At 41.5% G+C, this 54,035-nt stretch carries 80 protein-coding genes and 1 pseudogene (1 of these 81 running past the window's edge); 68 read left to right on the top strand and 13 right to left on the bottom strand.

What is annotated here, in order from left to right:
• Both GGR02_RS11975 and GGR02_RS11970 read right to left on the bottom strand, forming a co-directional pair.
• Positions 1-43 carry the 5' portion of a recombinase family protein gene (locus tag GGR02_RS11975; protein WP_183185225.1) on the bottom strand. 1,511 nt of this gene lie to the left of the window's left edge, so only the first 43 of its 1,554 coding nucleotides appear in the window; its start codon is at positions 41-43; the stop codon falls past the left edge of the window.
• Positions 44-104: 61 nt separating this feature from the next.
• Entirely contained in the window at positions 105-584 is a 480-nt protein-coding gene (locus GGR02_RS11970) for an ImmA/IrrE family metallo-endopeptidase (protein WP_183185197.1), read from the bottom strand.
• A gap of 150 nt (positions 585-734) precedes the next feature.
• On the opposite strand from GGR02_RS11970, the gene GGR02_RS11965 reads away from it, so the two are divergent.
• Together GGR02_RS11965 and GGR02_RS17620 are read left to right on the top strand one after the other, a co-directional pair.
• On the top strand, positions 735-1,445 hold the full coding sequence (locus GGR02_RS11965; RefSeq protein ID WP_183185195.1) for a hypothetical protein: 711 nt from the start codon (positions 735-737) through the stop codon (positions 1,443-1,445).
• A 141-nt stretch (positions 1,446-1,586) separates the two neighbouring features.
• The gene (locus tag GGR02_RS17620) at positions 1,587-1,718 is read left to right on the top strand and encodes a hypothetical protein (protein ID WP_260175094.1); all 132 of its coding nucleotides are present in this window, start codon (positions 1,587-1,589) and stop codon (positions 1,716-1,718) included.
• 19 nt (positions 1,719-1,737) lie between these two features.
• On the opposite strand, the gene GGR02_RS11960 is transcribed toward GGR02_RS17620, so the two are convergent.
• The gene (locus GGR02_RS11960; protein ID WP_183185193.1) at positions 1,738-2,364 is read right to left on the bottom strand and encodes an HIRAN domain-containing protein; all 627 of its coding nucleotides are present in this window, start codon (positions 2,362-2,364) and stop codon (positions 1,738-1,740) included.
• 9 nt (positions 2,365-2,373) lie between these two features.
• Entirely contained in the window at positions 2,374-2,793 is a 420-nt protein-coding gene (locus GGR02_RS11955; protein ID WP_183185191.1) for a helix-turn-helix domain-containing protein, read from the bottom strand.
• 163 nt (positions 2,794-2,956) lie between these two features.
• Between GGR02_RS11955 and GGR02_RS11950 the strand changes: the two genes are divergently transcribed.
• Together GGR02_RS11950 and GGR02_RS11945 are read left to right on the top strand one after the other, a co-directional pair.
• Complete coding sequence (locus tag GGR02_RS11950; protein ID WP_183185189.1) at positions 2,957-3,175, top strand: helix-turn-helix domain-containing protein; 219 nt, start codon at positions 2,957-2,959, stop codon at positions 3,173-3,175.
• Positions 3,176-3,241: 66 nt separating this feature from the next.
• Entirely contained in the window at positions 3,242-3,520 is a 279-nt protein-coding gene (locus GGR02_RS11945; protein ID WP_183185188.1) for a hypothetical protein, read from the top strand.
• Positions 3,521-3,536: 16 nt separating this feature from the next.
• Here the strand turns inward: GGR02_RS11945 and GGR02_RS11940 are convergent, their stop codons facing one another.
• On the bottom strand, positions 3,537-3,902 hold the full coding sequence (locus GGR02_RS11940) for a hypothetical protein (RefSeq protein ID WP_183185227.1): 366 nt from the start codon (positions 3,900-3,902) through the stop codon (positions 3,537-3,539).
• Between the two features lie 131 nt (positions 3,903-4,033).
• On the opposite strand from GGR02_RS11940, the gene GGR02_RS11935 reads away from it, so the two are divergent.
• From GGR02_RS11935 to GGR02_RS11725, 44 genes are all read left to right on the top strand, one after another.
• Positions 4,034-4,210, top strand: coding sequence for a hypothetical protein (locus GGR02_RS11935; RefSeq protein ID WP_165551154.1), 177 nt, complete (start codon positions 4,034-4,036; stop codon positions 4,208-4,210).
• A 54-nt stretch (positions 4,211-4,264) separates the two neighbouring features.
• On the top strand, positions 4,265-4,786 hold the full coding sequence (locus GGR02_RS11930; protein ID WP_183185186.1) for a helix-turn-helix domain-containing protein: 522 nt from the start codon (positions 4,265-4,267) through the stop codon (positions 4,784-4,786).
• Positions 4,787-4,803: 17 nt separating this feature from the next.
• Positions 4,804-4,983, top strand: a complete 180-nt coding sequence (locus tag GGR02_RS11925; RefSeq protein ID WP_183185184.1) for a hypothetical protein — start codon at positions 4,804-4,806, stop codon at positions 4,981-4,983.
• Positions 4,984-5,398: 415 nt separating this feature from the next.
• Complete coding sequence (locus GGR02_RS11920; protein ID WP_183185182.1) at positions 5,399-5,653, top strand: hypothetical protein; 255 nt, start codon at positions 5,399-5,401, stop codon at positions 5,651-5,653.
• A 4-nt stretch (positions 5,654-5,657) separates the two neighbouring features.
• On the top strand, positions 5,658-6,005 hold the full coding sequence (locus GGR02_RS11915; protein ID WP_183185180.1) for a zinc-finger domain-containing protein: 348 nt from the start codon (positions 5,658-5,660) through the stop codon (positions 6,003-6,005).
• 315 nt (positions 6,006-6,320) lie between these two features.
• Positions 6,321-7,298 carry a DnaD domain protein gene (locus GGR02_RS11910; RefSeq protein WP_183185178.1) on the top strand — a complete coding sequence of 326 codons (978 nt, stop codon included), beginning with the start codon at positions 6,321-6,323 and terminating at the stop codon, positions 7,296-7,298.
• A gap of 9 nt (positions 7,299-7,307) precedes the next feature.
• The gene (locus tag GGR02_RS11905) at positions 7,308-7,508 is read left to right on the top strand and encodes a hypothetical protein (RefSeq protein WP_183185176.1); all 201 of its coding nucleotides are present in this window, start codon (positions 7,308-7,310) and stop codon (positions 7,506-7,508) included.
• A complete protein-coding gene (locus GGR02_RS11900) occupies positions 7,505-7,702 on the top strand; it encodes a Fur-regulated basic protein FbpA (protein ID WP_229706202.1) in 198 nt (65 codons plus the stop codon). The genes GGR02_RS11905 and GGR02_RS11900 overlap by 4 nt, the downstream gene beginning before the upstream one ends.
• Complete coding sequence (locus GGR02_RS17615) at positions 7,650-7,772, top strand: hypothetical protein (RefSeq protein WP_260175098.1); 123 nt, start codon at positions 7,650-7,652, stop codon at positions 7,770-7,772. The genes GGR02_RS11900 and GGR02_RS17615 overlap by 53 nt, the downstream gene beginning before the upstream one ends.
• Positions 7,769-7,933: a hypothetical protein gene (locus tag GGR02_RS11895; RefSeq protein WP_183185172.1), complete on the top strand. Its 165-nt coding sequence runs from the start codon at positions 7,769-7,771 to the stop codon at positions 7,931-7,933. The genes GGR02_RS17615 and GGR02_RS11895 overlap by 4 nt, the downstream gene beginning before the upstream one ends.
• Complete coding sequence (locus GGR02_RS11890; protein WP_183185170.1) at positions 7,933-8,451, top strand: dUTP diphosphatase; 519 nt, start codon at positions 7,933-7,935, stop codon at positions 8,449-8,451. Before GGR02_RS11895 ends, GGR02_RS11890 begins: the two co-directional genes overlap by 1 nt.
• A complete protein-coding gene (locus GGR02_RS11885) occupies positions 8,439-8,681 on the top strand; it encodes a hypothetical protein (protein ID WP_229706203.1) in 243 nt (80 codons plus the stop codon). The genes GGR02_RS11890 and GGR02_RS11885 overlap by 13 nt, the downstream gene beginning before the upstream one ends.
• Positions 8,678-8,818, top strand: a complete 141-nt coding sequence (locus GGR02_RS11880; RefSeq protein WP_183185166.1) for a hypothetical protein — start codon at positions 8,678-8,680, stop codon at positions 8,816-8,818. Before GGR02_RS11885 ends, GGR02_RS11880 begins: the two co-directional genes overlap by 4 nt.
• A 214-nt stretch (positions 8,819-9,032) precedes the next feature.
• Entirely contained in the window at positions 9,033-9,239 is a 207-nt protein-coding gene (locus GGR02_RS11875) for an XtrA/YqaO family protein (RefSeq protein ID WP_268238451.1), read from the top strand.
• Entirely contained in the window at positions 9,240-9,458 is a 219-nt protein-coding gene (locus GGR02_RS11870) for an FmdB family zinc ribbon protein (RefSeq protein WP_183185164.1), read from the top strand.
• Between the two features lie 66 nt (positions 9,459-9,524).
• Positions 9,525-9,671 (top strand): hypothetical protein, encoded by a 147-nt coding sequence (locus GGR02_RS11865; protein ID WP_183185162.1) that lies wholly within the window; start codon positions 9,525-9,527, stop codon positions 9,669-9,671.
• A 31-nt stretch (positions 9,672-9,702) separates the two neighbouring features.
• Positions 9,703-10,113 carry a hypothetical protein gene (locus GGR02_RS11860; RefSeq protein ID WP_183185160.1) on the top strand — a complete coding sequence of 137 codons (411 nt, stop codon included), beginning with the start codon at positions 9,703-9,705 and terminating at the stop codon, positions 10,111-10,113.
• Positions 10,098-10,361, top strand: coding sequence for a hypothetical protein (locus GGR02_RS11855; protein WP_183185158.1), 264 nt, complete (start codon positions 10,098-10,100; stop codon positions 10,359-10,361). The genes GGR02_RS11860 and GGR02_RS11855 overlap by 16 nt, the downstream gene beginning before the upstream one ends.
• Positions 10,362-10,376: 15 nt before the next feature.
• A complete protein-coding gene (locus GGR02_RS11850) occupies positions 10,377-11,105 on the top strand; it encodes a Rha family transcriptional regulator (protein ID WP_183185156.1) in 729 nt (242 codons plus the stop codon).
• A 132-nt stretch (positions 11,106-11,237) separates the two neighbouring features.
• On the top strand, positions 11,238-11,432 hold the full coding sequence (locus tag GGR02_RS11845; RefSeq protein ID WP_183185154.1) for a hypothetical protein: 195 nt from the start codon (positions 11,238-11,240) through the stop codon (positions 11,430-11,432).
• A gap of 23 nt (positions 11,433-11,455) precedes the next feature.
• Positions 11,456-11,899 (top strand): ArpU family phage packaging/lysis transcriptional regulator, encoded by a 444-nt coding sequence (locus GGR02_RS11840; protein WP_183185153.1) that lies wholly within the window; start codon positions 11,456-11,458, stop codon positions 11,897-11,899.
• Positions 11,896-12,438 carry a site-specific integrase gene (locus tag GGR02_RS11835; RefSeq protein ID WP_085789220.1) on the top strand — a complete coding sequence of 181 codons (543 nt, stop codon included), beginning with the start codon at positions 11,896-11,898 and terminating at the stop codon, positions 12,436-12,438. Before GGR02_RS11840 ends, GGR02_RS11835 begins: the two co-directional genes overlap by 4 nt.
• 151 nt (positions 12,439-12,589) lie before the next feature.
• Positions 12,590-12,883, top strand: coding sequence for a hypothetical protein (locus GGR02_RS11830; protein ID WP_183185151.1), 294 nt, complete (start codon positions 12,590-12,592; stop codon positions 12,881-12,883).
• Positions 12,884-13,088: 205 nt separating this feature from the next.
• A complete protein-coding gene (locus GGR02_RS11825) occupies positions 13,089-13,319 on the top strand; it encodes a hypothetical protein (RefSeq protein ID WP_183185149.1) in 231 nt (76 codons plus the stop codon).
• 50 nt (positions 13,320-13,369) lie between these two features.
• Positions 13,370-13,516: a hypothetical protein gene (locus tag GGR02_RS11820; RefSeq protein WP_183185147.1), complete on the top strand. Its 147-nt coding sequence runs from the start codon at positions 13,370-13,372 to the stop codon at positions 13,514-13,516.
• Positions 13,516-13,863: an HNH endonuclease gene (locus GGR02_RS11815; protein ID WP_183185221.1), complete on the top strand. Its 348-nt coding sequence runs from the start codon at positions 13,516-13,518 to the stop codon at positions 13,861-13,863. The genes GGR02_RS11820 and GGR02_RS11815 overlap by 1 nt, the downstream gene beginning before the upstream one ends.
• A 120-nt stretch (positions 13,864-13,983) precedes the next feature.
• A complete protein-coding gene (locus GGR02_RS11810) occupies positions 13,984-14,370 on the top strand; it encodes a phage terminase small subunit P27 family (RefSeq protein WP_183185144.1) in 387 nt (128 codons plus the stop codon).
• Between the two features lie 6 nt (positions 14,371-14,376).
• Entirely contained in the window at positions 14,377-16,104 is a 1,728-nt protein-coding gene (locus tag GGR02_RS11805; protein ID WP_183185142.1) for a terminase large subunit, read from the top strand.
• Between the two features lie 15 nt (positions 16,105-16,119).
• Positions 16,120-17,280, top strand: a complete 1,161-nt coding sequence (locus tag GGR02_RS11800; protein WP_229706207.1) for a phage portal protein — start codon at positions 16,120-16,122, stop codon at positions 17,278-17,280.
• Positions 17,277-17,852, top strand: coding sequence for an HK97 family phage prohead protease (locus GGR02_RS11795; protein WP_183185140.1), 576 nt, complete (start codon positions 17,277-17,279; stop codon positions 17,850-17,852). Before GGR02_RS11800 ends, GGR02_RS11795 begins: the two co-directional genes overlap by 4 nt.
• A complete protein-coding gene (locus tag GGR02_RS11790; protein WP_183185138.1) occupies positions 17,849-19,120 on the top strand; it encodes a phage major capsid protein in 1,272 nt (423 codons plus the stop codon). Before GGR02_RS11795 ends, GGR02_RS11790 begins: the two co-directional genes overlap by 4 nt.
• 14 nt (positions 19,121-19,134) lie before the next feature.
• Positions 19,135-19,395: a head-tail connector protein gene (locus GGR02_RS11785; RefSeq protein ID WP_183185137.1), complete on the top strand. Its 261-nt coding sequence runs from the start codon at positions 19,135-19,137 to the stop codon at positions 19,393-19,395.
• A complete protein-coding gene (locus GGR02_RS11780; protein WP_183185135.1) occupies positions 19,376-19,702 on the top strand; it encodes a phage head closure protein in 327 nt (108 codons plus the stop codon). Before GGR02_RS11785 ends, GGR02_RS11780 begins: the two co-directional genes overlap by 20 nt.
• Entirely contained in the window at positions 19,702-20,091 is a 390-nt protein-coding gene (locus GGR02_RS11775; protein ID WP_183185133.1) for an HK97-gp10 family putative phage morphogenesis protein, read from the top strand. Before GGR02_RS11780 ends, GGR02_RS11775 begins: the two co-directional genes overlap by 1 nt.
• A complete protein-coding gene (locus GGR02_RS11770) occupies positions 20,088-20,411 on the top strand; it encodes a hypothetical protein (RefSeq protein ID WP_183185131.1) in 324 nt (107 codons plus the stop codon). The genes GGR02_RS11775 and GGR02_RS11770 overlap by 4 nt, the downstream gene beginning before the upstream one ends.
• Positions 20,412-20,422: 11 nt before the next feature.
• Positions 20,423-20,992, top strand: coding sequence for a major tail protein (locus GGR02_RS11765; protein WP_183185129.1), 570 nt, complete (start codon positions 20,423-20,425; stop codon positions 20,990-20,992).
• Positions 20,993-21,045: 53 nt separating this feature from the next.
• On the top strand, positions 21,046-21,333 hold the full coding sequence (gene gpG / locus GGR02_RS11760) for a phage tail assembly chaperone G (protein ID WP_183185127.1): 288 nt from the start codon (positions 21,046-21,048) through the stop codon (positions 21,331-21,333).
• Between the two features lie 11 nt (positions 21,334-21,344).
• Positions 21,345-21,512 carry a hypothetical protein gene (locus tag GGR02_RS11755; RefSeq protein ID WP_164834587.1) on the top strand — a complete coding sequence of 56 codons (168 nt, stop codon included), beginning with the start codon at positions 21,345-21,347 and terminating at the stop codon, positions 21,510-21,512.
• A 13-nt stretch (positions 21,513-21,525) separates the two neighbouring features.
• Positions 21,526-24,618, top strand: a complete 3,093-nt coding sequence (locus GGR02_RS11750) for a phage tail tape measure protein (RefSeq protein WP_183185125.1) — start codon at positions 21,526-21,528, stop codon at positions 24,616-24,618.
• Positions 24,618-25,346: a distal tail protein Dit gene (locus tag GGR02_RS11745; protein ID WP_183185123.1), complete on the top strand. Its 729-nt coding sequence runs from the start codon at positions 24,618-24,620 to the stop codon at positions 25,344-25,346. The genes GGR02_RS11750 and GGR02_RS11745 overlap by 1 nt, the downstream gene beginning before the upstream one ends.
• A gap of 12 nt (positions 25,347-25,358) precedes the next feature.
• Positions 25,359-27,044 (top strand): phage tail protein, encoded by a 1,686-nt coding sequence (locus tag GGR02_RS11740; protein ID WP_221210838.1) that lies wholly within the window; start codon positions 25,359-25,361, stop codon positions 27,042-27,044.
• A gap of 10 nt (positions 27,045-27,054) precedes the next feature.
• Entirely contained in the window at positions 27,055-28,458 is a 1,404-nt protein-coding gene (locus GGR02_RS11735) for a hypothetical protein (protein WP_221210837.1), read from the top strand.
• A 10-nt stretch (positions 28,459-28,468) separates the two neighbouring features.
• Positions 28,469-28,888, top strand: a complete 420-nt coding sequence (locus GGR02_RS11730) for a phage holin family protein (protein WP_183185120.1) — start codon at positions 28,469-28,471, stop codon at positions 28,886-28,888.
• Complete coding sequence (locus GGR02_RS11725) at positions 28,881-29,576, top strand: N-acetylmuramoyl-L-alanine amidase (RefSeq protein WP_183185119.1); 696 nt, start codon at positions 28,881-28,883, stop codon at positions 29,574-29,576. The genes GGR02_RS11730 and GGR02_RS11725 overlap by 8 nt, the downstream gene beginning before the upstream one ends.
• Positions 29,577-29,634: 58 nt before the next feature.
• Here GGR02_RS11725 and GGR02_RS11720 read toward each other — a convergent pair whose 3' ends face one another.
• Entirely contained in the window at positions 29,635-30,177 is a 543-nt protein-coding gene (locus GGR02_RS11720; RefSeq protein WP_183185116.1) for a hypothetical protein, read from the bottom strand.
• Between the two features lie 191 nt (positions 30,178-30,368).
• On the opposite strand from GGR02_RS11720, the gene GGR02_RS11715 reads away from it, so the two are divergent.
• From GGR02_RS11715 to GGR02_RS11705, 3 genes are all read left to right on the top strand, one after another.
• Entirely contained in the window at positions 30,369-31,004 is a 636-nt protein-coding gene (locus tag GGR02_RS11715; RefSeq protein WP_183185114.1) for a hypothetical protein, read from the top strand.
• A 184-nt stretch (positions 31,005-31,188) separates the two neighbouring features.
• Complete coding sequence (locus GGR02_RS11710) at positions 31,189-31,755, top strand: hypothetical protein (RefSeq protein WP_183185112.1); 567 nt, start codon at positions 31,189-31,191, stop codon at positions 31,753-31,755.
• A 108-nt stretch (positions 31,756-31,863) separates the two neighbouring features.
• Complete coding sequence (locus GGR02_RS11705) at positions 31,864-32,478, top strand: hypothetical protein (protein WP_183185110.1); 615 nt, start codon at positions 31,864-31,866, stop codon at positions 32,476-32,478.
• Positions 32,479-32,503: 25 nt separating this feature from the next.
• Here GGR02_RS11705 and GGR02_RS11700 read toward each other — a convergent pair whose 3' ends face one another.
• On the bottom strand, positions 32,504-32,728 hold the full coding sequence (locus GGR02_RS11700) for a helix-turn-helix transcriptional regulator (RefSeq protein WP_183185108.1): 225 nt from the start codon (positions 32,726-32,728) through the stop codon (positions 32,504-32,506).
• A 327-nt stretch (positions 32,729-33,055) separates the two neighbouring features.
• On the opposite strand from GGR02_RS11700, the gene GGR02_RS11695 reads away from it, so the two are divergent.
• From GGR02_RS11695 to GGR02_RS17610, 5 genes and pseudogenes are all read left to right on the top strand, one after another.
• Positions 33,056-34,375 (top strand): FtsK/SpoIIIE domain-containing protein, encoded by a 1,320-nt coding sequence (locus GGR02_RS11695; RefSeq protein ID WP_183185106.1) that lies wholly within the window; start codon positions 33,056-33,058, stop codon positions 34,373-34,375.
• Between the two features lie 25 nt (positions 34,376-34,400).
• Positions 34,401-34,901, top strand: coding sequence for a replication-relaxation family protein (locus GGR02_RS11690; protein ID WP_229706211.1), 501 nt, complete (start codon positions 34,401-34,403; stop codon positions 34,899-34,901).
• 15 nt (positions 34,902-34,916) lie between these two features.
• Positions 34,917-35,321 (top strand): hypothetical protein, encoded by a 405-nt coding sequence (locus GGR02_RS11685; RefSeq protein ID WP_183185102.1) that lies wholly within the window; start codon positions 34,917-34,919, stop codon positions 35,319-35,321.
• 11 nt (positions 35,322-35,332) lie between these two features.
• Positions 35,333-35,503, top strand: coding sequence for a hypothetical protein (locus tag GGR02_RS11680; RefSeq protein WP_183185100.1), 171 nt, complete (start codon positions 35,333-35,335; stop codon positions 35,501-35,503).
• A gap of 27 nt (positions 35,504-35,530) precedes the next feature.
• Positions 35,531-35,686: pseudogene (locus GGR02_RS17610) on the top strand (sporulation protein YhbH); the annotation flags it as partial.
• Between the two features lie 60 nt (positions 35,687-35,746).
• Here the strand turns inward: GGR02_RS17610 and GGR02_RS11675 are convergent.
• The 3 genes from GGR02_RS11675 to GGR02_RS11665 all read right to left on the bottom strand — a co-directional run bounded on the left by GGR02_RS11675 (position 35,747) and on the right by GGR02_RS11665 (position 38,800).
• Positions 35,747-36,436 (bottom strand): hypothetical protein, encoded by a 690-nt coding sequence (locus GGR02_RS11675; RefSeq protein WP_183185098.1) that lies wholly within the window; start codon positions 36,434-36,436, stop codon positions 35,747-35,749.
• A 103-nt stretch (positions 36,437-36,539) separates the two neighbouring features.
• On the bottom strand, positions 36,540-37,211 hold the full coding sequence (locus GGR02_RS11670) for a response regulator (RefSeq protein WP_183185096.1): 672 nt from the start codon (positions 37,209-37,211) through the stop codon (positions 36,540-36,542).
• Between the two features lie 11 nt (positions 37,212-37,222).
• The gene (locus GGR02_RS11665; protein ID WP_183185094.1) at positions 37,223-38,800 is read right to left on the bottom strand and encodes an ATP-binding protein; all 1,578 of its coding nucleotides are present in this window, start codon (positions 38,798-38,800) and stop codon (positions 37,223-37,225) included.
• 97 nt (positions 38,801-38,897) lie between these two features.
• On the opposite strand from GGR02_RS11665, the gene GGR02_RS11660 reads away from it, so the two are divergent.
• From GGR02_RS11660 to GGR02_RS11625, 8 genes are all read left to right on the top strand, one after another.
• The gene (locus GGR02_RS11660) at positions 38,898-39,935 is read left to right on the top strand and encodes a TRAP transporter substrate-binding protein (RefSeq protein ID WP_183185092.1); all 1,038 of its coding nucleotides are present in this window, start codon (positions 38,898-38,900) and stop codon (positions 39,933-39,935) included.
• A gap of 153 nt (positions 39,936-40,088) precedes the next feature.
• Positions 40,089-41,354, top strand: coding sequence for a dicarboxylate/amino acid:cation symporter (locus GGR02_RS11655; RefSeq protein WP_183185090.1), 1,266 nt, complete (start codon positions 40,089-40,091; stop codon positions 41,352-41,354).
• Positions 41,355-41,492: 138 nt separating this feature from the next.
• Positions 41,493-42,197 (top strand): pirin family protein, encoded by a 705-nt coding sequence (locus GGR02_RS11650; RefSeq protein WP_183185088.1) that lies wholly within the window; start codon positions 41,493-41,495, stop codon positions 42,195-42,197.
• Between the two features lie 37 nt (positions 42,198-42,234).
• Entirely contained in the window at positions 42,235-42,846 is a 612-nt protein-coding gene (wrbA, locus tag GGR02_RS11645) for an NAD(P)H:quinone oxidoreductase (RefSeq protein ID WP_183185086.1), read from the top strand.
• A 177-nt stretch (positions 42,847-43,023) separates the two neighbouring features.
• A complete protein-coding gene (gene bacA / locus GGR02_RS11640; RefSeq protein WP_183185213.1) occupies positions 43,024-43,815 on the top strand; it encodes an undecaprenyl-diphosphate phosphatase in 792 nt (263 codons plus the stop codon).
• Between the two features lie 101 nt (positions 43,816-43,916).
• Complete coding sequence (locus tag GGR02_RS11635; protein ID WP_221210836.1) at positions 43,917-44,747, top strand: aldo/keto reductase; 831 nt, start codon at positions 43,917-43,919, stop codon at positions 44,745-44,747.
• A gap of 182 nt (positions 44,748-44,929) precedes the next feature.
• Complete coding sequence (locus tag GGR02_RS11630; RefSeq protein ID WP_183185082.1) at positions 44,930-45,616, top strand: zinc metallopeptidase; 687 nt, start codon at positions 44,930-44,932, stop codon at positions 45,614-45,616.
• 54 nt (positions 45,617-45,670) lie between these two features.
• Positions 45,671-47,008 (top strand): hemolysin family protein, encoded by a 1,338-nt coding sequence (locus tag GGR02_RS11625; RefSeq protein WP_183185080.1) that lies wholly within the window; start codon positions 45,671-45,673, stop codon positions 47,006-47,008.
• A 184-nt stretch (positions 47,009-47,192) separates the two neighbouring features.
• Here the strand turns inward: GGR02_RS11625 and GGR02_RS11620 are convergent, their stop codons facing one another.
• On the bottom strand, positions 47,193-48,092 hold the full coding sequence (locus tag GGR02_RS11620; protein WP_221210835.1) for an RluA family pseudouridine synthase: 900 nt from the start codon (positions 48,090-48,092) through the stop codon (positions 47,193-47,195).
• Between the two features lie 113 nt (positions 48,093-48,205).
• Between GGR02_RS11620 and GGR02_RS11615 the strand changes: the two genes are divergently transcribed.
• Complete coding sequence (locus tag GGR02_RS11615) at positions 48,206-48,598, top strand: DUF5365 family protein (protein ID WP_183185079.1); 393 nt, start codon at positions 48,206-48,208, stop codon at positions 48,596-48,598.
• A 46-nt stretch (positions 48,599-48,644) separates the two neighbouring features.
• On the opposite strand, the gene GGR02_RS11610 is transcribed toward GGR02_RS11615, so the two are convergent.
• Together GGR02_RS11610 and GGR02_RS11605 are read right to left on the bottom strand one after the other, a co-directional pair.
• Positions 48,645-49,121: a thioredoxin family protein gene (locus tag GGR02_RS11610; RefSeq protein WP_183185077.1), complete on the bottom strand. Its 477-nt coding sequence runs from the start codon at positions 49,119-49,121 to the stop codon at positions 48,645-48,647.
• On the bottom strand, positions 49,118-49,558 hold the full coding sequence (locus GGR02_RS11605; protein WP_183185075.1) for a disulfide formation protein C: 441 nt from the start codon (positions 49,556-49,558) through the stop codon (positions 49,118-49,120). Before GGR02_RS11605 ends, GGR02_RS11610 begins: the two co-directional genes overlap by 4 nt.
• 141 nt (positions 49,559-49,699) lie before the next feature.
• On the opposite strand from GGR02_RS11605, the gene GGR02_RS11600 reads away from it, so the two are divergent.
• The 3 genes from GGR02_RS11600 to GGR02_RS11590 all read left to right on the top strand — a co-directional run bounded on the left by GGR02_RS11600 (position 49,700) and on the right by GGR02_RS11590 (position 53,834).
• Positions 49,700-51,379 carry a glycoside hydrolase family 13 protein gene (locus tag GGR02_RS11600; RefSeq protein WP_183185073.1) on the top strand — a complete coding sequence of 560 codons (1,680 nt, stop codon included), beginning with the start codon at positions 49,700-49,702 and terminating at the stop codon, positions 51,377-51,379.
• Positions 51,380-51,508: 129 nt separating this feature from the next.
• A complete protein-coding gene (locus tag GGR02_RS11595) occupies positions 51,509-51,949 on the top strand; it encodes a CBS domain-containing protein (RefSeq protein WP_183185209.1) in 441 nt (146 codons plus the stop codon).
• 139 nt (positions 51,950-52,088) lie between these two features.
• Positions 52,089-53,834, top strand: a complete 1,746-nt coding sequence (locus tag GGR02_RS11590; protein ID WP_183185071.1) for a phospho-sugar mutase — start codon at positions 52,089-52,091, stop codon at positions 53,832-53,834.
• Positions 53,835-54,035: the final 201 nt, after the last annotated feature.

The raw sequence follows: 54,035 nt of genomic DNA, 5'->3' as shown, positions 1-54,035 counted from the left end.
TTCTGAGGTAAATAAAGACATCGAGATTCGTTGGTCTGTACATAAAAATCACCTCTACACTATTGTAAAACCAACCGTACACATATACAAATACCTAATGTAGGTTATTGATAAACGAATATGCGATTTTGAATTTGTGTTAAACGTTCTTCGCATAACTTTGGTGTCACCTTAAACAGGTGAGTCATCTGCTCGATTATGTATCGCTCATTCCAATCGATGAAATCAAGCATATGATATGGAATGGCTGCGTATTTCGTGAAAAGCTTCGCATCACGTTCTTGCAGTTCTCGGAACGCCTCTGGCATCATACTTTGTACGCCGACATGACGGAGAATATGGCAAAGCTCATGAAAGAAAGCTTCGCGCTTCTCTTCTTCTGACAATCGGGAATCGACGACAATGCAGCGGAACCGCCCGAAAACTTGATGTGTAGACGGAAACGGCTTCTCACGCAAGAAAATATTCATTCGTCGTGCTATGTACTCAATATCAATGTGTGAAGGATGGAAGATGCCGAGTCTTTTATAAAAATTCGTTACCCAGTCCTCGAGTGCGGTTGTGTAGTAATTACATAATTGCATAAAATCCCCTCCCTAGAGGAGATTATACGAACAAATGTTTGTTTCGGCAAGAAAAATCCTAAAGTGGATACAAGTTCTATAAATGTTTTAAGAGGGATAATTTTTTGATAAAATTTGATTGAATGTATCAGTTCTATGGAGGGGAGAATTGTGGACAGTTTCTTAGGTACTTTAATATTTATATTACCTGGTTTAATGTTGTATTTTTGGTTACAATACTTTGGAGTAAATCCGGTTGTAAAACATAATCCGGCAGAATTTACTGCTGTGTCTGCTCTTCTTTGGTTTCCAGTATCATTAACCGCGCTTATTACTTTTAATGTGTGTGTAAAATTTTCTTTTTTATTTAGTGATTTAAAACCAATTTGGAATATTACAGATCTAAAGAAGGCGTCAGGTGATTTTTTATTTCTTGCTTTCTTCCTCGGAAGTAGTTTGATAATAAGCTTTTTGTTTGGAGTAATATGGGCTAAATGGTTTCATCATTCAGTGTTTATGCGCTTAATTAACAGTGTACGGAAATGGCGTGGAATAGCCCCTTTATCTAAATCCCCATCCGTTTGGGATGAGGTGTTTCTAAATAATGATGCCCAAGTAATAGAGATCGGAAAAATAGATAAAGATGAGCCTAATTTTAGATTTATAGGTGAAATAAAAAAAGTGTCCCGGACATTTGAACCGGAACGAAACATCCTTTTGAATGATATTGAATACTTTACAGGTTTAGTTCAAAAAAATAATATTCCAGTTTTGAATATTTTTGTAGATACCAAAACAGGAATGTATGTAAAAATATTTGATCCTCAAAAAATTGAAGAAGCACAATTAAATGAGCGAGAAGATGAAGTCATTTCTTCTTAGTACCATTATCTTTTTGTATTCTTGCAGTATTTTTGTCTACAGAATCTTGGATTTTTCTTGGATCCAGGTTAGCTCCAGCAGGGTTATTAGGTTTATTCATGTGACAGCCATCCTTTCTATTTCTTCTTTGGAGGAATATTTGTGATTTTTGCTGATGGTTTATCAGCTGATTTATGTAGCCAACTACTTGTATTTTTCGTGGCTTTTTCAGATTGGTTTGATAATGTTTTCTTTTCCAATATTGTGTCAACTCCTTTCCAAAGCTCTGACTAAGATTCAGAGCTTACTTATTCTAAAAAATAGCTATTATGATTAAGGCAATTATGCCGATGATAAAAACCAGACAGCCACACCCTAAGCAGCTAAACTTTGTTTTTTCTTTTGGTTTTTTTGTGCCTTTGGTATTTTGTTGTTTAGGTATGGAGTCTTTAACTACGTGTATTTGCGTATCTTGATTTGCATTTGTAACATCCATTGCTGGTTCTTTATTATTGATTGGATAGGCAAAAGTGTTTGGCTTAATCTTAATCTCGTTAATGAATGTGTTGTCCTCTTCTTCTGGATGCGAATCTAAAATAAGTTTGATATTACAGCCATAAGATTTGTCATCGTATCCTCCAGTAACAGCTGTCACAAAACATGAAACGCGCATCCCTTTATCCATCTGAGGAGCTAGTCTAGATGCTAAGTCTTTATTTATATACCCTAGTTGTTCCCCGTATTCATTCCATACTGAAATAGCGTTTGGGTCATGCTCGTTATCAGGTTCTCTTTCCAAAAATAATTCTTCTCCCTCGTAGCATTCAGCGATTAGTTCTTGACGGGATGTACCATCTTCGTTCTTTCGTGTAACGCCTACAATTTTTGTGTTAATGATTCTTTCTATTGTTATCCCCTCCTGCAAAATAAAAAAAGACACCTCGTCTATTTATTCTTCGGTGTCTTTTCTTGATGACTTATTTTTTTGTGCTGCTTTATGCGCTACCCATTCGAAATGTTGAATAATTTCTCTGATTTCGTCTTCGGTTAGATGTTTCCACTTCTCAATATCAAAGAACCCCATTTGCTCGATGCCATATTCTTTAATGAGCTGATTAATTCTCGCCAGCGTGCCTAATTCCTCGTTGTCGTCTGGTGGATTCGGATCATCCGTGCGACCGAGTAGGTAGTCTGCTGATACACCGTAGTAATCAGCGAACTTGTTGATAATATCTGGATCTGGATTGCTTGTCCCTGATTCGTAGCGATGAATTTGATACTTTGTAAGCCCGAAAATCTCTCCAGCTCTCTCTTGGGTCAGGTTGTGCCTTTCGCGCAACTTCTTCAAACGGTTTCCCAGTACACTCATAGGCATAGTGACTCCCTTACATTTCTAAAAATTATCATATCATAATTGCTAAAAATGCAAAATATAATTGCGAAAAACGAAAAAAAGTATTTGACATTGCGTAAATCGCAACTTATACTAAAGTCAAAGGTTGCGAAAAACGCAACAGAAAGAAGGTGAAATGTTGTTTAAATTGAACCTTGAAAAGGTCAAGGAACTACGAAAAGAAAAAGGTCTTTCACAAGAAGAAGTTGCAAAAATGCTAGGTCTAAAGACTGTGTACCCTTATCATCGTAAAGAAAGTGGCAGGCAATCATTCACAGCAGAAGAGCTGATGATGTTGTCTAATATTTATAACGTCCCCTGCGAAAAATTTTTTTACTCTTCTTGTTGCAAAAAATGAAATTTTATAATTGAGGCATCTTTCCTTGACCACTCAACCCCATGACATGAAAGGAGGTGTGACCGAATGACGAACGAGCAATGCTTGGATGAAAAGCAAATTCTTCAAACCATCGAACAGTATGTTGAACAAGAATCTGACAAATGGGTTCAAAGTGTTCTAAGCAATGCAAAAGCGGTAAGTAATTTGACTGCTGCGCTTTGGGAGCGTGGCAAAGTAAAAAAAGACGGGACAGAAGTTGAACGTATGCTACATCGCTTAATTTATGAACGTGGTGCAGCTAAGATCAAAAACGTGATTAGGGAAGTTGAGAACCGCACGTTGGAGAAAGTGCTGTCCCCATAAGGAGACAGCGCACATGTTAATTCAGTTGTTGAATTTGATCCCTTAACATACGTTCAACAATCTCATGCTGTTTTTTGTAGTTTTCAAATTCTGAGTAAAGCCAAGATGTATTTCGGTCTCGTGTTTCAATCACTTCTTTTAACTCAAAGTAGACTCTATCAAAGAAACTGAGCAACGAAGTAATTTCATAATGAGTAAGTTCTTCATTCAATGTCAAAAACAATTTGAGTTTCTCGCTAAGGGTATAAACCTCCGATAAGTAAACACTGACGATCGGTGAAAGAGTTTCAGGATTACTTATCGTTTTTCGATACAGGGCGTTTGTTTTTTGAAAGAGCTCCATGCAGTTGTTAAAAAGTTCGCCAATTTTGTATTTATCCATTTTTGTTTCACCTCCTTCCTGCCGTAGTCATTCGACAAGAAGGAGGAAATTCCTACAAGATTTGAGGTGAAGAAATGTCAACAATTCATCCCGATGACCCGCATACACATGAACAAAGGGGGAATGCGGGCATGAAGGAATTCAAATACGGGAACACCACTGTTATTATTCACTCCCCGTTAGTACTTATGAGTGCTGACGAACGAAAAGAATGGTTTCAGAAAGAATGGGAAAAAGGCAATCCAGTCTTGAAGCAGATTGCAAAAGCGGTGATGGATTGCTATGTTCCAAAAGAGCCAAGCTCTTAAGCATAACATAACATGAATGTTTAGCAATGGATGGTAGAAGGGGGAGAATAGAAAATGAAACGTGGTAGAGCGGCCGATGCGGTGAAAGCAGCGCGGCAGGCGACAGGGATGACGCAACAACAACTTTCGTTTGAAATCTATGAATCTCGCGAAGCAGTTTCCCAGCAAGAAAATGGGCGGTATCGAGTGCAGCCGAACATATCGAAATATTTCGCCGAGAAGCATAACAATCCGTGGGTGGCACTGGAAGCGGCTGCGGAGTATACCGGCTGGGGACCGGTGAAACTCGATGGGGAGGTTGTCGATCTTCACCGAGCAAGTGTGGCGATGAAAACGAAAGAGGAGCTAACCGAAGCGCTGCAAGCGATCGAAAATGTATGTGTAGCGAACCATCCTCGCGCGATTAGGGAGTATGACAAACAACACTTGGAAGAAGCGATTTTGCAAGCAATTGATGCCATCGTTGCGTTGACGCAATACGTCGCAGTTATATGTGTCGATTACGGATTTTCGTGGCTCAAAATGTGGCAAAAACACCGTACGAAATTGCAGACGAAAGGATTTATTCGAAAATGACAAAGGGGGAGAAAACAATGTTTCAACTACCGAATTTAGCGGAAATGACGGATGTCGAAGCGATTCATTTCTATACAAGTGAGTTTTTGCGTCTTTCACGTGAGGGGCAACTCAATAGTGAATATGGCAAAGCGTTGCTGGAGTGGAAAAAACAAATGAATGCACGTTTGGAACAATCCCGGAAGGAGTGGTGGTAATGTGTTTTGTAATTTCCGTAAGCCGAGTAATGACAGCGCGTGAGGTAAGGGAATTATGTGCTGAGTTGCGTAATGACCCAGCGTTGCTACTAGCGTTAGAACTTATAGTCAAACAAGAGTGGTGCAAAAGAAAAATGGCCAGTGCGCCAACACTAGCCATCGCTCAATAGTTATTCAAATTCCACTCGAGCACATTGTAGCATAAATCGAAAAGTCCGGCAAGCGCATGCTTGCCGATTGGAGTACAAGCGAGGGTTTCTCCCCCGACCCGAATATGCTTGTACTTCAATCGGTGCGTATGCACACTAGACCGAGCAAGAGCGGGCGACGATCCGAAAAAGGGGAGCCGCGCCACAATACATGAATGGTCATTGCGAAGACGTCTAGCCATTCATTTCGGAGGAGGTAAAGTGACATGCAAGATACGCTCTTTTTGCAAGAAGCGGATTTCGTGCAGAAGGCATCGCGGTGCATCGAGTACATACAAGAATCACTTCAAAACCGCGACTATGAAACGGCGAAAATTGAAATGTCGGAGTTGCGTTTTTTATTAGACGAATTGCAAGCAATTGAACAAAAGAAAAAACGTCGCGCGCAGCTGTTCGAAGTCATCGCAGACATGCGTAAGCGAGGCATTCAAATTGATTTTGTATCGCGGGTGTTGGGGTGATTGCATGAATCGGAAAGAAAAACAGCGGATTCGGCTACAAATTATTAACATCCTCAACACACATTGTTCCAATTGCGGAGAACGGAACGACAGCAGTACTAGTTTATGCCTCACAGTTTGTCCAATAGGAGAGAAAATGCAGCGGTTGTCGTCGATGTTAGAGCGAGATGCTTTTCCAGTTCGCGAAACGAGGAAAGGGAAATGGACGGCCGAAGAAGAGTTTTATCTCTGGAATCATCGCGATGTGCTGACCGTTGAAAAATTAGCCGCAAGACTGAACCGTGAACAAGAAGCGGTAGTCGCAAAGCTGCAGCAACTCGCGAAAAAAGGCGGTATTTCACACGTTGGGTAGAAAGGAGGTCAGGAAGCTCCCATTATACGTTATGCTTCCGACGCGGAGAATATGCTATTTGAAGTAGAATTCGCAACAAAGAAAAACGACCATTTCGAAACGATTCATACGGCACTCGATGGGAAAAGGTGATATACATGTTTTTATTTCATTTACATCCCACCACGTTCAGACAAAACTAGGAAAAGGTGATCGAGTGCTACCAAATCGCGTCAAAAATAGCCGTTTCAATCCTCATCAAAGCTTTATACTGGATGCTTCCAGGTTCATTATGCCAGAACATTATACGGAAAGCAAGGGAGGAAGGGGATATACATGGCAAATCTTCTTTTGAATGAGGAGCCGTTAGTGATTTTACCGTCGTTAGCGGCAACAATCGGCTTAAATGAAAGCATCGTGTTGCAGCAGTTGCACTATTGGCTTGAGCGCAGCAATCACATTCACGAAGGGCATAAGTGGGTATACAACACATACGAAGAATGGCAAGAGCAATTCCCATTCTGGTCGGAAAGCACGATTCGTCGCATTATTACAAAACTTGAAAAGCAAGGGCTTATCATCGCCGGCAATTTCAATCGCTCCAAGATCGACAAAACGAAGTGGTATCGGATCGATTATGACAAATTGGCTGAACTTGAAAACCCAGTTTATAAAGTGAATGCGACTGTTCAAAATGACATCTCGACTGCTCAAAATGAACAGACGACTGACGAAATCGACAGTCCATCTGGTCAAAATGAACAGTCCATCTGTTCAAATTGGACAGACGAGGCGCTCAATTTGAACAGACCAATACCAGAGAATACTACAGAGATTACTACAGAGAAAAAAGAAGAAGTAGAAGAAGACGCGCGCGTGCGCGAAGAGAATCCGTTCACCTTTTTTGAAGAAAACGGCTTTGGCGCGATCGGAAGCTACATAAGCGAAAAAATCTCAACATGGATCGACGACACATCCGAAGCGCTAGTTTTAGAAGCGATGAAAATCGCAGTAGAAAATGGCGTCAAGACGTGGAAATACGTTGAAAGCATTTTACGAGACTGGTTTGAAAAGGGCTACCAAACCGTTGAACAAGTGCATGCAGCGCAAAAAGCGTTTAAGGAGCAGCAAGCAAAGAAACGAAATGGTGCTAGTACGAATGGGAAAAAAGCCGTTCGAACGGAAGTAGTTCCAGACTGGCTCAACACCGACTATTCGCAATATGAACAAAAAGTTGAAACGGATCAAGAACCGCTCGAACGCAAACGGCGTGAGTTAGAAGAGCGACTGAAAAAATATCGCAATGATGACTAGGTGAGCACTATGCCGTACCCGATTTGGATTCGCTTAGAGTATCGAAACGACGTTGGGCGAATCGTTGGTTTCACCGGAAGCATTCAATCCGAAACAGCGTTACGTGACGTATTAGAGCGATACGAGATTACTAGAGAACGCCTTGTGTCGCTTGAAATCAACGGCAAACCATATTCGCTGTCAAAACTTGATCGCTTTTTTCGGAGGTGAAGCAGTTGCTTTTACTCAAACATGTATTGATTCAGCGTCTACGGCGAAAGGGCGTTTTCGTTGCAACAGATGGGCGGTCACTCTCAAAACTGACGATAGAAGAAATTCAACGGGAATACGAGCGAACGGAGGGGGAATGTAATGAACTGGTCAAAAGCAACGATGAAGCAATTACTCATCATCCTTCACTTTGAAGATTGCCCTGCCTGCTACAAGCAAATGGCGCTGAACGAAATCCAAAAACGATTGGTGGAATTACGATGAGTCATAAATCATTAAACGGTCCAGTTGTTGTTAGTTATCTGACGCCAGAAGAGCTTGAAGCGTATCGTAGCCGTCCGCGCAAGAAATATTACGACGAAGACAACCGTCGAATAATCGACTGGCGTTGGCCGCAAAACAGAAAGAAAAGGGGAGCGAAATAATGGATTTATCCAAGCTTTTTGAGATGCAGCGGGAACTGGATGAGCGGATTGTTCGTGAAAAAGGCTTAGAAGGACAAAACCTTTTGCCAAACAAGATTTTAGCTTTGCAAGTTGAATTAGCTGAGCTCGCAAACGAGTGGCAAGGATTTAAGCATTGGAAAACAAATCGGCAACCGAAAGAGGGGATGTTGGAAGAATACGTGGACTGCTTGCATTTCGTTCTGTCAATTGGACTGGAACTAAAAGAAGATGTAACGAAATATAACTACTATGCTTGGGATCCATATAGGAACATAGTTACTCTAATGTTGGAGATCATCCATGAGATTAACATGGTTTTGAGGGAATATGACCCGCACGAACAAAGTTTGGTATACGTAATGATGTTTTGTGAGTTTATTGCACTTGGTGAAGCACTCGGATTCACTTGGGATGAAGTTGAGGCAGCGTATATGCGTAAAAACGCAGTCAACCATCACCGACAAATATGGATGCAACGCATTGGATGGAAGAACTAAACAAGAATCAAATACTTCGCAACGTGCAAAAATTGCTCGAAACACAAACCGAAAAGGGAATTGAAAAATACGGAACAACCGTCAACCCAGGCGAATACACATTTGTTGGATGGCTGGAACACTTGCAGCAGGAAATGATCGATGCAATCGTATATTGTGAGGTGCTGAAATTCAAATACGCGCACTTGGTTGCGCTTGAGAAGCTAAATTCGGACGTGAATGTTGAATGAAGCGTCGTAAGCGAAAAGCCAAATGGTATTTGTTATATCGCAAGGAAAACCGCGATGCAGTTTATGTGTACGAGCCGTTGCGCAAGTATGAGCTGCAAAGTCGACTTCGACGCGGATGGAAAGTGATAAAAACGTGAGGTGAATCATGCTAAAAGCATTGAAGCAAACACTATTCAGCACGCTATTGGTTATGGGAACAATTTTAGCTGCCACATGGTTTGAACTAGACGTAAACAGAGTGCTATTGACAATGATTTTAGTTTATTTACTGAGCCAGCGTTAAAAACAAAACAAAAAAGCCGGGATCTCTCCCGACAGTCCACCTCAATTATACCACATGGAGGGGTTCCGGTGAAAAGATCGCAAGAATTGCAGATTGATATAGATAACATGATGGTTTCGCATCCCGTCGTGCCAGGGAAAGTGCTTGTGATTGTCGTTGACGGTGTGCAGGGGAAAGCAAAAGTAGCGGAAGCGGTTGAGCATGGATATACAATCATCGAAACAGCTAAGGGAAAAACCGCGCGGATAAAATTCGAGGAAAGTGAGTTGTTTTAAGTGAAAATAGCGGTTCATGTGTATGAATGCAAGAGTTGTGAGGTGGTGTTTGCAGTTTCACAAGACTTTGAAGAGCAGCACTTGATACAATGTCCTGTTTGCAAAGCGGACAGAAGCATGAAGGAAATATCATCGGGTGAATTGCGTGTGCAACGAAAAGAACAACATTTTGTTGTTCCAAGAGGGCAAACTGATATTTATGAGTTTTTGGAGCAATGAGGGATTGTGTTTCATAGTTGAATGATGACGCGCAGCGGATATATAACGCGAAGGGGATAGCAGGATATGAATAAACAAGAAAAGGCTCGAGTGATCGAGGAGTTTTTACAGCGTTTAAATATGATGGCAGGTACGGGGAATGGCATCGGAAAGGCGACGGTAAAGAAAATTCGTGAGTTCGCTGAAAAGGAAGGGTTTCTCCCTAAGCAGTAGTCAAACATTGCGCTGAAAAGGCGGTGAGCGCGTGAGACAGCTTTCAATTTTCGATTTTCTTGAGAGTTGTGGTCATGAACAACGAGAAGGTTTCTTCTCAACGCATGGAGCTATGTACGCAAAAGTCAACAGGGATAAAGTGAAGGGTATCCCTGTTGAACTTGGAGACGGTGTCCTCTATCCTGGAGATTTTATAAAGCAATTAGGTGAAAAAGAACGGACATCTTTTGCGATGAAAGAAGGCTATTTTCTCCGATATTGTGGGATGTTTGAAAAAGCACTGCTTTTTAGCGTCAACGATTTTGTGAGCGACTATTATTACGCGTTTTATTATATCGACCGAAACATGTTGCTAATTTGCTCTAATGCTGGCGCTAGAGATGTGCGAATTGAGAGGCTCGTGAAAGAAACAGGAGGAGACCTAAAATGGAGCATGATTTGAAAGTACTAAGACAGTATTACGACAATGTGCTAATCAACGAATATTACTCAACACTTGAAATTGATCCAGACATCGCAAACAAAATTGTCGGCGGTCTGATTTTATACATGAACATCGCTGAAAAACAACAAGCAAAGATTGAGAAATACGAGAATGCACTAAAAAAAGTGATTCAAGCCGTTTGGGACGCAAAGCGATTCACACAAGAATTCAACGATATGGTTGGTTTCGATTTCTTTGAAGATTGAGTGAGGTGAAGAAGAATGAACCAATTAGTTTTCATTGATAATGGTCGCGCTGTTACGGATAGCTTAACGGTAGCGGATTGTTTCGGAAAGCGACATGCGGACGTTTTACGAGATATCGAAGTGCAACTCGACAAACTTAATCAAGCTGGTGAAAGAGAATGGGGGTTGAGCAACTTTGCACAGACCCATTACCAACATCCTCAAAACAAGCAGTTTTATCGTAAATACTTACTAACAGAAGATGCTTTCGCTTTGGTGGCTATGAGCTATGTGACTCCAGAAGCTATGAAGATGAAGGTGAAATTCATTCAAGAATTTAAACGAATGAAAGAACAGTTGCTTGTACTACATGCACCGTCATATATGATTGAGGACCCAATTAAACGAGCGGAACGATGGATTGAAGAGCAACGAGAGAAACAGGCTCTCGAACAGAAACTTGCGTTAGCACAACCGAAAATCGAGCAACATGATCGGTTTCTTAGCGGCGAAAATTATCAGAAGGTTGGAGAGGTTGCGAAAATTCTTGGATACGGCCGCAATAACTTTTTCAAGAAATTGCGGCAAATGGGCTTGCTGATGAACGACAATACACCTTATCAAAAATACATCGATCGCGGCTACTTTGTCGTCAAAGAAAAGCCGATTCAAATGGGCGATCAAGTCATCAACAAGCCGCAAACATATATCACGGCAAAAGGAATTGCATACATCGATAAGCTTTTACATCATCAGCCAGCTTGATATAATGGAATTAAAACCAAATATGTCCAAGACCGAGAGCGTGAGGACACTGATTGTGCAGAGTAGCATGGCTATCTCTGTATGATTGGTGTCCTCTTTTGTTTTATTAGAAAAATGAAAGGGAGAGGTACAATGCGAACAATCCAGCAAGAATTAAAAAAATGGATGAAAGTCAATAAAGTTCAGCAACGTCAAAACAAACGGAAGAAAGAGCGTAAAAAGAAACGAGGCAAAGAGCGGCTGACGGAGCGAGAGATTAAAGAATTAATGGGAGTCGGTCGCCCAGTGTATAGACGCGGCAAGGGTGGCGCATTTCGCCAGAGATAATCACTATTTCGGAGGTTGAGAAGATGGACTTTATGCTACCTGAAATCGACAGAAAAGCGACGAAAAAAGCGGTTGAAGCGGCTCTTGAAAAATATCGCATTTTCTTGCTGACATTGAAACTAGACCAGCTGCCAAAGGTGACTCAACATTACTCGCTCGTTCCTGCCAAGACAAATAAACTCCACTCCTCAACCGAAGAAATAGCCATTCGAAACGCAGATTACGAGCGGGAGCGAGCGGAGTACATTCAGCGTATAGTCGAAGCGGTCAACCGTCTAGATTACTGGGAGCGAGCAATCATTATTCAGCGATACATGACTGGAGAAGAAGTGTTCGATTATGCGGTTTACAACGAGCTAGGAATGAGCCATCGGCATTACTATCGGCTCAAGTCCAGGGCGTTTTATAAGTTAGCATTCGCTCTTGAAATCGAAGTGTATCGGAAAAGAAGGAGGGACGAGCAATGAATTTTGTTCAACCGATTCGGGATCCAGAAAAGATCGCGGCGATGAAAAGGTATTTGCTACAAAGAAGCAAGCGTAATTACATTTTGTTCGTTCTTGGAATTAACACAGGCTTGCGAATATCGGACATATTGCAGTTAAAGAAGGAAGATTTGCTACAGACGCATTTGAAGCTGCGAGAAAAGAAAACAAGAAAGGAAAAACGAATCCGCATTCCGCCAGCCATCAGAAAAGAACTCATCGAGTATGCCAAGACGCTCAAAGACGGTGAATATGCTTTTCGAAGCCGACAAGGCGGTAACCGTCCTATTGACCGTTCAACAGCGTATCGTATTTTGCGCGAGGCTGCTGAATACGTATCGCTGGATGAGGTGGGCACGCATACGCTGAGAAAGACATTTGGATACCATTTTTACCAACAAACGAAAGACGTTGCCATGCTTCAAGAATTGTTTAACCATTCGAGTCCACATATTACCCTAAAGTATATCGGTGTCAACCAAGACGCAATGGATAAAGCAATGATGAAATACAAGATATGATTTTTCTTTTTTTGGCTATCAGCACAACATAAAAAATCATTGTGTGCACTCGTTTTGAAAAATGTGATGAAGCTAGAAATATCAAGGGATTTCGGCATTAGGCGAGTGCATCAGTCTGTAAATTGAAGTGAAGTCATTGGAGGGAAAGTAGATGTTAGTGGATGAAGCGAAAAAGCGTATCGAATATTTACAAGAATATATTCGAATGATTGAAAGCTACACACCGACAACGATGGAAGAAGAAGCGGTGTATTTGTATGTGCAGCTGGAAAGCGTCACGAAAGTAGTACAGGAACTTAACAAAAAAGGTTATCGGATCGGAAATAGGAAGTTGACGACGGTGGATGTATCCAACATCATTAGAAGTAAACCGAAAGACGAAATGCATGAAATGGCAAAGCGGATGTTCACGAAAAACAGAAAGCGGGGAAGTCGATACTGGTGAGTGGATGATGGCACAATTTTGGCACAATCATGGCACAGCGTTTTTGATAGGAAGTGCTATGATGATAACATGAAAGACTTTGGTTGGAGCGGGACGCCACTTCATTTGGGGTGGCGGTTATTGTTTTGTCGAGATTTGACGAACGAATGGTGTAGGAAGATGGCTCCTTTCGTCGTATTGAGTAGGCACAAGGAGGAGAATGCGTATGACTGAAAAAGAAATTAAGTTACTAGAAATGGTTAAAGACCATGCAAATATGTTTTACGATGGGCATTTTGTGTTAATGAAATTTACTGGTAATTGGAGAGCATGCTTTGGAACACCTTCGGGAGATTGTAGAACGCAAATAGAACAGATGGTTGAAGGTAAAACTCTTGAGGAATGTCTGTCAAAACTATTAGAAAAACCAACATCAGCTTACGATTTTAATTATTGAAGAAGCACCTGTCATGGTGCTTTTTTATTTTATGAAAGGAGCTGATACACATGCAAATCATTCGGGAAACGGCTACGCATATTCAAAAGTGGGATTCAGAAAACAAGCGAGTCGTAATGGAGCGAAAAGACGAGGTGGCAGAGAAGAAACCGGCACAAAACAAAACAACGACTAAAAACAAAGTAGCTGATAAATGATGCGGTATTGCAACTATAACGGCTGTAATCGTCGCATCGATCGTGGTTTGTATTGCGATGAACATAAGCCAAAGCGAAAGCACCAGTCGAAAAACAAACCGTTCTACCGATCGCCGGAGTGGCAGCGAATGCGTGAATACATTTATGAACGTGATGGAGGTTGCTGCAAAGAATGCGGACGATTTGTATTTGGGCGGCAGGCGCACATCCATCACATTGTACCGATTAGTGAAAATCCCTCTCTTAAACTCGAGCCTAGCAATCTTATTTTGCTGTGTGAGTCGTGTCATAAGAAAGTTGAAGAAGGAAGTCGGAAGTGGGAAGAACGACCGTATTTCTTTTGTTGATATAATGTATATTTATTACATTTAGCCCCCCTACCTATGATTTTTGGTAGGTTGTGGGAAAAAGACCGCGGTCGGCCGTAAACGTACGCCAAAATGAAATTTTTAAAGGGGGTGTGAAATTTGGATAAAAAAATAAAAGCGTCACTAACAAAAAAACGAAAAAAGGAACGGGAGCGGATTGTTGGTTTACTCAAAGAAAATGGCACTTATAACAAGTCACTTGAACCGTTGCTAGAGCTGTACTTAGATGCCTATATGGTTTATTCGCAAGTGTATGAAAAGTGGCAAGAGGAAGGATTTCCTGCGACAAAATCGCATACAAACAAGGCTGGTGCGACAAATGAAATGAAACATCCACTTGCTCAGCAAACGGCCGATTGGAATACGAAAATGAGCAAGTTGTTGGAACAGTTAGGTTTGACACCAAAAACACAAAAACAGATTACTGGAGAAGTGGCAAACGCTACAACAGACGCTTTTCAAGCATTTGCGAATAAATGGGACTGATGTTTTATGATTGAGCGTGGTGTGAATTATGCAGACCAGTTTGCAAAGAAGGTGAAAAGAAACAAAAAGAAGTATCCGCAAACTGTCCAGAAAGCTGTTGAGCGTTATGAACGTTGGAAAAAACGAAAAGATATTTGGCTTGATTTAGACGCTGCCAATCGGGCGATGGATTTCATGGAAACGTTTTGTATTTATGCAGAAGGAGAAGTTGCTGGGCGGCATTATGAGTTAAAAGATTGGCAACGGTTTGCATTCACAAACATTTACGGTTGGAAAAAGAAAGACGATAACGGTCAAGATGTGCGAGTGATTCGTACAAGCTATATTCAAGTTCCGCGGAAAAATGAAAAAACAACGATTGCAGCTGGTGCAGCAACCTATGCGTTATATGCAGATGGTGAGTTTGGTGCCGAATGCTACACTGCTGCGGTAGATAAAGAGCAAGCGAACATATCTGCGAAAAAAATAGCGATTACGATTGAAAATAGTCCAGACTTGAATCAGCGAACACAAATTTATAAGGGACCAAAAGGCGGCGTGAATGCGATCGTTTACTCTTTTACGGTCAATGGCAAGAAGTTTAAAAATACATTGCAACCATTGTCTAGAGAAACGAAAGGACTTGATGGGAAAAATCCTCATTTTGTTCTTTTAGACGAGGTGCATGCGCAAGGAAATGCGGATATGTACGATGTTTTAAAGTCTGGCATGGGGGCAAGACGACAGCCGTTAATGATGATCGTTTCGACGGCTGGCAAAGGTACAACATCTGTCGGCTTGCAAATTTATGATTACTGCAAAAAGATTTTAAATGGCGAAATTGACGACGATTCTTGGTTTGTTCTTATTTATGAGCCTGATAAAAACGATCGGTGGGATGACCCTGCTGTTTGGGCAAAAGTGAATCCAAACTACGGTATTTCAGTGAAGAAAGATTATTTAATGAATCAGTTTAAAGAGGCGCAAGTGTCGGCGGAACGAAAAGACGAATTTTTAGCAAAGCACTTAAACATTTTTGTTCGTTCCAGTGGTACTTATTTTGAAAGAGATATTGTTGAAAGATGTTTAGTCAACGACTTAGGTGATTTAACAGGCATGACGTGCGTGGTCGGTTTGGACTTATCGAAAACAACCGACTTAACGTGTGTGAGTTTAAACTTCCCTGTTGTGGACGAAAGCGGAAAAGCAAAATTGAAAGTAAAACAAATGTATTTCATTCCATCGGAAGGGCTAGAAGCTCGGGAAAAGATGGAAAACATCCCTTATCGTCATTTAGTGGAACGTGGTTTTGTGACGTTGTGCGAAGGGAAAACGATCGATTACGATATGGTGTTTGAGTACATTAAGGAACAATCTCAAATGTATGATATTAAACAAATTAACTATGACCCAGCACATGCGGTCAAGCTAGTTGAAAAGCTAGAAATGGAAGGTTTTGATTGCGTAGAAGTACGGCAATATCCTTCCACACTCAATGCACCTTTCGATGATTTAGAAATTTTAATGTATGAGGGGCGCGTCGAAACCGATAATCCATTATTGATTTACTGTACGGAAAATGTCGTTGCTTTTATCAATACACAAGGGCTCAAAGCACCGTCGAAAAAGCAAAGTCAGTACAAAATTGATGGCTTTGTGGCCATGCTTACAGCTCATAAGGAAACGATGAATATGATGATGGACGTTAGCGAAGAAGAATATATGGCAATGATCGAAGTGCTTTATAAGCGGTAAAGGAGGTGATGATGATTGGGATTATGGCAGCGGCTTGCTGGGTGGTTTAAACGTTCTAAGTTCAATGTTTTTAGCAACTTTTACTGGAACTACGGCGGTTATGTGACCGACGAAAACATCCTTCAATCCTCCGACATTTATAATTTGATGAAACTAATCAGTGACCAAATTGCGCTCACTGATTTTTTTATTGAGGACGAGGCAGGAAATGACGTTAATGACCCATATACGTTGCGAATTTTGCGCAATCCGAATCAATATTTGACTGAATTTGAAATGAAAAAGCTTATCGTCAACACGCTTTTAATACGTGGAAAAGTCTACATTTTCAAAAACGAAAATGAATGGCACGTATTAAACGGTGTCTACTCCGAATTGTTAGAGGACGGAAGCAAAATTTACAGTGTTGGTGGTGTTCAAATCCCTGCGGAAATGATTGTTCACGTCAAAAATATTGGGACAAATCATTTAGACGGTGTGGGATTGTTAGATTTAGCACGTCAAACGCTTGAAGGTGTCATGAATGCGGAAAACAGTTTAACAGACAAGTATCGAAAAGGCGGCTTGCTTGCGTATTTGCTGAAATTGGATACGCATATTGCACCGAATAACCAAGCGCAAAATGCAATGATTATGGCCATTCTTGACAAGTTAGAACAGACTGGGCAAGGAAATAAAATTCAGTTAATCCCACTTAGCAAAGGGTTTGAGATTGAAGCGTTACAAAGTCCAGTGGATGACGAGAAAATTCTTAAATATCTTTCGGTGTACAAAAAAGACTTAGGAAAATTTTTCGGTGTGGACTTGGAACATTTACTCGAGTTGCAAAAGACGGATATGGAGCAATTCATGATGATGCTTTATACGACCGTACTACGTCCGATTATAAAAAACCTAGAGCAGCACTTGTCAAAGTTATTTTTCCCTCAAGGCGGGCGCCGGATTCGCTTCAAGATTAATCCGTTAGATTATGTGACAATGAAAACGAAAACGGATATTGCTTACAACTTAGTGCGAACGTCTATTGCGACACCAAACGATGCGCGCGAAATGCTTGGATTCGATCGTTTAGAACAAGATGAAGCGAAAAAACTATACATTTCTAAAGATTTAATCGGTCTCGATAATCTGGAGGCGACGCTAAAAAAGGTGATTAAAGGAGGTGAGACGTCATGAATGAGAAAGAGAAGCGAATTTTTACGCTGTCAAACATTGAAATACGTGCTGGTACCGAAGGAAGCTCGCAAGTCATTGAAGGCTATGCGAGCATTTTTGATTCTCCAACGATGATTGGTGATATGTTTCAAGAAACGATTGCGAAAGGAGCATTCGCCAAATCATTAATGGAAAAAGCAGATGTCCGTGCGCTTTTTAATCATAATTGGGATTATGTTTTAGGGCGGACGAAAAGCGGTACGCTTACGCTTGAAGAAGATGAGAAAGGATTGAAATTTCTTGTCACGCCACCAGATACGAGTTGGGCAAAAGATTTAATGATTTCTATGCAACGTGGTGATATCAATCAATGTTCATTTGGCTTCCAAGTCGTTCGGGATTCATGGAACTGGGACGTAGAGCCAGCACAGCGAACGATTCAAGAAGTAAAGCTCTATGAAATTAGCATTGTCAGCCTTCCAGCTTATGAGGATACAGAAGCATATGTCCGCGATCGGTTCACAGAACAGCGCGAACTTCATTATGAAAGACAAAAACTAATCAAACAAATTGAGGAGGCGTTGAAGCGATGAAAAAGTATTTATTACGTCGTAAAGCACAATTGGAAAAACGACTAAAGCAGCTTAAAGAGCTATTAGAAAAAGGTTCTGAAACTCGTTCAATGGAAGAAGTACAGGCAGAAGTCGATGAATTGACAGCTGATTTAGATGCGGTAAACGAGGCTCTCGCAGAGTTTGATGAAACAGACGATAATAATGGCAACGGAGTCGGTGAAGGTGAAGAAGACGACGAAAACGCAGACGATGAAGAACAAGACGAGGGCGAAAAGCGCTCCATCTTAACACAAGAACAGCGTGCTGGTTTAACAAATATGATTAATCAATCTCTTTCCTCTCGTGTTCAAGTAAAAACAAATGAAATGAAAACACGCAACGCTTTTTGCCGATATCTTGTAGGGCAAATTAGCGAAAGTGAAGCGCGGGCAATGGGAGTTCAGACGCACGGCGGGAATGTACTTGTTCCAGAGTCGTTGGTGAAAGAAATTATTGCCTATGCCCAAGAAGAAAACTTGTTACGAAAATATGGGAAGGTTGTACCAACAAAAGGGACACAAGGCTTTCCGATTTTAATTAAAAAAGCGAAAGCAAACCGTGTGAAAACAGAGCGTGCATTGAACCAACCAATCCCAGAGACGGATATTGAATTTGATGAGTACTATTTGAATCCAACGGAAACGGATGCGCTTGTGCTTGTGACAAAGAAGCTTCTTGCAATGAGCGAGATGAATGTGGAACGAATCGTTGTGGACGAATTAAAGAAAGCTTACGTGCGTGAAGAAGCGGAGTTTTTCTTCAATAGTGCAGACAATCCAGGTGCGCTAATTCGCAAAGCGGTCGCTTTTACACCGACAGCAACAGACATTTACGACAAGTTTGTGCAACTTAAAAACAGTTTGCCAACGTCCATGCTTAAAAACGCGCGTTGGATGATTAACCGTGCGGCATTGACGGCAATTGAAACGATTAAAACGGCAGACGGCTTCCCACTTTTGCGCCAAGATATCGGATTAGAAGGTGGCTTCGGCTATCGCTTACTCGGTTTCCCGGTTGATGTGACAGATTTCGTGGATGCAGGTACACCGAATATTCAACGTTTGTATTTTGGTGATTTTTCAACGTTCTACATTCAAGATGTTGTCGGCACGATGGAAGTGACGAAATTAATTGAGAAATATGCCGATACAAACCATGTCGGTTTTAAAATTTGGCATTTAAATGATGGACAACTTGTATACGGTCCGTTTGAGCCGTCTGTCTTTAAGCTTGAGTTAAATGCGTAAGCGGGTGAAGAGGCATGGCAGTCTCCGTTGACATGTTAAAGGAACATTTGCGAATCGATGGGAGCATGGAAGATGCCATGCTCTCTTTCTATTTAGAAACAGCGAAAAAGTATGTAAAAAATGCGACGGGAACGGAAGCAGATCATTTAGTGCTCATCGTCGCTTCTATTTTTTACGAATATCGGGTGAGCGAAGAAGAAATGGGAAAAGCCTTTAATGCATTGACGCCATTTTTTGTGCAGGAGGCAATGATAAATGGCGCGACGACTGACTAACCAATTTAAACATCGCATTACAATCCAGCAACAAACCGAAGAACAAAACGAAAACGGCTTTTCGTCAGAGGAATGGCAAGACCGTCATCACTTATGGGCAGCGATTAAAACGTTGCGTGGGCGAGAATATTACGAAGCTGCGACAACGCAAAACGAAAATACGGTACGTTTTGTTGTGCGCTACACAGCGGGGATTACACCCGATATGCGTATTCAATATAAAGGACGCACGTTTGAAATTTTGTCTGTCATAAATGATGATGAGCGTAATGTCACGATGACGATTGTGGCAAAGGAAGTGGTGTGATGGGCTTTAAGTTAGAAGGTATGCAAGAGTTGTTAAAGAAGTTGGAGACGTTGGGTAACGAAGCTGAGCAAGTCAAACAAGAAGCACTTATAGCTGGTGCAAAAGTTGTGCAACAAGCAGCCTCACAAAAAGCGCCACGCGATACGGGGAAGCTAGCGGAAAACATTGTGATTTCCGATGTGAAAGAAGATGGAACTGTCGATATCGGACCGGATCGTGATCGTTTTTATGGGCTGTTTGTCGAATTTGGTCGAAAAGCAGGAGAGAAAAAAGGACGAAAATACCCGAAAGCAGACCCTCATCCTTTTTTACAGCCAGCTTTTGAGGAAAACATCGATCGTGTGCAGGATGAAATGGCTGATGTCATTCGGCGGGAGTTGAGGTTATGAGTCTAAACAAGATGATCATTGACACACTAAAACCTCTCGGTGTTCCAGTCGCGTTCCAAACATATGAGGGAAAAGAAAAGACGTATATCACCTTTTTTGAATATAATCAGTTTTCCGCGCTAAATGCGGACGATGAGGAGCAACAAACGTCACATTTTTTTCAAATTGACATTTGGAGCAAGACGGACTACACGGATCTAGCACAGCAAGTCAAAGAAAGAATGATAGTAGCAGGATTTCGACGCACATCGGAAGTGGATTTATTCGAGCAAGAAACAAAAACGTACCATAAAGCAATTCGATTTTCTTATATTGATTAGGAGGGAATAAGATGGCAGTAATCGGTTTAAAACATCCATATGTAGCCAAGTTGATGAAGGACGATTTCACCGGCGTTCAGTACGATACGCCAAAGCGATTGGCGAAAGCGATTGAAGCGAAAATAAGCCCGAAGGTAAACACTGAAACGTTGTATGCGGATGACGGGCCAGCTGAAGTTGCATCGTCTCTTGGTGAAATTGAAGTAGAAATCGGAGTGGATGACATTTCAACAGAGATGCAGGCATTTCTATTAGGCGCAACGATTAATGATGATGGTGTCGTGATTCAAAAAAGCGGTGATACAGCGCCATATGTCGCGCTTGGATTTATTCTTCCTCTTTCGAACGGAGGGCAGAAATATGTGTGGCTGTACAAAGGGAAATTCGAATTGCCGGAAGAGCAATACAAAACAAAAGGCGATAAAGTTGAATTTCAGACGCCAACGTTGAAGGGGAAATTTGTAAAAAGGGAATTTGACGAGGCTTGGAAAGCATCAGTGAATACGAAGGATCAGGGTGTTGATCCAGCAGTCATTCAAAACTGGTTTAGTACTGTCTATCAAGAAACAACAACGCCGTAAAGGGAAAGGGGAAGCCCTTTCTCTTTTTCATTTCATAACGTGGAGGGATGAACATGCAAATTACATTATTAATCGATGGTCAAGAGAAAACATTTACTATTCCATTCGTCAAAGCGCGTATGTTTCGTCGTGCATTGGAACTTCGTAAAAAATACGACTTTAACAATATTGATGTGGAGGCGTTGGACTCTATCATCGCTTTTATTGTTGAATTGTTTAACGAACAATTCACGGTCGATGAATTTTACGACGGCATTGCGGCAGATCGCCTCATCCCGACAATTTCAGATTGCATGAATAAAGTCATTGGAGTGGCCAAAACCAGCGACCCAAACGTGTAACGGGGTCTGAAATGGACCCGTATGACGCAGTGAAAGAGTTTTACCTCACGCACATTAAGAACGGCGTACCGATGTATCTCGTCGATGAGATGGACATCGGTTTTTATTTTGAGCTTTTGGACTATGCAGAAGAAAAAGAGACACGGAAAGAACGATTGATGGTTGAACAGCTGTTGTAAAGGTGGTGAAACGATGGCGGAAGTTGGTACGTTGCGAGTGTCACTTGGATTAGATAGTGCAAATTTCACGACGAGCGTTGAGGCTGTCAATCGCAAAATACGGCTCGTTGACGCTGAGTTTAAAGCGGCTACTGGTGGTGTAAAGGATTTCGAGAATAGTTTGGAAGGATTGCAAATCAAAGCGGATTCCCTCACACAAAAGCTACAGTTGCACGAGGCGAAAGTCGCTGAGTTAAAGCGCAGATATGAAGAAAGTGCGCAGACGAAAGGAAAAGACGCAGCTGAAACCGAGAAGCTTCTTATTGCCTATAACAAAGCTGTCGCAGAAATGAAAAAGACAGAGGCACAGTTACAACAAACAAATAAAGAGATTGAAAAGCAATCGGACGGCTTTAACAAGTTAGAGCAAGCAGTAACGCAAAGTTTGCAAAAAATTGACCAGCAGTTGAAAGTGATTGATTCCGAATTTCGCGCTGCAACAGCAGGTATCGAAAATTTTGGCTCAACGTCTGAACAATTGCGTACGAAAGCAAATAGTTTGGCGCAAACGCTCGAATTACAGAAAACGAAAGTATCAGAATTAAAGCAACTATATGATGAAAGTGTAAAGGCAAAAGGAGCAGATGCGAAAGAAACGAATGAACTGTTAATCGCTTATAACAAAGCGACAGCAGAAATGAAAGAAACCGAGGCGCAGCTACGGCAACTGAACCAAACGATTCAACAACAAGCAACAGCTTGGGGACAACTCCAAACAAAATGGAACGAAACCGGCCAGCGCTTGCAAGACGTCGGAAATAATCTTCAATCGTCGGGTGCGCAAATTGCTGCCTCATTCGGTGTAGCAAGTGCAGCGATTGGCGGAGCGCTTGGTGCAGCAGTGAAAAAGTCAGCGGATTTTGAAGCGCAACTTTCAAGGGTTGGTGCAGTCGCAAATGCAACGCCAGCAGAACTAGAAAAGCTAAAACAATCGGCGCTTGATCTTGGTGCGACGACTTCCAAATCAGCAACAGAGGTCGCTCAAGGGATGGAAATTATGGGGCAAATGGGGTATAACACAAATCAGATTCTTGCCGCAATGCCAGGGGTTATCGCGGCGGCTGAAGCATCTGGAGAGGATATGGCGCTTGTTGCTGATACTGTGTCGTCAGCATTGAATGCCTTTGGATTATCAGCAGGAGAAGCAGGACGAGTGGCTGACGTGCTTGCTCAAGCGGCAAATGACTCTGCGGCGGGAATCGAGGATATGCAATATACCTTCAAATATGCCGCGCCGGTAGCAAAATCGCTAGGCATTTCCCTTGAAGAACTTGCAGCCGCAACAGAAATTATGGCGAATAACGGTATTAAGGGAGAAACGGCTGGTACAACATTACGCGCTTCCCTTATTAACCTTTCCGATCCTTCCAAAGAGGCGAAAAAAACACTTGAAGAACTAGGAATTCAAGTGACAGATTCACAAGGTCGAATGCTACCTTTCGGTAATATTATTGGGCAGCTTTCTGAGAAAACAAAAAATATGAGTAATGCGCAAAAACTTGCGGCACTTTCTACTATTTTTGGGACGGAAGCCGCAAGCGGTATGCTCACGGTCATTGAAGCTGGACCACAAAAACTAGACTCTTTAACAAAGTCCCTCCAAAACTCAAGTGGGGCGTCCAAAGAAGCGGCTGAAAAAATGAAAAACAATTTAAAGGGTGCGCTTGAGGAACTAGGCGGCGCTATTGAAACCGCACAAATTTCTATTGGCGATGCATTAGCACCAGCTATTCGAGTGGTTGCAGAGGCGATACAAGGTTTATTTAATGTTTTTAACAGCTTACCAACAGGTATGCAGCAATTTATCGCAATTGGAGCGGCCGTTTCAGCTGTGCTACTCGGGGTTGTTGCGACAATCGGTGTAGTATTGTCGATTGTAGGAACCGCCATGCAAGGGTTTGGGGCGTTGGCAAGCGTGCTGGCTAGTGCTGGTGGAATGGCAGGGGTCTTTTCAAGCGCGATAGCTGTTATTACCGGTCCGATCGGGATTGCGATCGGGGCAATTGCTGGATTAGTAGCTATTGGTGTTGTGCTGTATAAAAACTGGGATGAAATCAAAGCGTTTCTATCGGCAACATGGGAAGGAATAAAAGCTGTAGCTGCGGCTGTTTGGGATGGACTGAAAACGTATTTTATAACGGTCTTTAACATTTATAAAACGATTTTTACAACCATATGGGAAGGAATTAAAACGGTAGTCACAACGGTTTGGGAAGGACTAAAAACAGCAGCTACAGCCATTTTTGAAGGGATAAAAGTGTATTTTACAACCGTACTCAACATATACAAGACGATTTTTTCAACTGTTTGGAACGCAATTAAGACAACTGTTGTCGCCGTTTGGGATGGATTAAAAGCAACAGCAACGACTATTTTTAATGCGATCGCGTCATTTTTATCGAACGTGTGGAATGGTGTCAAAACGAGCGTTAGCAATATCGTTAGCAGTTTATCTTCTGCAGTGCAAAACACATTCAACAGCTTAAAAAGCGCTATTTCTAATATCTTTAATGGTGTAAGAGACACGATAATCAACATATGGGAAGGTATCAAAAACACCGCAAGAAGTTGGGCAAGTAGCTTTGTGGAAATTGGTAAAGATTTGCTTCGTGGCATATGGAATGGTATGAGCAACATGGCGGATTGGCTATGGGACAAGGTTAGGTCTATGCTTTCTGGATTAACGAATAAAATTAAAGACTTTTTCGGTATTCGCAGCCCGAGCCGTTTGTTTGCGGAATACGGGGGATATTTGTCACAAGGTTTAGCAATTGGTATTACGGACGATGCGAAACTAGCCGAAAACAGTGTTGTTGATATGGCAAAACGAGTAGCAAAAGCCGGTCAACAAATCGGCAACATCGCTCTGCCAAGTATAAAGCCAGCGGCGATTCAGCATGTTGTTGAAACGAATGTGGTCGGTAACGTTATGTCAGGCGCTGCGAGCGGAGGACCGACAATCATCATCGAAAATATGGTCGTTAGAAACGACGAGGATATATATCGCATTTCGCGCGAGTTATACTCGATATCTCAATCATCCCGTAAGGCAAGGGGGATGAGGTAATGTCGGGATTTTCTTTCAATGGAAAACACACAAGGGAAATGGACATTCTTGTCACAGATTTAAAGATGCCACTTGTGTCAAATATGAAAGATACCTATGAGTCCGTACCCGGACGCGATGGCAATATTCTTTTCTCAGGCTGGCTAGAAGATAAGCGAATCGAATGCACACTCGGTGTTCGTTGCACGCGCTCTGAACGAATCCCTAAACTGCGTGAAGTGGCGCAATGGCTCTATACGCGAGAACGAAAGCAACTTATTTTTGACACGTCGCCGGATGTGTATTATATGGCGAAGGTGGCAGGACAAGTGGACGTTGAGCATTTGCAAGGGATATCGCTTGTGAAGGTGGCGTTTCAAGCGGAGCCATTCGCATATAGCGTCAATAAGACAAGCGTATCGAAGCAAATTACCGCAAGCGACAAACAAATCACTCTCGAAAATAACGGAACATATGACGTGTTTCCAATAATAAAAATATCGAACGCTAATACAAATTCCTTGTCTTTGACGGTCGGTAACGACAAACTAACTATTTCAAATACCATCCAATCAAGCGATGTACTAACGATTGATTGTGATGAAATGACTGTTCTGTTGAACGATACGAATATTTTAGACAAAACGACGGGCACTTTTTTGTCTTTGCAGCCGGGCACAAATATAATGACCGTCGAGGCGCAGAATACGCTAAACGTATCGGTGGAATGGCGCGAACGATTCTTGTAGGAGGTGAGAGCGTTGAGTTTTTCAAGAAAAATCGAACACCAGATGGTGCTATATGACCTTACCGGCAAGCCACTCGGTGTTCTGAAAAATGCGTACAACATTGAACATGAAGAGACATTAAACGACGCAGAAGTGCTCACGTTTTCACTTCCTCGTGATGATCGTCTTGCCCGAGTGATGATGAACGACATGGAAATCATCTATATGGGCAAGCGCTTTTTTATTTCTGAAATGAACGATGGACGCGATGCGAATGGAAAACCGATTTTCGATGTTGTTTGTCCATCGTATTTCGTGAAATTGCTCGATACGTTTCTAATCGAAATTACCATTGACCGAAAGACACCGAAAGCTGGGCTGGAACAGATCGTTGCTCGCACGGGTTGGGGAGTTGGGCGTGTAGAAGCGTTGTCGTCACAAGAAACGCAACACTCGATGAGTGAGAAGAGGAAGTCGGCGCTTTGGGCGATTCGACAGTGGACGAAAATTACAGGGCATGAAATCCAATTTGATACAGTAAAAAAAGAAATCAACCTTGTTAAACAGATTGGGACGAATCGTGGCTATGGCTTTCGGTATCGTAAAAACTTGAAAGAAATCAAACGGACAATCCGCGCGCCGGAAGCGACAGTCTTGTACCCGTACGGAAAGAACGGGCTGTCCATCGAGAGTGTAAATGACAACAAACCGTATGTCGAGGACTACTCTTGGTATACGAGTTTAGGAATCCCGTTGATTGAGGCAAAGCAAAAGTATCGCAAAGAGTATGTGTGGGAAGATGAGCGTTTCTTGCTTGCTGGAGACCTCATGCGTGCGGCACAAGAAAAACTGAAAGTATTGTCGCAACCTGTTATTTCGTATCAGTGCAAAGTCATCGACTTATCTGCATTGACAGGAAATTCACAATATGAGTTTTCTGTTGGGGACTACGTGAATGTTTTTGATGATGAGCTTGGAATTAACGTTCAGACGCGGATTGTTCGTATGCGGCGTTTTCCCGATGAACCGTATCGAAATGAAGTGGAGTTGTCGTATATTATCCCAGGCATTCATACGCAGGAACAAGACCAACTCACTTCATCTGATGTTTCGTTGTCCCAGCCTTCTTTCATTGTCGGAACGAATGAAAAGACTCTTTCTATCGGTACATCTGTGCAAACAGCTCTTTCACTTGTTATTACGAACTTTAGTTCCGCAAACGCACAAGTGGGTCTATCGTTAATAGGACAAGCATCGACGGCGATGACCGTTGAAATATCATTTATGTACGGCGGGAAACCGACATTTAATACAATCAAGCAAACATGCCAAGCTGGATTTGTGACGATCGGCGTTCCATTTCTCATATTACAAATGCCTCCCGGATCGGCGTTTTTAGATGTGCAAATGAAAACAAGCACCGGAACGTTGACTATTGACCCGCGTGGTCTTCAAGTGTTTGTGTATGCAGCAAACTTGCTCGGCGGTATTTCCGATCGCTTACCGCGCGCGAATGCAACAGAAGAAATTCAATGGAAAAACGCAATTTCACCATACACAAGCCGTTTCCAATCGGTTGTTAACGGTCGAATTGTCAGCGCACAAGTACTTGTTCCGGTATCTGCAAATATCACGGAAACTATCAATCAATGGCGAACGCACGACCAAATTCGGCCGTTCCCAGCGGTGTCAAGTACAGTACAAATCACATTGAAATGAGGTGGAAGCGTTGGAATTTGATATGGAACGAGCGTATCATTCACTCGCTAGAAAAGAAAATTTCGTGACTGGTGAAGTTATTGAGATGTTGAAACATAAAGTCAGTTCCATTCCGATTCGCGGTTTTACAAAAGTAGAGCTTTTTGACGAAAAGCGATTCGGGAAAAAAGTTGAAGAAGTCACGGCGGAAAACTTTATTTCAATAAACATGAAGGATTACCTTGAATACATTCTCATTCGAGAATACTCTCAAATTGGCGCATGGTCGACAAGCAGCAAAACGTATTACGAATCAAATATGCGACCAATTACAAGTAGATTTTTTCCGTTTGATACTATCGCCCTCACGACAGATTCAAGACCGGAAAATCCGCAAAATGAGCGTGTTGTGATGGGAGATATTGTCGGCTTTGCCTTCAAAAATGAGTATGTTGGTACAGACACAAAACGCGGGACGATTAACACGACTGAAAGTTATACAGATAAAGGAATCGCTCATTTTGTTTTTGATTTTTCAACGCAAGCAGCAAATGGGACGTTTTCGTCGGTTGTGTGGTATTCAGACATAGGAAGTTCTTCGTCAATATCAAGCCAACGATACTATCAGAAAAATTATGAGTGGTACGTAGCATTGAAAGGGAATAACGGAATATCGAGCACCTCTGATTATAGAGGTGGTCTATGCTTTGATGGCTCTAGTTTTTGGACGATGGAAGCGACAGGAAGTGGAGCAAGAAAAATCATGGAAATATTAGTTACACCTGGGACGAACGGAAAAAATGCGACTTTTACAATTGGTCGTGTTTGGGATACGAACTTTTCATCATCTTACGATGTCGCTTATGATATGACTTATGATGCAGATTTTATCTATTACGTGATGGGGAATAGAGGTAGTTATAATACAATCTATAAAATCAAAAAGTCAGATGGAACAAAAAGCACCATCACACTTTCTGGATTCCAGTATTTATACGCAATAGAAAGAGTAGGGGCATATTTTTATGTGTTGGGACAGTCTGCGACACAAGTGAATGGACAATATCCTTTACGCTGGGCAAAATACGATAGCAACTTCAACATTATCGAGGCGAAAAATATTTTTGACACCAATATCGCAGCGTATGGGATGGCATATAACCAGCAGAAAAACGAAATTGCGGTTCGCACAAGTTGGGGGCTTTTTATTTTTGATTTGCAAATGAACAGACTATCATACGCAATTTCACAGCCGAATAACACTTTCGCATACCCAGGCATAGCTGTCAAAGATGGAGAGTATTTCTTGCGCGATGAATACTCTTTCTTTATGGCTGAATTAGGCTCGTTAGGAGCACGAAACCTTCTCCCAACACCAGTGACGAAGACGAGCACAAACACGATGAAAGTAACGTATGATTTTATGTTTGTATAGGAGGGCGCACATGGAACGATTCGATATCATTTACAAAACCGGCGCGGCTGCGGTTGGGGCTGTTGTCGGGTATCTTTTCGGCGGATGGTCAGAACTGCTCGGTATTTTGCTTGCGTTTGTGATTCTTGACTATGTGACAGGTGTACTAGCTGCCAGTCGCGAAGGGAATCTGCGAAGCGCAGTTGGCTTCAAGCGCATTCCGAAAAAAGTCATGATTTTCGCGCTAGTTGCAGTCGGCCACCTCATTGATCGTGCAGTCGGAACAAATGGACTGTTCCGAGACGCAACGATCTTTTTTTATTTAGCGAATGAGCTACTTTCGATCATTGAAAATGCCGGACGAATTGGACTTCCTGTGCCAGAACAAATCAAGCAGGCAGTGGAAGTGTTGAAAGGGAGAAGCGAGAAAGGAGAAGGGAAAAATGTCTAAAATCTACTGGGATAAAGGGCATGGCGGCGATGATCCTGGCGCGGTGGCAAATGGACTACAGGAGAAAAACTTGACTCATAAAATCGTAGAATATGCCATGGTTTATCTCGAAGCTAACTACACAGGCTTTGAACAACGTGTCACTCGTACAGGAGACCAAACACTGACGTTGTCCCAACGCGCCGACATGGCAAACGCATGGGGCGCGGACGTATTTGTCAGCGTGCATATCAATGCTGGCAAGGGCACAGGGTTTGAAAGCTATGTCCATCCTAACGCATCACCACAGTCAATTGCATTGCAAAACGTGCTGCATGGTGAAATTTTATCCGCAATGCGGGGATTCGAAGCTATTATAGACCGTGGAAAAAAGCGAGCGAACTATGCAGTACTTCGAGAAACAAGAATGCCTGCCGTGTTGACAGAAAACTTGTTCATTGATTCAAACGACGCCAAGCTATTAAAAAACGAGGCGTTTCTCAAAGCAGTAGGTGAAGCGCACGCACGTGGCATCGCAAAATTCTTGGGGTTGCCGCAAAAAGCAAACTCAGCACCATCACAACCACAACAAAAAGTGTCTGACGGAAAACTCTACCGCGTGCAAGTCGGGGCGTTTGCTGATAGGAAAAATGCAGAGCGTTTAGCTGAAGAACTAAAGAAAAAAGGGTATGATGCTATTATTGTTTAACCCCTGCCGTTTGGCAGGGGATTTTTTGTTTGATGTGGATAGGAACTTTAAATCATTATTACTTTTTCGTGTTTTCCTCTATTGTCATAAAAATTCTCGAGAAAACTTCCTGAATCGTTTTTTCATTTTTTATATCGTTATACAAACGATATTCCCAATATTTAGGTCCATCCTTTGTGTTAAGGTATCCTGTTGCATAACTTTTAGATCCTGTTTTTAAAGCTCCTTCATATGTTAATGATTCATCCACAAAAGGTAAATAAGACTTTTCTGATTGAATAAAGAAAAAAGGGATTTTAGAATTTCGATAAACCTTAGCATATTTGCTTGCGGCGGCTTCGGATAGATGCTCTTTCATAATAAAGACAGCATCGTAGGAATTAAATTTTTCGTTTTCCAAATCAGAAAATTTTATGGAAACAAACTCTACGTTTTTTTCCCTTACCTCTGGCGGTTTTCCAATTACTCCAATTTTTAATGGTCGACCTTCGTATTCTTTAAAATCCATAAAAGCAGTATTAAAAGTACTACAAGCCGTTAATAAAAATGTTTGAAGTAACAATACTATCGAAATAAAGGTTTTAGTTTTTGCAAGTCTCATGTGTGTCATCCCCCTAGTATTCGAAACTACTCTTCAAATATTTTAATATAAAAATTGTAAAAAATAAATTAAATTAACTAAAAATAAACTTAATTTATTTATATAAAAAATTTTTTTAAAAAAGAAGGAATTTTAATAATAGGATAGAATTATATATTTCGACAAAAGTAAACTTTTTTAGGGGGATTTCGATGAAAAAATTGTTACTTTCTGTCTTACCAGCTTTTTTTATTGCCCTGTTGCTTAGTAACAACGCTTTAGCAGCAACAAAGAGTGATGCAGAATTAGACAAAATAAGAAAATCTGGTAACGATTACACAGTGGATCTTACTTATGAACAAGCGGTCAAAAGAGCTGCAGAGCTTTCTGGGAAATCTGTAGATGAAATCAAAAAGGAGAATCCTCAGCCAAATTCAACCAAGGCTGCTACTGATGCTTCCATTACTTCAGCCACTACTTCTGCTACTTGTGGTTGGGTAGAGACTCTTACTACATTAAGTGTTTCAAGCACTTATAAACCTAAATTATCAGTAATTCTTTCCGCTTGCAGAGATGGCTCTTTTGGTTGGGTACAAACAAATGTAAAACCTATGTACCAAGGTATAGTCGCAGATTCAAAAAAATTTGATGGTGACGTTCAAGTCGATCTAGAAAGTACTGGTTTTTACTATGTTGTAAACGGCAGATTCTATAATAATGGTACAGTTACACACACAGGAACTACGGGAGCAAACACAGTTTGGACAGCAACCTATTCTGTTTCCTATTCATCAGATTTTTACAAGTCTTATTACTCGGGTTTGAAATGGAGAGCAGTTGTTAACTAATAAAGATCTACTACATCATCTCCTTTACAAACAAAGATTAGTTTAAAATTTCGTCTTTCAACACTTTGAGTCCCCTGCCGTTTGGCAGGGGATTTTTTTGTTTATTGCGACATGTTTCGACAAAAAGTACATGTCGGATATGTTATGTTCGAATATAGAAAATGCATAGGAAGGAGATAGAATTATGAAGAATATATGGAAAAAGTGGTGGTTTTGGGCTATGTTAATGGTCTTATTTATTATCGGAAGCGTGACTGGTAACAGCGACGATAAGAAGCAAGCGCAACCAGTATCGAAACCTATACAGGAAGAAAAGAAAGAGGAAGATGCGCAAAAGAAATATCAGAATGAGCAACAACAAGCTAAAAAAGAAGACCAATCAACTAGCAAAACCTTTTTGACTAAAGATGAATTTAATAAACGATTTAAGCTTGATTCTAGTGAAAAGCAGTACGATAATGGAAAGTTTCAATTAAAAGACGGTTCAACCATAAACGCGGATTACTTAACATATGGCAAATCGGAATTGTTTACATATGCTGTAGCTATTTTTTATCAGGGGAGGTTGGTACACCTTCAAGTTGAAACCGATAAATTACTTGAAGAGATACTTAAAGGATTAGGAGTAACGGCTACAAAAGACACTAAAGTAGAAACTCAAAATTGGGGTAATACATTCATACACGATATTACATTTGATAAGATATTCGATGAATCGAATATTGCTGTTTTTCCAAATGAACAAAATTAATAATTAAGTCTGTTATCAAAAAATCTAATGTTTTTTACAATATTCGACAATTTTTGTGAGCAAAATGTGATATTTTGTAAAAGTAAATAAATATATAGGGGGATGAATATGAACGAAAAGAAGAAAAAGCGGTTCTACACAAGATGGTGGTTTTGGGTATTGGCTATAATTGTTGTTGCAGGTATAGCAGGCGGTGGAGAAGAAAGTTCACAGGAAGATAAAGAGAAGGGAGATGCTAAACCGGCTGCAACTCAACCTAAAACAGAAACAGAGAAAGCAAAGGTAAAACAAGAAAAAACGACCCATGAGATTGTAAAAGAAATTATCTATGACCAACTAGGAAAGAAAACAAATACTGGTGAGAAAAGGATTGTCGAGTTACAAGTAAATGATAATGCTGGTACGACGGATGCAAATGATAAAGTGGTTGTAGCTAAATTATACGCTGATGAGAACTTGTCGACGAATCTTACACGAAAAGGAATTTTAATGGATTCCAAAAAGATATTGGAATCGCTTTTTAAACAAAAGAATATTAGCGATGTCACGTTACTATGGCAGTTTGCATTAGTTGATAAATACGGAAAAGAATCAGTTGATACGATTTTAAAAATCAGTCTTGATCGTCAGACGGCTGATAAGATTAATTGGGTAAATTTTGATTATAATAATTTCTCGTCTGTGGCAACACAGTATTTTGAACATCCTGCTCTCAGACAGTAGCCTACTTACTTGCAGTAGGCATTTTTTATATATCAAAAAAATCCTCTCTCTTCACGTAATACCCTAACGACTTTAGTGCTCGTTCTACTTTCACCCAGGTGGATATGCGAGGGTTGTAGTTCTGGTCCTTACACATATTAGAAATCGTTGTTCTCCCAACTTTTGCTTTCCGAGCAATTTCCTCTTGTGTTAGTCCTACTTTATCTACCCATCTCCCAAATTTACTTCTCGGTTTCCCTAACCAAAACATCAATATTCCCTCCCAGTCGTTTTTATAACAGTCTTGTCCAAAAATCCCGAATTTAAACCTGGGGCAAAAATATGGAATAATGGACAAACATATCAAAATACGATGTATCAGACGCGATCAAGAACGATATAAACGACGTATTTGTTGTCGCATTCACTCGTCGCGGTTACAGTCGTTTTTGTTGTTCGCGCTTGTTGCCGATTGTAGACACGGGGAACGACAAGCAAAACTGCATTATATCAGCGCATCTAGTTGTTTACAATTGTTCTCAGCGTGAGCGACTATCCTATCGGATATTTAAGGATTGACAGTGGGAGGTGGTATGAATTGCTTTTCGAAATTCTATCGTCGCTGGTGGCTGGTGGGATTGCTGCAACAACTTACTTCAAACAGCATGGAACGGGCGATGATAAAACGAAAATTGAACGTATTGCAGCGAACGCGGGGCTTGTGTCTAAAGACGGAAAGAAAATCAGAATTTATCGACGCACGAAAGGGGAGGGATTTACAGAGTACGTGTTTCAGATCCCACTCGGTTTATCCTTTGCGGATTTTGAAAAGAAAAAGCATGTCTTTGAAGATGGTCTAAACATTAAACGTAGCACACTGGATATATCCCTTGCAGACCTCAAAACAATCCATCTTCGCAGCAATATCCTTGAGCAAACCAAAACGATCCTCATGAAGAAAAAGAAATTCCGAAAAGAAATCGAAATGTCTTTTGACGGCATGCTCAAAATTCGCATATATGAGCGACCGATGCCAGAATGGCTGCCGTTCAGTGACTCGATGCTTTCGCAATGCAAAGGATGGGAAATCCCTATTGGCGTGTCGCGATGTGATTTCGTGACACATGATTTTGACGCCATTCCTCATATGGTTGTGGCCGGAGCAACAAGAAAGGGCAAAAGCGCCTTCCTAAAACTGCTTGTTTCTTCTTTAATCGCACGGCGCCCCGATGATGTAAAGATCACCATTTTAGACTTAAAAGGTGGCTTATCATTCGCGAAGTTTAAAGACGTGCGACAAGTCGAGGCGGTGGCGAAAAGTCCTGCCGAAGCCCTAGAGGCTCTAAGGACCATACGTGATGAGATGAATAGGAGGTTAGAACATTTCCTCGGCGCAGGAATCGAAGATGTGAAATCGGCCGGAGTCAAGGAGCGTCATTTCATCATTGTTGACGAAGCAGCGCAGATCGCCAGTGCTGGGGAGACGGATAAGGAAATCAAACGGCTCAAAGTGGAGTGTGAACATATCCTTTCCGAGATTGCGCGCGTTGCCGGAGCGCTGGGGTATCGGCTGATTTTCTGCACACAGTACGCCACGGCCGACACACTCCCTAGGCAAATCAAACAGAACGCCGATGCCAAGCTATGCTTCCGCCTGCAAACAGAAGTGGCCAGCCAAGTCGTGCTTGGTGAAGGAGAAACAGATGCTGCACATTTACCACTCATTCCAGGGCGGGCTGTTTATGTGACAGACCGAAAGAACATTGTCCAATGTGCGTATGTTGCCGACGATGATATTAATCGACTGATTGAACCTCATATCAACATCAGACCTAGAAAGGAGAAAAAGGACATTGAAAAAGGCAATAGAGAAGGAGCAACGTCAAGAAGCTATTCTCTCGTCATTAGCGAAACTTGACTACCTCACACGCAGTCAATTACAAGTGTTGCACGACTTAGGGAGTCCGCGAAATACAAGTCGCGTCATGAAGTCGCTGGAGCCATATGTAGCGAAGTTTTTAGACGGGGAGGCTGTTTATTATCTAACGAAGGAGGGACGCGAGAGAACGGGCGCTAGGAAGGTCAGAAAGCGCACGATACAGGCACGACACTACATCATGCGAAATGACATTTACATCGCGTACGGATGCCCGGCAACGTGGAAGAACGAGGTGAAACTCGAAATCAAGGGAGTTGTCTCTATCGTAGCCGATGCGCTGTTTACCCGAGATGGTCGGTATTATATTGTTGAAGTCGATCACCAGCAGAAAATGAGTGTAAATAAAGCTAAAATCGCTAAGTACCGGAAAATGCTTGAACTTGGTGTATTTAAAGTACAACCGATATTTATTTGGATGACAACGACGGAATATAAGCGAAAACAACTACTTGAGCTTTGTGCTGGGATGGACGTGAAGGTGTTTTTAGCGAGTGAATTTCACTGAAAAGGAGATGTCAACATGATATTCCAACCGAAAATTCAACGAGTAGGTACGATTTCTGAGTTTTTAAGAGGCGATTCATCGGTAAAAAAGTTCAAACGGAATGGAATTGAAGCGGCACTTACGATTGCTGGTAGTACGATATTACTGACATTTACAGGTGTCGATTTCGCAAGCGCAGCGACCGTTAGTGGGGTTGTGTACGAAAAAGCCACGAATGCATTCATGCCGTTAGTAGAACTGATTAAAGGATTGTCGTATCCTATTGCACTTGTCATTATGAGTGGTGGAGCACTCATGTTAATGATCGGTAATAAAGAGAAAGGCTATTCAATGATTCAAAACGCAAGTATTGGTTATATTCTTGTTCAAATGATGCCAATGCTTATGAAGCTTTTAGTGGAAATCGCAAAGGCTATGTAGGAGGGAATCAAATGAATAAAGACATGATTGTTAAATTATTGCTCCTACAAGTAATCATCGCTGACCAACGTTTGCAATATGCTATAATAGAAACAAGTGATATGTATGAAAAAGCTTTTGCGGACGGTGTCATTGCGGCGTGTGAGTTTTTTGAAGAAGCATTAGAGCATATCATGGGATGATGAAACTTAAAATGTGTAGAGGGTGTACAGTTGTATCAGTACAACCGCCATTCGACGCTAATGTCTGCTTACAAAAACATTAAAGACGAAAAGTTTCGCTACTATATCCTTAAACAAAAATCAGACGTCTTTCACGCGATGAAGACCTTTTTCCGAAAGGAAGAGAATAAAATGTTTGTGTAACCTTCGCACGACGCGAAGGTCTTCTTTTGGAGTGCAAAAAAGGCTGTCGATTCGACAGCCTTACTGTGCATCAGAACTTGTCGGTTCGTCAGGGTTGCTTGAGTTTTCATTTGGTTTTGTCACTTCTGTTTTTTCCACTGTAGAGAGCATTGCGAAAATCGGTTCAAGCACTTCTTGGTCGCGTGGTGTTTGGATGTTGACAATCATTGGCACATTCCCTTTAAGCCAAATGACGTTGACAGCCGTATCATTTGTATAAGCCTTATACCAAACAGCATCATGCAACAATCCTTGCAGCTTATCTGTTGGTTGGCGAGCAGCATCAGCAGAGACGGCTTTTGCTTGCTCTTCAACCGTTTTTCCGTAGTCTATCTCTCCTGCTTCTGGATGAATTAAGCTAATTCGGACGAACGAACCATCTTTTAAAAGAACGTCTGCGTTCGGTTCTTCCGCTTCTAATTCCCATCCTTCTAATACATAAAGGGAAAATGATTGGTTTTCACTCGTTTTTAAATAGGCCATTTCTTCATATGTTTTTCCGTTTCGGGTATAAGACAATTTTTTTTCTAATAAACGAATTTTTTTGTTTTGTTCTTGATGGTCGGTTGGTGCTCCTTGTGTTTGTTCGTTGCTTTGTTTTTCCGTTTGCTTGCTTGGTAATGTTTTGGCTACTTCTTGTTGTGTACCGCATCCCGATAAGAGCGAAAGCCCCAATATAGAAATAGCTGCGGTTTTGTATAACGGTTTCATTAAAAAAACCTCCTTAGTTGTGACAAAACGTGTCTACTGGATTAGTCGAGATGAGAGAAGAAATGTTACATCTATATTATCAAAATATAGAACTCGGGTAAAATTATGGCCGTTTCATATAACGGTTCACTGGTCTACCGACACCTCCATATTGAACGTCAAGATGGATTTTCTGTTGTTTCTCTAAATACTCCAAATAACGACGGGCGGTAACACGGGCAATGCCTACTCCTTCTGCTACTTCTTCCGCAGAAACAGGAGCTGTTTGTTGCTGCAAAAAATCGACAATTTTTTGTAAGGTAATGTCGTTCAAGCCTTTCGGAAGCTCGGACCGCCCCTCTTTTTCGTTGGACTGTAGAAGAGTGTCTAGCTCTTTTTGGGTAACTTTTTCTTTTGTCTTTAATGTTTGGCGGAAGGTGTGGTAATGCTCGAGCGATTGTTTCAGCCGTTCAAACTTGAACGGTTTCATAATATAGTCAAAGGCACCGTTTTGCAACATGCGCCGAACTGTTTCTATATCATTGGCAGCAGTAATGGCAATGACATCTACTGGGAGCTTTTCTGTTCGGATAGCCTGGATTGTTTCAAGTCCGTCTTTTACGGGCATGTAAATATCAATAATCACCAAATCAGGTCGAAGGTGGCGAACCATTTCCATTCCTTGCACACCGTTGGCGGCGATGCCGATGACACGGAATGGAGGGACTTGTTCGATAAATTGGCGATTTACTTCTTGTACCATCGGGTCATCTTCGATTAATACTACTTTATACATTTCCCATCCCCTCACATGTCAAAGGTAATTGTAAAAATCGTTCCTTTTCCTTTTTCCGACTCGACATGAATGTTTCCTTTCCCTTTTTCAACGATTTGTTTGATTAAATATAAGCCAATGCCGCGTCCTGCTGCTTTTTTTGTAGAAAACCCTTCTTCAAACATATGGGCTTGTACCGATTCTTCCATGCCGCAGCCGTTATCTTCTACCGATAGCAGTAAAATTTCCTCCGTTTGTTCGATGCTAATATATACTTCTTTTGGACGGTCGCTAACCGTTTGAAACGAATCAAAGGCATTTTCAATTAAATTGCCAAGGATGACGACGAAATCATGGTGATCTAAAGATTTTGGGAATTTGTGTAATTTACTATGACGGTCAATCGTTACAGTAATCCCTAGTTCTTTTCCACGGCTAATTTTGCTTAAAAGAAGGCCGGAAATGCTTTCATTTTTAATATTTTTGCTTAAAAAACGAATTAATTCTTCTTGTTCGGCTGTCACTTGAAACACATAGTCTAGCGCCTTTTCTTTATGTCCTAGTTGAATGAGTCCAGCGATTGTATGGAGCTTATTCATATATTCATGAGATTGCACGCGAAGAGCGCTGACAAACGCTTTGACTCCTGTTAGTTCTTCTGCTAGTTTTTTTACTTCTGTCTGATCTTGGAAAATAGCGACCGCTCCCACGGTTTCCCCGTTGACTTTAATCGGGATGCGGTTGCTTAAAATCGTTAAATTTCGAATTTGTAGTTCTTTGTTATAGATTGGACGGTTTATTTGTAAAATTTCTGGTAAATGGGTATCGGGAAGAACGGAACGAATAGGTTTTCCGACTACATCTTCCGTTACGCCAAGCATTGCTTTCGCTTTATCATTAAAAATCGTAATGCGTTCATCTGTATCAATGGCAATCACTCCTTCGTGCATTGCATTAAATGTTTCTGTCCGTTCCACTAATAATTTTGCGATTTCATGTGGCTCCAGTTGAAACATTTGCTGCTTAATATGGGAAGCCAGTTGCCATGCACCAAAGCCACCAAATAACAAAGAAAGGCTTGTGGTCACTAAAACTTCCGCCTTTAGCGATAGAAGCACTTGAATAAAGTTAGGGAGAAGGTATGCAGCAATGACAACGCCAATTTGGTCATGTTTATCATTCATTACCGGGACAAAGGCGCGAATGACCGTACCGATTTCCCCGCGTGCTTTCGAGGTGTAGGTGTGTTCCGCAAACGCTGGTCCCTCATCTTTACTGCTAGAACGTTTTCCAATCATCGCTTTGACAGGGTGAGAAAGACGAATTTTATGCATATCAAGAACGGTAATGTACGTAGCGCCGTGAATGACGCGCAATCGTTCGACAATCGGATTAATTTTGTCTCGTTCTTCTTTTGTCCCTGTTATTTTTTGTTTAATTTCTGGAAGCTCAGCTACTGTTCGGGCTGTTAACAGTGCCCGTTGCTTTAGCTCTTCTTCTTTTGTATGCACAAAATTTCCAATGACGATGAGTCCTCCGAGTAACAACGAGAAACTAACAATAAAGAAAATAAGCGCAGTAATTTTCCAACGAATCGACAAGCGTTTCATTATTTCTCCCTCGGTAAATCGTTCTTTTTTCTATTTTAACATTTCTTTTTTTGTGTGTTAGAATTTTCTTAAATCAATCGTTAAGTGGTGTGGAGAAATGAAAAAATGGTGGTTCGTCAATGGAATGTTGTTTGTCGTAGTAGGAGTAATGTTATTTATTGCTCAAAAACAAACATCTACCCAAATTGTGTACGATGATGAACAAAAAGGATTACATAAGCAAATTGTTATTTATTTTAGCCATGTCGTAGCGGAAAATACGCCGAAAGGGTTGGCGGCGCAAAAATTCGCAGAGCTTGTCGAGGAAAAAACAAATGGACGCGTCAAAGTGGAAGTGTTTCCGAATGGCTCGCTTTATTCCGATGATGAAGAAATCGATGCCCTTTTGCGTGGGGACGTCCAAATAATTGCGCCGTCCGTATCAAAGGTGACGCAATTACTTCCTGAGTGGCAAGTGCTTGATTTGCCGTTTATTTTTGAAAATTACGATGACGTAGAACACGTGTTTAGGGGGAAAGTAGGAAAAAATTTATTAGCGATGTTAGAGAAAAAAGGGATGAAAGGATTAGCTTTATGGGGCAACGGTTTTAAGCAAATGATGAGCAACCGTCGTCTACTTATCGAGCCAAGTGATTTTTCGGGATTAAAATTCCGTGTCATGCCAAGTGAAATAATTGAAAAACAATTTCAGCTTTTAGGAGCGAAGCCAGTTGTTGTGCCGTTTGATCGTGTGTATGAATCGTTAGAAAAACATGAGTTTGATGGACAAGAAAATACGATTTCAAATATTTATTCAAAAAATTTTTACCAGTTCCAGCCATATTTGACGATTAGCAACCACGGCTATCTTGGATATGCAGTCATCGTGAACAAGCATTTTTGGGAGAAGCTGCCGAAAGATATACAGCAAAAGATTACAGAAGCGATGCAAGAAACGACAGCTTGGAACTTAAAACAATCAAGAAAACAAAACGAAGCACAACTGGCGAAAATGAAACAAAATCCAAAGATGCATATTTACGAACTAACGAAGAAGGAACAAGAAACGTGGAAACAAAAGTTTGCTCCTTTATATGACGAATTTGAGCGGGAATTCGGGAGTAAGCTCTTGCAACAAATCAAGAAAGCTGAGTAAGATGCTCAGCTTTCTTTTTTTAGAGACCAAAATGAACAAAATGACCATTAGTAACATAATATTCAAATTTTTAAAAACATTCGTTACGATAAAATCAGCAAAGGGGTTTAAAGTTGAAAGCGTTATCAAAAAACAAAGGGGAGAGTGGGAGAAATGAGGCTCACGTTTAAAAATTTAACCGTCCAAGTTATTACGGGGATTCTTTTAGGGATTGTTATCGGTTTTTTGTTTCCGGAATTTGGGACAAAATTGAAAGTATTAGCGGATGGGTTTATTAAGCTTATTAAGATGGTTATTGCGCCGATTATTTTCTTTACCGTTGTCATCGGTATCGGCAATATGGGGGATTTAAAAAAGGTTGGGCGAATTGGCGGAAAAGCATTGATTTATTTTGAAATTGTGACAACATTTGCGTTGGCAATAGGACTTATTATTGTGAACGTTGTAAAACCAGGGGCAGGCTTCAATACAGCGGCTGTAAAAGGTGGCGATATTTCACAATATACGCAGCAAGCAGAAGCAGTGAATCACGGTGTCGTTGAGTTTTTGCTTGGCATTATTCCTGATAACGTCGTCGGTGCGATGGCAAAAGGGGAGTTGTTGCCGATTTTATTCTTTGCTGTATTATTCGGTGTAGCAACTGCTGCTTTAGGAGAAAAGGCAAAGCCGGTGGTAGTGTTATTTGAAAAGTTAACGGATATTTTCTTTGGCATTGTAAACATGGTCATGAAAGTGTCACCAATTGCTGCATTTGGTGCGATGGCGTATACGATCGGAACGTTTGGATTAGGTTCGTTAGTATCTCTTGGAAAATTAATGGGTTCTGTATATGCGACGATGTTCTTCTTTATCGTTGTTGTGCTAGGTGCGATTGCAAAGTTTTATCGATTCAATATTTTTAAATTTATTGCTTATATTAAAGAGGAAATTCTCCTTGTATTAGGTACATCGTCATCTGAATCGGCGTTGCCAAAAATGATGGAGAAGCTCGAAAAATACGGTTGCTCGAAATCGGTTGTCGGGTTAGTTATTCCAACAGGCTATTCATTTAACTTAGATGGAACGTCCATTTACCTTTCGATGGCAGCAATGTTTATTGCCCAAGCATATGGCATTGACCTTACTATTTGGCAAGAACTCACGCTTTTAGGTGTGTTAATGCTGACGTCGAAAGGGGCAGCAGGGGTGACAGGTTCAGGATTCATCACATTGGCAGCAACATTAGCGGCATTTCCGATGATTCCAGTCGAGGGAATTGCTCTTCTTCTTGGGGTCGACCGTTTTATGTCCGAAGCGCGTGCGATTACGAACTTAATTGGCAACGGTGTGGCAACAGTTGTTGTTTCAAAAATGGAAAACGAATTTCACCCGGAAGCAGAGGCACAGTTGCAGCGTACGAATATTACATTAGCGAAATAACGGCAGCTCACGAAGCTGCCTTTTTTTTGAATCAATTGACAACAACTAAATGATTTTATATAATAAATCTCGAATTAATAATTTTGTAATTAAATATTTTTATCTCGATTTCGAGATTTTTGGAAAGGAAGTGAATGTTTGATCCAAGTATATCGTGCCGGCGAACGGTATCATGCCAATCATGGCTGGTTAGATACGTATTTTAGTTTTTCGTTTGCGGAATATTTTGATCCGAACAATATGAATTTTGGACCATTGCGTGTGTTGAATGATGATGTCATTCAACCGTTACGAGGATTTGGGATGCATCCACATCAAGAAATGGAAATTGTTACAATCGTGTTAAGCGGGCAATTAAAACATCAAGATAGTCTAGGGAATGAAGCGGTGACAACATTCGGTGGCATTCAACGAATGTCGGCAGGGACAGGAATTGTTCATTCGGAAGTAAATCCGTCAGCGACAGAGCCGGTGAATTTATTACAATTATGGTTTTTGCCTGAGCGACACGGCATCGCACCGTCATATGAAAAAACAACATACGATGTCGCTCTGTTAAAAAATCAGCTGTTGCCAGTCGTGGCAAAAAATCCGTCTTCTCCAAATATCGCTCATATTCATCAAGATGTAACGATTTATTTATCGGATGTAGAAGCGGGAAATGACATCGCATTTACACAAACAAGCGGTCGGCGCATCTTTTTGTTTGTGATAGAGGGAGAATTAGCCATTAATGATAAGGTTAAACTATATAGGCGCGATTCGGCGAGAATAACCGAAACGTCGTCGGTAAAAATGACGGCAACTAGCGACACACGGTTAATGCTCATCGATCTTCCGTAAGATTGGTGAGAAAAAATAAATAAGGGGAGAAGAAAACATGGAAAACGTAAAATTAGCGATCATCTATTACAGCTCAACGGGAACAAATTACAAATTAGCCAAATGGGCAGAAGAAGCGGCAAAAGAAACAGGGGCAGAAGTGCGGGTCTTGAAAGTACCAGAACTTGCACCACAAGAAGCCATTGAGTCAAACCCAGCATGGAAAGCACATGTCGAAGCAACGAAAGACGTGCCAACAGTCACGTTAAATGATTTAGAATGGGCGGATGCCATCATTTTCAGCGTGCCGACACGGTTTGGAAACATTCCATCTCAATTAAAGCAGTTTTTAGATACGACAGGAGGTCTTTGGTTCCAAGGAAAATTAGTAAATAAAGTCGTCAGCGCGATGGCGAGTGCGCAAAATGCGCATGGTGGTCAAGAGCAAACGATTTTACAATTGTACACAACGATGTATCATTGGGGGGCCATTGTAGTCGCACCAGGATATACGGACCCAGCAATCTTTGCGGGTGGTGGCAATCCATATGGCACAAGCGTCACAGTCGATCAAAACGGTAACATTCTCGAAAACGCTGAAGCAGCAGTGAAGCACCAAGCAAAACGTACTATTCAAGTAGCGCAATGGGTGAAAAACGGTCAAAAATAAGGTGAGGAGGACAACTCCTCACCTTATTTTTATGAAAAAAATTTAATGCATTTGTTGTTTATTATTCATCCATATGTGATTAAATGAAACCGGAGAAAACAATATTGACGGAATATTTCTTGTTGTTGTACTGTAACAAAGTATGGATCAAGTAAACGTGAATGAGGTGTAGCGATGTTGTGGCATTATCTTTCAGCAGTCATTATGGGAATGGTCGAAGGGCTCACAGAGTTTTTGCCAGTATCTTCGACAGGACACTTAATTTTAACTGGAGAATTGATTCATTTTACGGGCGAAGCAGCAAAAACGTTTGAAATTTTTATTCAGCTTGGTTCGATTTTAGCGGTTGTCGTTGTGTATTGGAAACGTTTTTTCAATCTTTTTGGGCTCATGAAAGAACAAAAAGAAAAGGGGCTAAATTTGCTTCACATTATTTTCGCCATGCTTCCAGCTGTTGTTCTAGGGCTTATTTTGCATGATGCCATTAAAACCTATTTGTTTTCCCCGTATACCGTATTAGTCGGTCTCGTTGCAGGTGGGATACTTATGATTGTTGCGGAAAAGAAACGGACAGCGGTGACAGCGACAACCCTCGATACATTGTCTTATAAGCAGGCGTTCGGTATTGGTGTATTTCAATGTTTAGCACTATGGCCAGGGTTTTCACGGTCAGGATCGACTATCTCCGGAGGGTTGCTCGTTGGAACAGACCGAAAAACAGCCGCAGAGTTTTCTTTTATTGTCGCGGTACCGATGATGGTGGCGGCGAGTGGCTTGGATTTGTTGAAAAGCTATTCGTCTTTATCAACGCACGACATTCCAATTTTTGCGATTGGCTTTGTTACCGCTTTTCTTGTCGCCTTGTTAGCAATTAAAGTATTTTTGCGGTTTGTGTCTAGAGTGAAGTTGACACCATTTGCTATTTACCGGTTTGTCCTTGCGTTGTTATATAGCTTCATTTTATTTTAGGAGATGGGAAATCTCCTTCTTTTTTTATGAGCAGATAAGTTGCTTTTTTGGCTGGAAAAAATGGATAATAGAAATGTACAAATTTGGAAGGGGGAAGTGTGATGAAAACGTTGCAAGACGGTGCTGTATTACATAATGGAGTGAAAATGCCGTGGGTTGGGCTAGGTGTGTATAAAGTGCAAGAAGGGGAAGAAGTTGTTCAAGCGGTAAAGACGGCGCTTGAAATTGGTTACCGTCATATTGATACAGCGGCGTTTTATCAAAACGAAGAAGGGGTCGGCCGAGCGGTAAAAGAGTCGGGCGTACCGCGAGAGGAATTGTTTATTACGACAAAAGTTTGGAATTCTGATCAAGGATATGATACGACGTTAAAAGCGTTTGAAGAAAGCTTAAAGAAGTTAGATCTTGCGTACATCGATTTATATTTAGTTCACTGGCCTGTTAAAGGGAAATATAAAGAAACGTATAAAGCACTCGAAAAGCTGTATAAAGACGGATTAGTTCGGGCGATTGGGGTAAGTAATTTCCAAATTCACCATTTACAAGATTTAATGGAAACATGTGAAATTAAACCGATGGTGAACCAAGTGGAATACCACCCACGCTTAACGCAAAAAGCGCTTCATATGTTTTGTAAAGAAAACGGCATTCAGCTTGAAGCGTGGTCACCTTTGATGCGTGGCGGCGAGCTATTGAACGAACCGGTGTTAGTGGAAATCGGGAAAAAGTATGGCAAAACGCCAGCACAAGTCATCCTTCGCTGGGACTTACAAAACGAGGTGGTGACCATTCCGAAATCAGTCACTCCACAACGTATTAAAGAAAATGCAGACATATTTGACTTCGAATTAACAGCGGAAGAGATGGAAGCAATTGATTTGTTAAATCAAGAGAAACGAATCGGTCCAGACCCGGACAATTTTAACTTTTAATAGTAAGAGGCTTCGGATGAAGCCTCTTTTTGTGAATAAAAGGAATTTTTAGAGCCGTTTATTTTTAGCATACTAAAGAAAAGGGGCTTTGTTTGACGGAAAATAGCGGTGTACAGTAAAATAATTATTAGTATAAACATATTTTTATGTATGTTATACGAAGACTAATGGAGGGTTTATGAATGTTTTTCCATCCGATGGATTTTCTTATTCTTATTGCGTTTGGGATTTCGCTATGGGCGCAAATGAAAGTATCGTCCAATTTTCAAAAATGGTCAGAAGTACCGGCTTCTTCTCGTTTGAGTGGAGCAGAAGTGGCAAGAATGATTTTAGATCGCAATGGACTTTATCATGTACCAGTGGAAGTAGTGCCAGGAAGTTTAACCGATCATTATGATCCTATTTCACGCACTGTCCGCTTGTCTGAACCGGTGTACTATGGGCGGTCGATTGCAGCGATTTCTGTCGCCGCTCATGAAGTCGGGCATGCGGTGCAACATCAACAATCATACGGAGCGTTAGTGCTTCGTCATCGCATGTTTCCAGTCGTCAATTTTACATCGGGAGCAGCACCGTTTTTATTATTAGCAGGGTTTATTTTTCATCAGTTTTCTCTTCTTGGCTTAGGCATTATTTTCTTTTCCTTTGCTGTTGCGTTCCAACTTATTACGCTCCCAGTGGAGTTTAATGCCAGCGCAAGAGCAAAGAAATTTATGGTAGCGGAAGGGATTATTTTTCCTGGTGAAGAGCGTGGGGTCAATAAAGTGCTTGGGGCTGCTGCGTTGACATACGTTGCTGCGGCGTTGATTTCTGTGCTAGAATTGCTTAAATACATTTTAATTTTTACGCAAAGTAATGAAGAAGATTAAACTAAGGCTCGTAGGAGGTGTAATCCGTACGCGAACGCCGCGTACGGAAGTTCATTGGACATATTTAGTTTATTGATGGTAGCGGGTTTAATTGCTGTGACCGGCTTTTTCGTTGCCTCAGAGTTCGCCATTGTGAAGGTGCGGGCATCAAGAATCGATCAATTAATTAGCGAAGGAAATAAGCGGGCGGTTGCAGCGAAAAAAGTCATTTCCAGTCTTGACGAATATTTATCGGCGAACCAATTAGGGATTACGATTACGTCGTTAGGATTAGGTTGGCTCGGGGAGCCGACGGTCGAGAAATTATTGCTGCCGTTATTCGAGCGAATACACCTATCGCCGTCGCTCGCGCACGTACTGTCGTTTGCGATTGCGTTTGGGAGCATTACGTTTTTGCACGTCGTTGTCGGGGAATTGGCGCCGAAGACGTTGGCAATTCAAAAGGCAGAGGCGATTACATTATTTACTGCAAAGCCGTTAATTTTATTTTATAAAGTGATGTATCCGTTTATTTGGTTGCTTAACACGTCAGCGCGCATCGTCACAAGTGTATTTGGCTTAAAGCCTGCTTCTGAGCATGAGCTTGCTCATTCAGAAGAAGAGCTTCGTTTAATTTTATCGGAAAGCTATAAAAGCGGGGAAATTAACCAGTCTGAATACAAGTACGTGAATAATATTTTCCGCTTTGACGATCGGGTTGCGAAAGAAATTATGGTGCCGCGCAAAGAAATTGTTGCTCTCGATATTCACCATTCGGTTGAAGAATATCTTGACATTATTAAAGAAGAAAAATATACGCGCTATCCGGTCATTGATGGCGATAAAGACCATGTGCTCGGTTTAGTGAATGTGAAAGAAATATTTACCGATCTTGTGACAAATCCGGCGGAGAAAAAAGAGCTAAAAGATTACGTTCGCCCGATTATTCAAGTGATCGAGTCGATAGCAATTCATGATTTGCTTGTGAAAATGCAAAAAGAACGAATTCATATGGCCATTTTAGTTGACGAATATGGCGGAACGTCAGGGCTTGTAACAGTAGAGGATATTCTAGAAGAAATTGTCGGCGAAATTCAAGATGAGTTTGATGTCGATGAAACACCGCTTATTCAAAAAGTCGATGAAACGCATACCATTCTTGATGGAAAAGTGCTCATTAGCGAAGTTAATGATTTATTTGGCTTAGCGATTGATGACACAGATGTGGACACGATTGGTGGCTGGATTTTAACCGAGTATTATGATATAAAAGAAGGCGACACGATTGATGTGGATGGCTATTCATTGAAAGTGATAGAAATGGACGGTCACCATGTCAAAACGATCGAAGTAACGAAAAAGGAAATACAACGAGAGCAAGAAATGACGGAAGGAATTCAAGCACATTCATAAACGAGGCAGAGAAGCTGCCTCGTTTTTTATAAGGTAAGAAAGTATAAAATTTTACGATTAGGTGGGGCGCTGTCTAGCTCCAAGCGCCATCGGCTCGAGTTGTTCCGCCTCTTCTTTCGGCGGCTAAGTCTCCTCGGTAGGGCTTGTGCGATCTTCGCCGATAGGCAGGTGCTTTGCGCTTTTCTTATGGAAACGGAACGATTCCATCCGGACAAGGAGCAATGCACGTAATCGTTTCATTTGTAAATGGATGCGGAACTATAAGTCGAGCGGCATGAAGTGCTTGTCTTTTATATTGCTCCGCGCTTCCTCCGTATAATACGTCTCCTGCGAGCGGATGCCCAATATAGCTCATATGCACACGAATTTGGTGCGTCCTTCCTGTATCTAGTGTTAGTTCGACGAGTGATGTGTTTGAATTTTTGAACGTTTCTAATACGCGATAATGAGTCATCGCTTTATCGCCCGTTTTCGACACCCTTCGTCTTGTCGGATGATGGCGGTCACGGCCGATTGGCGCGTTAATCGTTCCGCTCCTTTTTTTCATGATGCCATGAACAACTGCGACATACGTCCGTTTGATTTGGCGTTTTTCGAGCATCCGATCGAGCATTGCTGCGGAAAGGGCATGTTTGGCAAATAAAATGGCTCCAGACGTATCCCGGTCAAGCCGATGAACGTGGCGAACTTTTGTGAAAACCCCGTCCGACTGTAGATAAAATGCCACTGCATTGGCTAACGTCCCTGTTTCGTTAGGAGCGGTCGGGTGCACATCTAGCCCTGCTCGCTTATTAATAATAAGCAAATGCTCATCTTCCCATAAAATATCAAGCGGTTGATAGTTTGGGTGAATATCTGATATTTCTGGTTTATATAGCCATAATTGTAGCCGATCTGTTTTTTGTAAAACGGTTTGCCACGGAACGGTTTTTCCGTTTACTTTTACGCCTTTTTCCATGCGAAGCTCATGCAACCATTTTTTCGGCGCCCCCCATGTTTCTTTTAGCAAAGATTCTACCGTTTGCCCACTCCATGTGGCAAAGTTTGCAAACTCTAGCCATTCTCCTTTTCGAGTCGTAATCATTTCTTCTCTCCTTTATGTAGTGGAAACACTTTCTACCGCTCATGATTTGTTATCTATGATACACTCATAGTATCATAGGTGTGGCAATAGGACAAAAAAGGTGGTATGGAACATTGAAAGTAGTATATGCAGCAACGCGAGAGCACGAAGAGTATGTCGAGAGGTTAATTCAGCACTTTTACCGCTATATTTTCCCGAAATACTTTGATGATGAACAAATTCGTAAGTTTGAGCAATTGAATATTCTTTCCATCTCCCCAGATTATTATAATGGCACGATGCGAGAAGCGTTTCAAATGATTTCGTCGTTGCAGTCGTTGTTAACGGTGATTGAGTGCATCGAAACAAATGGGCTGAATGAAGAATATCGCCATGTGTTTGAGCGAAACGTACGTCTGTTAGAACAGCATGGTGTGGCGTTTCCTTTTACGATTGAGCAATTTCAGCAAAAACGTCCATTCATTTTTAGCATGTACTCTCCCCCAACGAGCGATTGGCTTATGTGAAAAGGTGTCCTAGCGTGGGACACCTTTTCACTATATATGCGAAAGCTCATCCTTCGCTTTTTTTGATGGATGCAAACCAATCGCGGAAGACGCTTTTTTCGCGGTAGCCATCAATTCGCTTCACTTCTTTTCCTTTTTCAAAATGAATAATAGTTGGGGTTCCGTCGATATGGTAAGTATCCCAACCTTCGTCAAACTCCAGCAAATTAAACAGCTTTAAGTCAATTCCCATTTCTTTTGCCATTGGGACGACAATTGGCGTCGTTTTATGGCAGTGAGGGCAAGTTGGGCTGTAAAAATAAACAGTGACCGTCTCGTGGTTTTTTAGCTTTTTTGCCAATTCATCTGGCAAAATAATGTTTTTGTAGTTAGGATCGTCGAGTTGAGCGACAGTCGCTGGGTTTAATTCTGCTTTTTTATATGGATTGTTTTCCGCTTTTTCTTTTTGTTGGTAAGAAGTAATCCATGAAATGGCGATAAATAAGGCGACGATAACAGCGCCGAAAATAAAAATTTTTTTCAACGTCTATTCCCTTCCTTCCATGTCCGAATAATCAATAAACTGAGCACGCTAATAATGATAAAAGCGGTTAATGCTAAAAATGGAATGGTAATAAACCCAAGCCAGTTAAGATAATCACCAGTGCAAGGAATGCGACCGCATACGGGCGCGTGAGTTTGGAAAAATGGAACTTTTTGAATGAGGTAATGGTAAAGCGAAATGGTTCCGCCAACAACCGATAGCACGAAACTATAACGAGCGATGCTATATTCTTTCCGAATGGCTGCCATTCCTAACAAAATGACTTGCGGGTACATGAAAATGCGTTGGAACCAACAAAGGTCGCACGGAATAAACTTCATCACTTCGGAAAAGTAAAGACTTCCAAGAGTGGCAATGAGCGAAACGCTCCACGCAGCAATCAACCAATTTTCTAACCGTTTTTCTTTTTGGTACATACGAAACGCTCCCTACTTTTTCTATCACATTCATTATAGTAGAGGCGAAAAGAATTGTAAAATTTATAGCCATGGAAGGAAATTTGTAGTAAAATATAGATATGAAATCGTTTTCATACACGAAAATAGGAGTGTGGGAGCATGGAACGAAAATGGTGGAAAGAAGCAGTCGTGTACCAAATTTATCCGCGCAGCTTTAAAGATTCGAACGGCGATGGAATTGGCGATCTTCGCGGCATTATTTCTAAGCTTGATTATTTAAAAGAGCTTGGTATCGATGTCGTATGGTTGTCGCCGGTGTATAAGTCGCCAAACGATGACAACGGCTACGATATTAGCGACTATCGTGCCATTATGGATGAATTTGGAACGATGGCTGATTGGGAAGAGATGATTGAAGAAATGCATAAACGCGGCATAAAATTGGTGATGGATTTAGTGGTGAATCATACATCGGATGAACACCCGTGGTTTATCGAATCGCGCCAATCAAAAGACAATCCATACCGCGATTACTATATTTGGCGTCCAGGAAAAAACGGAAGAGAACCGAACAATTGGGAATCCCATTTTAGCGGTTCTGCTTGGGAGTATGACGAAACAACAGGAGAGTATTATTTGCATCTCTTTTCAAAGAAACAGCCGGATTTAAACTGGGAGAATCCACGTGTACGTCAAGAAGTGTATGAGATGATGAAGTTTTGGCTTGATAAAGGGGTCGATGGCTTCCGTATGGACGTCATTAACATGATTTCGAAAGTGCCAGAGCTACCAGACGGCGATGTGCAACCGGGAAAAAAATACGCTTGGGGTGGACGGTATTTTATGAATGGACCGCGCGTCCATGAATTTTTGCAAGAAATGCACCGGGAAGTGTTATCGAAGTACGATGTAATGACGGTTGGTGAAACGCCAGGTGTAACGCCGGCAGAAGGCATTTTGTACACTGCTCCGGAGCGAAAAGAACTAAACATGGTATTTCAATTTGAGCACGTCGACCTTGATTCTGGCGCAGGCGGAAAATGGGATATTCACCCGTGGACGTTAGCCGATTTGAAAAAGACGATGACGAAATGGCAAAAAGAGTTGGAGGGGAGAGGATGGAACAGCCTGTATTTAAACAACCATGACCAACCTCGGGCCGTGTCACGTTTTGGCGATGATGGAACGTATCGTGTGGAGTCGGCGAAAATGCTTGCTACGTTTTTGCATATGATGCAAGGCACCCCGTACATTTACCAAGGAGAAGAACTTGGCATGACGAACGTTCGCTTCTCATCCATTGACGATTATCGCGACATTGAAACGCTTAATATGTATAAAGAACAAATCGAAAATGGCGAAGATCCGCAAGCGATTTTAGAAAAAATTTATTATAAAGGCCGCGATAACGCACGTACACCGATGCAATGGGACGATAGCGAACATGCAGGATTTACAACGGGCACTCCATGGATTCAAGTGAATCCGAATTATAAAGAAATTAACGCGAAAGCGGCGATGGAAGATCCAAACTCGGTATTCCATTATTATAAAAAATTAATTCAGCTTCGCAAAGCGCACGATGTGATTGTGTATGGAACGTACGAGTTAATGTTAGAAGACGATCCGCTCATTTACGCGTATACGCGTACGCTCGGGAAGGAAACACTTGTCGTTATGACGAATTTTTCTAGCGAAACAGCGATATTCCGATTGCCAAATGATATTACATATTCGACAAAACAGTTGCTCATTAGCAACTACGATGTTGATGAACAAGAAGAGCTTTACGAAATTCGATTGCGGCCATGGGAGGCGCGTGTATACAAATTACAATAACAAATAAACGAGCGATTTCGGAACGAAGTCGCTCGTTTATTTTTTCCTAACGTTTTCAAAACAATTCAAACAGTATTTACTACCTATATGTTCAATGAATTTGGTGACACTAATCGGTGAAAGGAGAGGATAACATTGAACAATAACACTGTCAAAAGCATTATGACGACAAACGTCGCAACCGTTTCTCCGAACCAAACGGTGCAAGAAGCGGCACGGCTAATGAGCGAAAAAAATATCGGGGCACTTCCTGTTGTCGAGAACGGTCAAATTAAAGGAATGATTACTGACCGTGACATTACGCTACGGACAACGGCAGAAGGAAAAAATGCTTCGATTCCGGTATCGCAAGTAATGTCCACCAATGTCGTGACCGGAACGCCGAATATGAGCGTTGAAGAAGCGGCAAATGTGATGTCCCAGCATCAAATTCGCCGTCTTCCAATTGTGGAAAATAACCAACTACGTGGGATTGTTGCGTTAGGGGATATTGCGACAAACCACGCGTATGATGAAGCGGCAGAACAAGCGTTAACGAACATTTCCGAACCATCTCAGCCGCAAGCGTAACTGTAAGGAGGATGTCACATCGAGCAATGTGGCATCCTTTTTTGTTGCTCAATGAGTATTTGCTTTTTTTTCTAACAGGAATATCGTATGATGGTGACGAATACAACAATTATGGAACGATGATTTGGAGGGATTTGGATTGGGTTGGAGAAACAAGTATGAACAGTGGATGGCTTATGAACAGTTAGACGAAGAGTTAAAAGCGATATTGCAGCAACGAGTTAGTGATGAAAAATGGCTCGAGGATTGTTTTTATAAAAATTTAGAATTTGGCACAGGTGGCATGCGCGGGGAGATTGGCCCTGGGACCAATCGGATGAACGTCTATACGGTGCGTAAAGCGTCGGAAGGATTGGCACGATACATAGAATCATTTGGCGAGAGAGCGAAAAAGCGTGGGGTCGTCATTGCCTACGATTCGCGGCATAAGTCGCCAGAATTTGCGATGGAGGCGGCAAAGACGCTTGCGACTCATGGAATTCAAACATATGTCTTTGATGAATTACGTCCGACGCCGGAACTTTCATTTGCGGTTCGGTATTTACAAGCATTTTCCGGAATTGTCATCACCGCAAGCCATAACCCGCCGGAATATAATGGATATAAAGTATATGGGGAAGACGGAGGGCAACTTCCGCCAGACAGTGCGGACGCCGTCATTCGTTATGTCAATGAAGTCGAAAACGAATTAGCGATTGCCGTCGAAGACGAAGCGACATTAAAAGCAAACGGGCTGATCCGAATCATTGGAGAAACGATTGATCAAGCGTACATCGAAAAGCTAAAAACGATTTCGCTTAATCCACAGCTTTCGCAAGAAGTAGACGTGAAAATTGTTTTTACTCCGCTTCACGGTACAGCCAATAAGCCAGTGCGTCGCGCGTTAGAAGCGCTAGGCTACAAAAATGTCGTTGTCGTCAAAGAGCAAGAGCTGCCAGACCCGAACTTTTCGACTGTTAAATCGCCAAATCCAGAAGAACATGCGGCATTTGAACAGGCTATTCGCGTCGGGAAAGAAATCGATGCCGATTTATTAATCGCGACTGACCCGGATGCAGACCGGCTAGGGATTGCAGTGAAAAATGAAGACGGGGAATATGTCGTTTTAACAGGCAACCAGACAGGCGGCTTATTGCTTCATTATATTTTGTCGCAAAAGCAGAAGCAAGGAACGCTTCCGAAAAACGGCGTTGTCTTAAAAACGATCGTGACGTCTGAGTTCGGGCGTGATATTGCGGCTTCATTTGGATTGCCGACGATTGATACGTTAACGGGGTTTAAATTTATTGGCGAAAAAATAAAAGAGTATGAACAAACAGGGCAATACGTGTTTCAATTTGGGTATGAAGAAAGTTATGGCTATTTAATTGGTGATTTTGCCCGCGACAAAGACGCAGTGCAAGCAGCGGTTTTAGCAGTGGAAGTATGCGCGTTTTATAAAAAGAACGGCTTGTCGTTATATGAAGGGCTAATGCAATTGTTTGAACAATACGGCTATTATCGAGAAGGGTTAACATCATTAACACTAAAAGGAAAAGAAGGAGCGGAACAAATTCAAGCGCTACTTTCTTCTTTCCGCAAGCAGCCGCCGATAGAAATGGCTGGAAAGAAAATTGTTGTGATAGAGGATTATGAAGCGAGCGAACGAATCGATACACGAACGAACGAAAAAACAGCGATTACGCTTCCGAAGTCAAACGTATTGAAATATTTGCTTGAAGACGGTTCATGGTTTTGTTTGCGTCCTTCTGGAACCGAGCCAAAAGCGAAAGTGTATTTTGGCGTAAAGGGGCGTTCATTAGCGGAAAGTGAACAACTGCTCGGACAACTAACTACGGACGTCATGGAGCGAGTATATCGTTATTTAAATGTGGCGGCAAAATAAGATTCATGAGAAAAAGACAATGCCAGTGGCGGTATTGTCTTTTTCTCTATAAAGGGGGCTTTTAACTGTTAGTTATAAATGCATAAATATTTATAAAAACCTCATGATTATTTTATAATTAAAACAAAGCCAAGAAGATGCTAAAGGAGCTGGGAGAAGATGATCAAAACGTACAAAGTCATGCTTCTGCCCAACAATAAG

The sequence above is a fragment of the Anoxybacteroides voinovskiense genome (assembly GCF_014196205.1).
GTDB lineage: Bacteria > Bacillota > Bacilli > Bacillales > Anoxybacillaceae > Anoxybacteroides > Anoxybacteroides voinovskiense.
This window is presented reverse-complemented; position numbering and strand designations above follow the sequence as displayed.

Bases quoted from the DNA above. Each gene is read 5' to 3' on its own strand.
- GGR02_RS11935 (WP_165551154.1), top strand. From the start codon at position 4,034: ATGAAGGAATTCAAATACGGGAACACCACTGTTATTATTCACTCCCCG.
- GGR02_RS11755 (WP_164834587.1), top strand. From the start codon at position 21,345: ATGGACCCGTATGACGCAGTGAAAGAGTTTTACCTCACGCACATTAAG.
- GGR02_RS11920 (WP_183185182.1), top strand. From the start codon at position 5,399: ATGCAAGATACGCTCTTTTTGCAAGAAGCGGATTTCGTGCAGAAGGCA.
- wrbA (WP_183185086.1), top strand. From the start codon at position 42,235: ATGGAAAACGTAAAATTAGCGATCATCTATTACAGCTCAACGGGAACA.
- GGR02_RS11630 (WP_183185082.1), top strand. From the start codon at position 44,930: ATGTTTTTCCATCCGATGGATTTTCTTATTCTTATTGCGTTTGGGATT.
- GGR02_RS11665 (WP_183185094.1), bottom strand. From the start codon at position 38,800: ATGAAACGCTTGTCGATTCGTTGGAAAATTACTGCGCTTATTTTCTTT.
- GGR02_RS11855 (WP_183185158.1), top strand. From the start codon at position 10,098: ATGGAGCATGATTTGAAAGTACTAAGACAGTATTACGACAATGTGCTA.
- GGR02_RS11675 (WP_183185098.1), bottom strand. From the start codon at position 36,436: ATGAAACCGTTATACAAAACCGCAGCTATTTCTATATTGGGGCTTTCG.
- GGR02_RS11750 (WP_183185125.1), top strand. From the start codon at position 21,526: ATGGCGGAAGTTGGTACGTTGCGAGTGTCACTTGGATTAGATAGTGCA.
- GGR02_RS11715 (WP_183185114.1), top strand. From the start codon at position 30,369: ATGAAAAAATTGTTACTTTCTGTCTTACCAGCTTTTTTTATTGCCCTG.
- GGR02_RS11605 (WP_183185075.1), bottom strand. From the start codon at position 49,558: ATGTACCAAAAAGAAAAACGGTTAGAAAATTGGTTGATTGCTGCGTGG.
- GGR02_RS11925 (WP_183185184.1), top strand. From the start codon at position 4,804: ATGTTTCAACTACCGAATTTAGCGGAAATGACGGATGTCGAAGCGATT.
- GGR02_RS11680 (WP_183185100.1), top strand. From the start codon at position 35,333: ATGAATAAAGACATGATTGTTAAATTATTGCTCCTACAAGTAATCATC.
- GGR02_RS11830 (WP_183185151.1), top strand. From the start codon at position 12,590: ATGTTAGTGGATGAAGCGAAAAAGCGTATCGAATATTTACAAGAATAT.
- GGR02_RS11780 (WP_183185135.1), top strand. From the start codon at position 19,376: ATGGCGCGACGACTGACTAACCAATTTAAACATCGCATTACAATCCAG.
- GGR02_RS11600 (WP_183185073.1), top strand. From the start codon at position 49,700: ATGGAACGAAAATGGTGGAAAGAAGCAGTCGTGTACCAAATTTATCCG.
- GGR02_RS11885 (WP_229706203.1), top strand. From the start codon at position 8,439: ATGGAAGAACTAAACAAGAATCAAATACTTCGCAACGTGCAAAAATTG.
- gpG (WP_183185127.1), top strand. From the start codon at position 21,046: ATGCAAATTACATTATTAATCGATGGTCAAGAGAAAACATTTACTATT.
- GGR02_RS11850 (WP_183185156.1), top strand. From the start codon at position 10,377: ATGAACCAATTAGTTTTCATTGATAATGGTCGCGCTGTTACGGATAGC.
- GGR02_RS11820 (WP_183185147.1), top strand. From the start codon at position 13,370: ATGCAAATCATTCGGGAAACGGCTACGCATATTCAAAAGTGGGATTCA.
- GGR02_RS11785 (WP_183185137.1), top strand. From the start codon at position 19,135: ATGGCAGTCTCCGTTGACATGTTAAAGGAACATTTGCGAATCGATGGG.
- GGR02_RS11670 (WP_183185096.1), bottom strand. From the start codon at position 37,211: ATGTATAAAGTAGTATTAATCGAAGATGACCCGATGGTACAAGAAGTA.
- GGR02_RS11915 (WP_183185180.1), top strand. From the start codon at position 5,658: ATGAATCGGAAAGAAAAACAGCGGATTCGGCTACAAATTATTAACATC.
- GGR02_RS11765 (WP_183185129.1), top strand. From the start codon at position 20,423: ATGGCAGTAATCGGTTTAAAACATCCATATGTAGCCAAGTTGATGAAG.
- GGR02_RS11970 (WP_183185197.1), bottom strand. From the start codon at position 584: ATGCAATTATGTAATTACTACACAACCGCACTCGAGGACTGGGTAACG.
- GGR02_RS11770 (WP_183185131.1), top strand. From the start codon at position 20,088: ATGAGTCTAAACAAGATGATCATTGACACACTAAAACCTCTCGGTGTT.
- GGR02_RS11685 (WP_183185102.1), top strand. From the start codon at position 34,917: ATGATATTCCAACCGAAAATTCAACGAGTAGGTACGATTTCTGAGTTT.
- GGR02_RS11815 (WP_183185221.1), top strand. From the start codon at position 13,516: ATGCGGTATTGCAACTATAACGGCTGTAATCGTCGCATCGATCGTGGT.
- GGR02_RS11930 (WP_183185186.1), top strand. From the start codon at position 4,265: ATGAAACGTGGTAGAGCGGCCGATGCGGTGAAAGCAGCGCGGCAGGCG.
- GGR02_RS11910 (WP_183185178.1), top strand. From the start codon at position 6,321: ATGGCAAATCTTCTTTTGAATGAGGAGCCGTTAGTGATTTTACCGTCG.
- GGR02_RS11865 (WP_183185162.1), top strand. From the start codon at position 9,525: ATGAATAAACAAGAAAAGGCTCGAGTGATCGAGGAGTTTTTACAGCGT.
- GGR02_RS11700 (WP_183185108.1), bottom strand. From the start codon at position 32,728: ATGTTTTGGTTAGGGAAACCGAGAAGTAAATTTGGGAGATGGGTAGAT.
- GGR02_RS11895 (WP_183185172.1), top strand. From the start codon at position 7,769: ATGAGTCATAAATCATTAAACGGTCCAGTTGTTGTTAGTTATCTGACG.
- GGR02_RS11660 (WP_183185092.1), top strand. From the start codon at position 38,898: ATGAAAAAATGGTGGTTCGTCAATGGAATGTTGTTTGTCGTAGTAGGA.
- GGR02_RS11790 (WP_183185138.1), top strand. From the start codon at position 17,849: ATGAAAAAGTATTTATTACGTCGTAAAGCACAATTGGAAAAACGACTA.
- GGR02_RS11775 (WP_183185133.1), top strand. From the start codon at position 19,702: ATGGGCTTTAAGTTAGAAGGTATGCAAGAGTTGTTAAAGAAGTTGGAG.
- GGR02_RS11805 (WP_183185142.1), top strand. From the start codon at position 14,377: ATGATTGAGCGTGGTGTGAATTATGCAGACCAGTTTGCAAAGAAGGTG.
- GGR02_RS11890 (WP_183185170.1), top strand. From the start codon at position 7,933: ATGGATTTATCCAAGCTTTTTGAGATGCAGCGGGAACTGGATGAGCGG.
- GGR02_RS11720 (WP_183185116.1), bottom strand. From the start codon at position 30,177: ATGAGACTTGCAAAAACTAAAACCTTTATTTCGATAGTATTGTTACTT.
- GGR02_RS11840 (WP_183185153.1), top strand. From the start codon at position 11,456: ATGGACTTTATGCTACCTGAAATCGACAGAAAAGCGACGAAAAAAGCG.
- GGR02_RS11635 (WP_221210836.1), top strand. From the start codon at position 43,917: ATGAAAACGTTGCAAGACGGTGCTGTATTACATAATGGAGTGAAAATG.
- GGR02_RS11710 (WP_183185112.1), top strand. From the start codon at position 31,189: ATGAAGAATATATGGAAAAAGTGGTGGTTTTGGGCTATGTTAATGGTC.
- GGR02_RS11945 (WP_183185188.1), top strand. From the start codon at position 3,242: ATGACGAACGAGCAATGCTTGGATGAAAAGCAAATTCTTCAAACCATC.
- GGR02_RS11905 (WP_183185176.1), top strand. From the start codon at position 7,308: ATGCCGTACCCGATTTGGATTCGCTTAGAGTATCGAAACGACGTTGGG.
- GGR02_RS11745 (WP_183185123.1), top strand. From the start codon at position 24,618: ATGTCGGGATTTTCTTTCAATGGAAAACACACAAGGGAAATGGACATT.
- GGR02_RS11795 (WP_183185140.1), top strand. From the start codon at position 17,277: ATGAATGAGAAAGAGAAGCGAATTTTTACGCTGTCAAACATTGAAATA.
- GGR02_RS11835 (WP_085789220.1), top strand. From the start codon at position 11,896: ATGAATTTTGTTCAACCGATTCGGGATCCAGAAAAGATCGCGGCGATG.
- GGR02_RS11825 (WP_183185149.1), top strand. From the start codon at position 13,089: ATGACTGAAAAAGAAATTAAGTTACTAGAAATGGTTAAAGACCATGCA.
- GGR02_RS11725 (WP_183185119.1), top strand. From the start codon at position 28,881: ATGTCTAAAATCTACTGGGATAAAGGGCATGGCGGCGATGATCCTGGC.
- GGR02_RS11940 (WP_183185227.1), bottom strand. From the start codon at position 3,902: ATGGATAAATACAAAATTGGCGAACTTTTTAACAACTGCATGGAGCTC.
- GGR02_RS11845 (WP_183185154.1), top strand. From the start codon at position 11,238: ATGCGAACAATCCAGCAAGAATTAAAAAAATGGATGAAAGTCAATAAA.
- GGR02_RS11655 (WP_183185090.1), top strand. From the start codon at position 40,089: ATGAGGCTCACGTTTAAAAATTTAACCGTCCAAGTTATTACGGGGATT.
- GGR02_RS11955 (WP_183185191.1), bottom strand. From the start codon at position 2,793: ATGAGTGTACTGGGAAACCGTTTGAAGAAGTTGCGCGAAAGGCACAAC.
- GGR02_RS11705 (WP_183185110.1), top strand. From the start codon at position 31,864: ATGAACGAAAAGAAGAAAAAGCGGTTCTACACAAGATGGTGGTTTTGG.
- GGR02_RS17615 (WP_260175098.1), top strand. From the start codon at position 7,650: ATGAACTGGTCAAAAGCAACGATGAAGCAATTACTCATCATCCTTCAC.
- GGR02_RS11880 (WP_183185166.1), top strand. From the start codon at position 8,678: ATGAAGCGTCGTAAGCGAAAAGCCAAATGGTATTTGTTATATCGCAAG.
- GGR02_RS11730 (WP_183185120.1), top strand. From the start codon at position 28,469: ATGGAACGATTCGATATCATTTACAAAACCGGCGCGGCTGCGGTTGGG.
- GGR02_RS11620 (WP_221210835.1), bottom strand. From the start codon at position 48,092: ATGATTACGACTCGAAAAGGAGAATGGCTAGAGTTTGCAAACTTTGCC.